Origin of the sequence: Methylophilus sp. TWE2, from assembly GCF_001183865.1 — a bacterium.
GTDB lineage: Bacteria > Pseudomonadota > Gammaproteobacteria > Burkholderiales > Methylophilaceae > Methylophilus.
On the sequence record NZ_CP012020.1, the window covers coordinates 171,150 to 228,820 of the forward strand.

The following is a 57,671-nucleotide window of genomic DNA, read 5'->3' on the forward strand; positions in this document are numbered from 1 at the left end:
ATTGCTGCGAAAGGCACATTGGCAATAATCAGTCCGGCATAACGTAGTGAATGGAAGGCTGTGTAGAGAAGAACGAATATCAGACCAATGGTAAGCGGTACAATGATTGCCAGCTTAGTCATGGCTCGTTGCTGGTTCTCAAATGCGCCACCCCATTGAATCCAATAACCACTTGGAAGTTTTACTTGCTGCTCAATCGCGGCTTGGGCCTCTTTAACAAAGCCATCAATGTCCCGGCCTTGCACGTCCATTTGAATCACTGCGTAACGTTGCAATTGCTCACGTCTGACAAATGAATAACCCTCTTCAATATCAACGCTAGCAACTTGAGACAACGGAATCAACGCACCCTGAGATGTTGAAATGGGGATATCGTTAATTGCTCGAATATCACTGCGGTACTCCGGTTGTAACCAAACTTGGATGGCAAATCGCTTCACACCGTCAATCAGCGTAGAGACGGGCTTGCCACCAATGCCTGATTGCACAACTTGTAAGATATCATCAGCATTAATGCCATAACGGGCGATCGCTTCACGATCCACATTGATAATGAGTTGCGGTTTTCCTATGTTGGCTTCCAACGCCAGATCTGTAACTCCATTAACTTTGGAGACCACAGCTCTTACCTGATTAGCGATACGATCAATGGTTGCAAGATCTTCACCATAGACTTTTGCAGACAAAGTTGCCCTGACGCCCGAGATCAATTCTTCAACCCGAGACTGGATAGGTTGAGAAGCCGAAATAACAGCCTCAGGGACATCTTTTTCAACTTGCTCCTGGAGCTGCTGCGCGAGGTCGCCATAGGTAATTTCTTGAGGCCATGAGTCTGCTGGTTTTAAATGCACTAGTACTTCCATGTAGTTCACGTCAGCGGTTTCACCCTTTTCTGCACGACCAATCATTGCCAGGCTGCTTTGCACTTGGGGCATTTTTTTGAGGCTCTTCGCCACACGATCAGAGACTGAAATAGATTGCTCAAGTGAGGTAGAAGGGATGCCTGTCACCCTAAAGAGAATGTCCTGTTCCTGCAGGTTGGGCATAAACTCTTTGCCCAGGAATGGAAACATCGCTAAGGCGGCAATGAAGGCAATACCCGTAGAGCCTACGACTAGCTTCTTATGTGCCAAGCACCACTTCAGCAGAGATACATACTTAGGCTTGATTAAGCGAATCAGCCATGGATCTCTCTCTTCCTTTGGCTTCAACGCCAAAGAACACAACACCGGAATAAGTGTCAGCGTCAGGATCATTGAGCCAATCATGGCAAAAGTCATGTTGATGGCCAAGGGCTTAAATAGCTTCCCTTCCAGCCCCGTCAGGGAGAAGATAGGCAGGAAAACCACTGTGATGATCAACACACCAAAAGTGATTGGATTGATCACCTCTCGTGAAGCATCGAGTACGATTTTGGATCTATCTACCTTTTGACCAGCGAAGTGAGCCAAACGACGGAAGCAGTTCTCAACAAGAACCAGTGGGCCATCAATGGTCATACCTAGGCCAATAATCAAACCACCCAATGACATCAGATTAGCTGAGATGCCATATTTCTCCATGAAGATAAAAGCGATCAGACGGCCCATTGGGATTGCTACAACGACGACTAAAGCCGAACGCACTTCGCCAAGCAACATGAACAGCACCGCAATGACTAGCAATGCGCCCTCAATCATGGCGCGGTCTGCCATACGTATAGCCTTGTCAATGATCGCGGTTCGATCATAAACAGTTTCCAGTGTCACACCCTTAGGTAAGGTGGCTTTCACCAGCTCCAACTTCTCTTTGGCAGCATCAACCACTTGCTGGGCATTTTCACCAATCCTGGCAAGTACCATACCCATCACAACTTCCTTGCCATCTTGCGTAACAGCACCAAAACGGGGGCCTGCGCCTTCAACTACTTTGGCAATGTTTTCTACATAGACTGGCGTACCCTGGTTCTCAGAGACGACGATACGTTGAATATCGCGGCTATTTTTAACCAGCCCTAAGCCACGCACCAAGAACTGTTCTTGGCCAATATTGACGTATTGCCCACCAACCTGATGGTTATTTGCCACCAATCTGTCGATGACTTCAGAGAAGGTCAGGCCATATTTGAATAGCTTTTGAGGGTCGATTTGAACCTGAAATTGTTTCTCGTTGCCTCCCCAGGATGTGATGTCATCGACTCCGGGTACGGTACGCATCACCATACGCACATTCCAGTCATGCAATGTGCGAAGATCCATAGTGCTTTGCTTATCGGACTTCAAGGTATACCAAAGTACCTGACCTAAACCTGATGTGTTAGGGCCAAGTGTTGGTTCGCCATAGCCTGCCGGCATTCTGGAGCGAGCATCAGCTAGCTTTTCACCCACCAAAAAGCGAGCCTGTTGTATGTCAGTAGTATCAGAAAAATAAACACTGATATAAGACAAACCAAACAATGAAACTGACCGAATCTCCTCAATACCTTTCAGGCCAGCCAAAGAACTCTCGACTGGAAAAGTAATTAGCTTTTCAACATCTTCAGAAGCAAGTCCAGGAGACTCCGTGTACACGTTTACCTGCACAGGAGTCACGTCTGGGAAAGCATCTAGAGGGACTTCCTGCCATGCTTTGACACCGAAAAAAACCACGACAACAAAGGCAAGAATGACAAGAAGCTTGTATTTGAGGGCAGCATCTAATATCCAATTCAACATGCTGTTCTCCTAGTGCTCATCACTGATTTGTGATTTGAGTTGTCGAGCTTTTAGAGCATATACGCCTGTCTGAACGATGCTTTCATCTTCAGTTAATCCAGTTTTGATTTCGACATACTCGTTATATCGGGCACCTAGTTCTACAGCTCTTGCTTTAAATCCGCCATCTTCGCTCACGTAGACATTAGGGATACCTTGTACCATCACGACAGATGTATTAGGTACAACTAGAACATCCTTCGTACCAGAATGATTCAGAACGACCTTGGCAAACATGTCGATGCGAAGCTTTTGCTCTGTATTAGGCAGTTCGATACGCGCCTTGACCGTACGGGTGGTTTTATCCACCACACTAGATAGGTAGCTCACTTTCCCGGTAAATACCTCATCGGGATAAGCGGTCACAGTCACACTGGCTGTTTTACCGACTTCCAGATATTGCAAATCCCTTTCTGGAACATCGGCATCAATCCACACCGTTGACATGTCCGCGATGGTGAAAATGGTATCTGCTGGATTGGCTAATTCACCAATCACTGCATTTTTCTCTATCACGATGCCGTTGAATGGTGCTTTCAATAGGTAGGTAGATCCACTCTGCTGATCCAGACCGCCATACATTCTTAATCTTTCAGAGTCTGCGTAGAGCGCTGATTTAGCGCGCTCCAGTGCAGACTGAGATTCAATGAATTGCTTTTGTGGCACAACCTTGTCTTCATACAGCTTGGATATACGATCAAAGTTCGCCTGAGCTAGCGTTAGATCGGTCTTAGAGCTTCTGAATTGTGCACGAGCCTCCCCCATCGGAACACTGTCAATCTCAGCTAGGGTTTGGCTTGTTTTTACATGGTCTCCAAGATTGGCGATCACTTTGGACAGCTTCCCTTCAATACGAGGCGTGACATGAGCCAGTTTATTTTGATTGGCCAAAATGTTCGCTGTAAAACTGAGCTGATCCTGTATGGGTTGCTTGGTCACTTTGGCGATAGTGACACCACTTTTCTGTATCTCGGCAGGACTTAATTTAATTAAATCCTCATCAGCTTTTGTCTCCGCTGGGATACTTGAGGTTTCTGTTTTCGGCTCTTGAGGCTGGTTGTTCTCAGAACTGCACCCGCTTAAAATCATGAGAAAAATGATGACTGAAAATGCCAGTGCAATCACGTATAAATTTCTGAAGAACTTTAGCATTTTAGTTTCCTAGTTTTGATCAGTTGCAGCTATAGGGGATAGCCAGCCAGAGATATATTCCAATTCGATCTGCACGAGGCGCAGTTCTTTCTGAGCATCAATGATGTCTCGCTGCGCATCCACAACCTGCCTTTGCACAATCAATAACTGAGGTAAGCCGATTTCTCCGTTTTCAAAGGCTTTCTTGGAAAGTATCAGGTTTTCTTCCAACCTCGGATATACCTCGCTATCTAACCGTCTTACACGGTCTTTGATATTTTCACGACGTAACCATGCGGCCTCTATAGTCGCTTTTGCATTGCGAGTACCAGAGGTGCGGTTGATTTCTGATTGGGTAAGCTCAGCGGCCGCACGACCTACACCCGCAGCATTTCGGCGGAAGATAGGCAATGGCAAAGAAACGCCGATGGATGAGATATTGTCGCTACCTGCCAAACTGGCTTCGGTGGTATTGATCAGACTCACCGTTAAATCTGGATAGCGCATGCTTTTTTGCAGCTCCAAGCGTGAGCGTGCAGAAGCTTCTTTACTGGTTAGTGCCTGAATGCCTGGGCGGGAGTCTAATTTGTTGAAAAGATCCTGCAATGTATATTGCGTCTGATTTGGAGTTAATTGCCCCGTGACCTCTGGAAAGTCGTTGGCATTGAGTTGTAGTGTGGCAGCTAGTTGGGTTCTGGCACGCAGTAGTTGTTCATTTAAAGAGATCAGCTGATTTCTTGCGCGTTCAGCATCAACGATGGCTAGATTACCATCAAGCAAACTATCTTCGCCGGCACTTACCCGCTTGCGAGACAGGGAGGTGTTTTGCTCTATGAGCTTGAGAATGCGCTTTTCAACTTCGATACGCTTTTGTACTGCGAGCACAGTAATAAACTGCTCTTCCAACTGTGCATGCAGGACACGGTACTCTTCAGCAATGTCCTGGCTAATTGCCGTTTTGCTTTCCTCAGCTGCTTGCCTACGGAAGCCTTGCTGTCCGGCAATCTCAAAGGTTTGAGAAACGCCTATGCCATATTCACCTCGATATGGGTCTGATGCGCCAGTTTGAGCAATACGACGTGTTCTCGCCTCAAGGTTGACTGTTGGGTTGTAATAAAGTGGACCTGATGCATCCTGGAATTCGCCAGCCGGAATACTCTGGTTGGCGATCAAGCGTTTCAGATCAGGGTTATTCTGGGCAGCAATATTCCAAGCTGCATCCAATGTTAATGGTTCAGCTTGTATAGCTGGAGCTATGAAGAAAGCTATTGAAAGTAATAGCCATCTTCTAATAGATGATTCAAACACGGCAAGACCTCTCTCGTTAGATCAATGATCAAGATGCTGAACGAGTCAGCATCTTAGACAAATTGACTAAATGAGTGCAGGAGGTCTGTAGAGACTTTTTAGGACAGGGTTGGTGAACTGATCTTTAGGCTCAGTTTTGAAAATCGTCGAGCCCAATTGGGAAAGTGTACTAACTAATTCATTGGTCTCAATAGCCGTGATATGTGCAGAGATATGGCAAGCATGATCACAAAACTGCTCCGGCATCGGGACAGTTTGATTATCTGAGACCGAAGTGATTTGTGACTTATTAATCAAATGGACATCTTGCATAACCGCTTGAGACGCTACAGCATCATCAAATAAAACTTCAGGCGAAAAGGCCCACGCCGATGAACTCATCACTGAGATCAGCGCAAGAAATACCATGAATTTTTTAAAAATTTGATACATGCCTTTTTAAATCTAACAATAACTTATTGATGAGTCAATGAGTTTAGTGTAACTAAATGTACAAAAGTCTGAATCCCCGAATCATACTTTTGAATCTGCCTCTTAATTTCTGTGGACTATCAATAAAACCAATCATTCATGGGTGCATTTTTTGCAGGAAATTTAAGATATCACTCTGCAAAAAATGCATGGCTATCAGGATGAGTTTTAATTAAATATATAAAATTCAATCGGTTACGAACTGGCATCTGAATTGCTTATCAAGAATGATAATCATTAGAAGATATGACGATGCTTTCAAGTACTTTCAAAACAGGGATTGCAAAATACTTTTCTGTACCGGAAACACAAACCAAGTGGATATTGGCAATTTCGTTATTCATTATGGTGACGGGCAACCTTTCCCTTTGCCAAAACTTGCTGAAAACATATCCAGTAAGTTTCCATAACCTACCTTTCCTGGCCTCTCTAATAACTTTCTTTTTTGCGACGATCGCTATCGTCTTTCAGATTCTTTGCATTGGCAGAACAACAGCAAAATGGATATTAGCCATATTGCTGATTGTTGCCTCTATCAACGCGTATTTTATGGATAGTTTTGGTGTGGTCATCGATCACACTATGATGGATAACGTAGCGCAAACTGACTTTAAGGAAATGCAAGGATTAATAAGCATTGAACTCTTGCTTAGGCTAGTTCTATTAGGCTGCATACCAGCCTACTTGGTCATCAAATTCTTTCCCAAAGGGTTGGCCTTCAAACAAGAAGTCAAAGGTCGACTCAAAGCGATTTCTGTTCTTGTGTTAACTGCCATCGTAGTCGTGGCACCATTCACTGCAGGTTATGCTTCGTTCATTAGAGAGCATAAGATTGTAAGGTTTTACGCAAACCCCACTTACTCCATTTACTCCGCTTACAATTACCTGAATCAAGAGGCAAAAGTTTACGAAGCACGTAATACAGTGCTCAAAACGATTGCTGGGGATGCAGTAAAAACCTCAACTACGGGCAATAAACGTAAGTTGATGATTATGGTGGTTGGTGAAACAGCTCGCTTTGACAGATTCTCACTCAACGGTTATCAGCGAATTACCAATCCCAACCTTGCAAACGCCAATGTGATTAGTTTCGATAACGTGTCCTCTTGCGGTACGTCCACAAGTGTTTCTGTGCCATGTATGTTTTCTTCTCTGGGTAAGAAAAATTACGATAAACAGGCAGCATTAAAGCAGGAGAATGCCATTGATGTGCTTGCCAGGAATGGCGTCGATGTATTGTGGAGGGATAATAACTCCGACTCCAAAGGCGTTGCCTTAAGAGTTAAATATCAAAACTTCCAGTCCACAACATTGAACCCAGTCTGCGATCCAGAGTGCAGGGACATCGGCATGCTGGATGGCCTTGATAAACATATTCAATCTAAGAATGATAAAGACATTTTGATCGTGCTGCATCAAATGGGAAACCATGGCCCTGAGTACTTCAGAAGATACCCCGCTGCCTTTGAGAAATTTAGCCCGGTTTGTAAATCCAAAGAGCTAAAAGATTGCACCAAACAGGAAATAGACAATTCTTACGACAATGCAATTCTCTATACAGATTACTTTTTGTCAGAGGTCATCAAGTTTTTAAAACCCTATGAAGAAAATTATGATGTTGGGATGATGTATATCGCGGACCATGGTGAGTCGCTCGGAGAATACGGGATGTATCTGCATGCAGCACCGGTGATGATTGCACCCAAAGAGCAAACTAAAATTCCACTGATAGTTTGGACTGGCAACTCATCTGCCTTTCCAGAAAACCACTTAAGGCAACATAAAAGTGCCGTGCTTAGCCATGATGATGTCTTCTGCTCATTGTTAGTAGCGTATGATTTCCGCTCCAGTATGTGCACGCCATACATGGAGGCTGCCAGACATCTACATAACTCATTAGACCATGATGCAGTTGCGACTGATAATAAGGGAGTCTCAAGCTAAGTGATTTTTGATTATGTAGCTTCAGTGATGTGGCAAGTATTTAGGTCATCTTCAAAAGCATCCAAATATTTTTGTATCTGTACCAATATTTCAGTTGGTGATGCTCCAGAATTAAGCTCTCCTGAGAGTTGTTTTAAAGTGTTCTGAAATGACTTAACAATTCTTTTGGTATTGACTACATTCAATGTATTTTTGAAGTTTGTAACTTCTTCAAATGCGAGATTTATGTAAACATCGAGTGAAGCAAGATTTGAATGGCCGGTAAATTGTTGAACAATTTGTTTAATAGATTCAACTTCAAGTAGAGCGCGTCTAAAGCTATTAGGGTTATCAAACTCATGTTGTTCAATTAACGCCACAAATAATTTGGTAATAAATCTATGGCGAAACATATGAGGGCAACATTTTTCTACTATACCAGCTGCTTTTGAAAGTATTGAGATTTCCTGAGTTATGGTGTTTGAACGGAGTTGCTTTCCCGTTCTTTCACTGATTAACACATATCCATCATCTTCTTTGAATCCACAAGTTGCACGTATAACACTGCGCCTATTTTTTTCTATGAACTCAAGTAAAAATTTCGCATCATGACTAGCAATTGGAATCATTCTATGCGCTACAGTGCCGCTTCCTTTTTTTATAGTAATTAGATTCAGTAGTGGTTTAGGCATGCTTGCAGCGATACGAACACTTTCACAAGTTAAGTCAGCAACCTCTGAACGGCGACCGCCAGTGATTTCTAAAAGCTTCAACATGAGGTAGCGTCTCTTCCGTAAGAATATGGATGAGCTTGTTGGAAGTATCACCTTTCTAATTTTATCAATAGCTTCTGTTCCAATAGGTAGCCGCTTTTTTTGAGGGTCTGGAGTAGGAAATGCGCGATGAGTCCAATATTTCCTTGTTGGCTTTCCTTTTCCGGTGAAATGATTAGAGCTGACTTGTTTAATATAAAACTCTTTTTCCTCGGCTTTAATTTGACCATTGCGACCGATGAAGTTCTCAAGTTGATAAAGCCTTCCTACACATGCTAAAAACTCGAGACAATTACGGCCGATAGCGATTACCGAATTTGAGTCTCGTGCAAATAATTCTGGCTGACGCTTTCTTTTTTCAGCTTGTAGCATTTTGATAAATTGGCAGAAGTGATTATCTGTCAGGTTTATCAATGAAATTCTGTTGTAAAAAGCATATCTTAAAAGATGACTTATATTGGTAGCGTAAGTGAGCAGGGTCCCGCCGCGATTTCTTCTAGAGAGCCCTTTATTGTAAAGTTCTAATATATAAACGTTAGCCTCAAGACACCACGTCCCGTTAGGCCAAGATATCATTGGAATATTTGTTGCATCTTGGGGGATAACTCGATGTTGCTGATCAACATATAAGGGAAGCTGAAATTTATTGTCTGTGCTGTTATAAAGCTTAGATTTAATCATTTTTCATCTTCATCACATTTTTAAGTGCGGAATGTTTCTGAGCGTTAACATGTCTAAAAGCTCTCTTTGCTCTTTTTTGCACAGGGCTTGAGTAGGTGAGTCAGATCGGCTGGCATAAACAGCCCCTTGCCGTAATGATTTTTCAAATGCTAAAGTTAAAAGTAAGAGATCATGTCTAATGGATTGCATTTCTTTTTCTAATTGTTGATTGACAAGTAGAAGTCCGGCTTTGGTTTCCTTATTAGGTTTTTTATTTGTATGTAAGCTTGATTCGAGAGCTAACAGTGCATTGATTCTTGACTTGTTTAGTCCCTCGTAGCCGCCATTTATAATTGAGTCTGCAATTCTTTTTTGAGTATTAATTGATAGGCTAAAGATTCCTTTAGATGTATTTGAGAATTTTGCTAAGGCTCCTTGAGATTTTAAGGCTGTGTTTAGTTGCTGATCATGAATATACGTTTCTGGATGATTGATAACCTCCCGTAACAGGCTTGATAGTGCCAACAAGGATTGATTACTTTTTTCAATACGTTTATCCATTGAATTTCTCCAGGGGGCTTTCTTTAACTTTTATTGCAATGCGGAAAGATTGTCCGTCTGGTGTCATGAAGAATATTGGTTCAATTTCAATATGACCTGCTAGTAAAAGCTCTTCTATGTATTCTTGCAATTCATCACTATCGAGAACAGAAAATTCTCTGGTGCCAAAATGTTTTTCTATAATGTCTGCTAATTCTTTACTTTCTATTGGATCTGTCCTGATGATTTCACTGCCGAATTGGGCTTTTGATGCACGAAGAACATATCCAGGTGTAGATTCAGTTATGTAATGATAAAGATGCTCAATGTCTGTATGGCCCAGAAACCAGCGTAATGTCTCCATCCCACCAAAAGAATTTCCCCAGAAAAATAACATTGCAAAGAAGCGACGTAATTGATGCTGTCGCATGTAATAACGTTCACCTTTATCGTTCAATCCAGTTTCAAAGTAATCACAAAACAAATCTAAATTTGAGTTGTATTTTTTAGTGTTAGCTGGTCCCGGAACGCCGGTATGCATATTAGGATATGAAAAAAGCTCTACCTGCCGATTGCTGGCTCCTATATCCTGAAGCCGCTTGTGGAAGTGTTCTAGTAAATCAATCATCTTCACTGCTACAGGAGGGATTGGTCTAGCTTCCTTTTCTCTAATGTCACCTATACCAGATTTTCCATTATCAAAAATTAGATTTCTTTTCTCTAAATCAACTGACCTTCCAGCAATTAATCCAAGTAATTCAGCTTGTCGACGAGCAACTAAAGTCCCTGTGCTGAATTGAATTGCCCCAAATAGGATTCTGAGAACTTCAAATAGCCCTTCATTATTTCGTAATCTTTGAAAATACTCAGTCGAAGTCAGTCGCGCGCTATGCCCATGCCTTGATTCAAATGGACTAATTAGCGTTCTGAGGTTCCAAGTTCTGACACCCATTGCCTGAATTTTGGGATCTAATAGGGGGCGTATATCATTGTTAATGGAGTATGTGAAGCAACTTACACCCTCTTTTCTTGCAGCTTCAATTACCGCAATTGCACTGTCAAATATTTGCTTACCATTGGACAGGGTAAATTCAATGGCTTGTCTTAAAGACTTAAGAACAATTTCATTTGGCACAGTTTTGAAGCGACCTGTTTCTTTCAAGCTGAATTTATCATGACTGAAGGCTGAGTCAGTTGCATTGAGTGCAAGAATTGGAACTGGTAAGCCAATTTCTTTGAGTTGACCAAGTGATCTAATAGCTGAACGATATGCTGACCACTCCTTGACGCTCATCGTCTCTTCCAAAGTCGTAGTGACTGATGCTCTGGGGTATTCCTTCACATAACTATTAATTTGATCGAAAAGTAATTCAGGTGCTTGAGGCTTAGATGTAAATGCACGAATTGTGTTTGGATAGATTATTTCAAATAATTTTTCATAATCAGGTGAGAATCGATAACTCTCAAGGCTTTTTTTGGTTCGATAATCAGACTTGTAATAACCTTTATCCCATAGTATTGCTCTTGCATAAATAATCTCTTGCTTATCGAGTTGAAGCATACAATCTTGCTCATCAGGTATATCAAGTGCTAGCTCAGAATTGTTTTCAATGAGTGCATTCAATTCATTAATGTTCGCTTCCGAAATTTCTCGTTTCAAAAACTCGGTGAGTTTGATTGGTAACTGATAAATGCTCGTTGATGTTTCATTTGAAGATGCTAGTTGCGCGAGTAAATTGAAAATATCATTTTCAGTTACATTCATTAGCCCGTATTGGGACAATTTGAATTGACCAGCATTTAATAAAAAATAATCGATTAACGAAAATACCCTTCTACATGAGTTATAAGCAGAGCTAATTGATATTAATTTCCCACCGGTTATGTCCGAATGACTCTGAATGCAAATCCAACATTTAAATAAATGTGTTCGCCAATCTAATTTGAGCATCGGTTTCAACATTTGCTGAGCACCCATTTCAGAACAGATTGAGCGGTAATTCCAGTACATTGGCGCAGTTCGGATATTTCGGGTGGCTGTTAATAATTAGGGACCAGCTCTGTGTAATTCTGAAGTTATGCTACCGTACGCTACAGCATTAAAAATGGCTCCTAACAGGAGCCATTGTAGTTATTATTAAGCCATTCGATTAAGCTAGTTTGTCATCTGATACTCTATATTTGGGATCTTCAAGCAAATTGATTTCAATCATGTCTTTAGCATTGACTAGTAAATCATAACAATCCTTACTCAAATGTCTTAACTGCAGTTTCTTACCTGCGGCTCTATATTTTGAGGCCAAACCGTCAATGGCAACCAATGCTGAATGGTCTACAACTCTAGCATTTTTGAAATCAATTACCACTTGTTCTGGATCATCCGCGATACTGAATAAAGATTGAAAATTGGCGATAGAAGCAAAGAACAACGTCCCATTGAGTGAATAGATTTTCTGACCCTGCTGATCTATTTCAACATGTACCGCAATTTGTTTGGCGTGTTCCCAGGCAAATACTAGCGCTGACACAATCACACCAGCAATCACTGCAATAGCTAAATCGGCAACAATTGTTACACCACCCACCAATAAACCAACAAAGACATCTTGCTTAGGTACCTTGCCGAAAAGATTAAGCGTTCCCCATTCAAAAGTTTTTTCAGCCACCACAAACATCACACCGATTAAAGCAGCTAATGGAATCATTTCAATCCATTTGGATGCAAACAAAATGAAAGAAAGTAGAAATGCTGAGGTGGCAATCCCAGACAGTCGCTTCAAGGCCCCATTGTTAATGTTAATCATACTCTGCCCAATCATTGCGCACCCCCCCATTCCACCAAAGAAAGCAGTCACTACATTTGCAATGCCCTGTGCCATAGATTCTTTGTTGGGACGACCACGCGTATCCGTCATTTCATCAATCAGGTTCAAAGTGAGGAGGGTTTCAATTAAACCCACGGCAGCAAGAATCAGTGCATAAGGCAAGATGATATACAGCGTTTCTAGACTCCACGGCACATCTGGAATCTGAAAGCTTGGTAATCCACCTGCGATAGAACCGAGATCTCCCACTGTTTTAGTATCCAGTCCAAAATAAATCACACTCACAGTAACGGCAATAATAGCTGCTAATGTTGAAGGGATAGCCTTAGTAAATTTTGGCAATAGATAAATAATCGCCATGGTCACTGCAATCAGACCAATCATGATATACAGCGGAGTGCCAGTCATCCAGGTGACTGAACCATCTGAGTTTGTAGTTTTGAAATGACCAAATTGGGCTAAGAAAATCACAATCGCTAGCCCATTCACAAAACCTAACATCACTGGATGTGGCACCATGCGAATGAACTTACCAAGCTTTGCAACGGCGAACAATATTTGCAATAAACCCATCAGCACAATGGTGGCAAACAAATATTGCACACCATGCTGGGCGACTAATGCCACCATAACTACGGCAAGCGCGCCGGTCGCGCCAGAAATCATGCCTGGACGTCCACCAAAGGCAGAAGTTATAAAAGAAACTATTACAGCGGCGTATAGGCCAGTTAAAGGTGAAACATGGGCGATAAGCGCAAATGCGATGGCTTCAGGCACCATCGCCAATGCAACGGTCAATCCGCTCAGCAAATTGATTTTAATTTCATCGAATTTTGAGTGTTGTAATCTTGAAGTCAACATTGAACCTCCATAAAACAAGAAATATAAATGCGCCTGAATCTAATGATTCAGCGAATTTTAAAAACAGGAATGGCTGGCTAAATTTAGCCGAGTTTGGCAAGTAGCACGAAATGCTTATTGCCTAATGAAGAGAATTTGGAAAAGAAAATTACATGGGTGTTTACTGCGTGTTTCCGTAGATTATACACGATAGTTATACATCATTAACCATTACCACGAAGGAGCAGCTAGAAGTATCAACCTTGAACTAAAAGGAGAGTGATTTAGAAGGGTTCTAACTGCTCATTAACACTGGAACGATTGCTCAAAATCAATGGAATCCACAAATAAATCTAGTAGCAGTCTATTCGTCTCATCTGTCAACAAACTACCGTTTTCAAGTTTTAATCTAAAATCAAGCGTACAGAATTCTAACTTACCAAAATCAAGAATCCAAACTTCAGCATCAAATGAGACAGTAAGAAATGGACAATGACGATACTCCTGAAAGCGGTCGCCATTGATAGACTCCAGAAAACTAAGCTCTTCTGGCCACAATTTATTACTTTGCATAGATTATCTTTTCCATCCAGCTTGGATTAGAGTTTTGCTTTGCATAATCAAGATATAGCTTCAGGTCTGGTCTTTGTGTGATTAAAGTTTCGATATGATTAATTAGGTAATAAGCTATTTCCGACCAATATTTAGCTTTTGCATTGACAGTACTTTTGGCTTGGTCAACTGCTTGCATTAAGCTAAATAACACTGTCATAATTTCTGAATTGACTCCAAATACTATTTCTTTAATGATGTTCTGCTCAGTAAAGTTATTGCTATTCTGGATAGCTGGGTTTGTAGTTGGTCTCAAAGCATGTGTTTTCAAGAATTCATCGACTTCATCAATTGTTTCGAAACCACTTGCTTCAAGCACAAGGTCACTATCTTTCATTGCATGAATTACTATTGCTGCCTGAAATATACGAATCCATCGTTCTTGGAAAAAATCTAGAATTGGCCTTGGAAGATACCGGCTGATGAGCCTTATGTCTAACTGGGTGTGTCCCAGAGCTTTAGACATTTCACTGAGACTTCTAGTCTCAAGATACACCAGCACACCACAACTGGCTCTTAAAGCCGGGAGGCTGAACCTAAGAGCATATTTAAGGCGCTTCTCATAGTCTAGAGAGGATGTATTTGCTAAAGATTCCGCAAATGATTCAAATCTCAGTGAAGTATCGCTTGCTAACCTTTTAATTCTTGCTGGGTAACTAAAGCCACGTTTACATGTTAATAATAGGTATCGCCAATTATCATCATTATTCTTTTTTAGGTGGTTCCGTAAGCTGGTAGTTAAGTCAATCATTTGCTGAACAATAAATGTTGTTTTTAGATTTAAATGAATGATTTGTTCAGCAAGTAAAGGCCCTTTGCGACTTTTGTAGCTAATCAAGTTATAGCCGTTATCAGACTTCACAAATCCAACCAATTTTCCATTTTTGTCAAAGAGTTGCAGCTTCTCTAAGAAGGACGGTGTTATTTGTGGGTGATTAGCAATCAAGATAATGCAAAAAGGTAAAAGTGCCCCTGTGATAGGTAAGCCTAATTCGTATGCAGTTTGAGGTAACGGGTTCGGAAGAAAAAGATGCGCGTTATTTTTTTTATCTACAATATGTCCATGATGGAAATATGTAGATGCTGCATTTTTTAAATGATCAGGATTAAAACGATCAATTAACCATGAGTTTTTATTTGTTTTATCACTCTGACCAATCTTAACTACTTTTCCTAAGGTGCTATTTTCTAATCTTAATGTGTATCTTGCCCATATTTCATTTATAGCCCATTCGGCCCATGTTATGGCAATTTCTAAATCAGCTTTTATATTATGAAAGAGAAGGTGCATAGCTTCTTCATCAGTCGCATGCAAAGGAATGTCAGTTAATAGCTTTTGACTGACAAGATACCCTTCATCAGCAATTTTTATATTTTTGCTCGATTTTGGACCTTTTTTAAAAGGGATTGAAGGGATCGCTCCATAAGGTTCCGCAAATAAATCTGAGCGCAATAAATATGTATTTAGGAACGGAAGAATTGAACCGTTCCAGCGAGTAATCAATGTGTTGACCTTGACTCCGCTTGCATACCCCTCCTCAAAATAAAATGTTAGAAATCTTCTTAGAAAAGGACCCATAAAATGGGGGTCTTGGAAGTTCCTCTCATTTAGAGGTTCCTTAGTCTGACGTATAAAATTAACAAAAGACTTGAGGCCATGAATTCTATCGGCTCCACTGGCGCTGTAATATAGCGTGCAAATGTCGTACAGTTTCTGTGTGAAATCTCGCCCAAATTTTTCGTAAATGCCGTACAAGGGTGCCCAGTACTCTGCACTTTCTTTATTTGAACATTTCCAAGCATTCCATAGCCAAACTTTTTCTTCATTTAATTCAAGCTTTTCAAATTTTTCAACACAACTGATTGCATCTAAGGAAGGTTTGGTCAGGTGAAATTTCAAACTAGGAAAGGGGTATGAGTCGAATAGTTTTTGGGATTGCTCACAAAGCCTGGATAGAATACATAGATATGTATAAGTTGTTTGATTAGTTATTTCGAATATTTTTTTCGAGTATAAAGCCCCAGCATATAGGCAGATTATTTCCCCAAAGGCCGGGCTTTGCAGAATCGAATCATTTAATTTTCGATTAGTTATTTGCAAAAAGCATTCAAGCGTACGTAAAACTGGCTTAGCTTTTGCCTTGTAAGCAACGCCCAATTCCACATTGTGGTGGGCCTCCTCTAATTTATGCAGGACATGTAGATTGATTGCCAAAAAGGGAAAATCTATGTTTGCTCTTGCGATATTGATCATTGTCAATTACTTTCACGTTGGAGGTGTCCATATATACTATTGATGTATATAAATAAAAGTCATATTGACAATATTATAAGAAAAGCTAAACGTTAAGCTCATCTAGGAAGAGCACGCCGTGATGGGCCAGGCTAATTTCACCTGGCCTAGGCACGCTGCCACCCCCGACCAACGCAACAGCAGAGGCAGTATGATGCGGAGCACGAAAAGGGCGCTGTTTCCAGCGCGTCGCGGGGAACTGTCCTGTCAGCGACAAGATCGCTGCACTTTCAAGCGCTTCCTGTGTGGACATCTCCGGCAAAATGCCGACAAATCGCTGTGCCAGCATACTTTTGCCTGTGCCTGGGGGACCACTCATTAATAGACTGTGTTGCCCTGCGGCGGCGATTTCCAGAGCACGCTTGGCACGCAGCTGGCCTTTTACATCCTCGTAATCTGCAAGTGCTGTGTGTTCATTCGGAGTCACCTGTGGGTGTACTGAAAGCGCCTGCTTGTCAGAAAGATGCGCACATACTGCCAGCAAACTATCCGCAGCAAAAATGGTGCAGCCCTCTACCAAACTGGCTTCATATGCACTTTCTTGGGGCAGGATGGCGGCTCTTTTATTTGCTTTATCTTGCAGCAATTGATAGGTCATGGCGAGCGCCCCTCGGATAGGTCGCAACGCCCCTGTCAATGCCAACTCACCGGCGATAACATAACCCGCCAGGGCTTTTTTGGGAAGCTGACCAGAGGCAGCCAAAATACCGAGCGCAATCGGCAAATCATAACGACCACCTTCTTTCGGTAAATCAGCGGGGGCAAGGTTCACAGTGATACGGCGGGCAGGGAATTCAAACTGGGCGGTCTGAATAGCGGCTCTCACCCGGTCTTTGCTTTCCTTGACTTCGGTTTCTGGCAGGCCGACAATCGTGAAGCTGGGTAACCCATTCGCCAAGTGGACTTCTACCACCACTTCTGGCGCCTCCATGCCGCTTAACGCGCGACTGTATAACACCGCCAGACTCATAGCGCACTCCTTAATAATGGAATGCTAACAATTGTAAATTAATTTTTACTTTCTGGATGCCTGCGCTTCTTCCAGCTGACTGATTTTTTCTTCAAGTCGTTTTAATTGCTGCTGCGTGCGCGCTAATAATGCCGATTGGATATCGAATTCTTCACGCGTAACAAGTTCCATTTTGGTGATTGCGCCCTGAATTAGTGCATGCAGGTTGTTATTTAGCTCTGAAATGGGGCTTGATTCGATTAGTTGTTTGATTTTTAAAGATAATTCCTGAATTTTTTCATTTGAAATCAGCATGGTAAAGGCTCCTTTGCTAACTATTTTAGCATTATCAGTGAGTAAAAAGGGTGGTTGCATCCTTATGTTTAAGAGTTAAATCAATAAAAAACAGTTTATTAAATAATTAATATAATATTCTACATTAAAATAAATTATTAAATATTTGAATTTAAATATATTTGTAGTTTGGCACGTGCTTTGCTTTGTGGTTGTTGTTGTTTCATTCTCGTTTACAACAACTTAATCAAAGATTTCACAGAGAGAGGACTAATAAAATGCGTCAATCTATTTTGCTCACAGCAGTATTGAGTGCATTATCTTTTGCACAAGTTTCATACGCAGCTGAAGAAGAAGCTAAGTCAGACTGGACTGCAACTGGTAACATTGGATTTGTTTCAGACTACTACTTCCGCGGTATTTCCCAAACATGGCATCGCCCAGCAATGCAAGGCGGCATGGACATCACACACAGTAGCGGTTTCTATGGTGGTATCTGGGGTTCAAATGTGACACCAAATACCTATCCAGACGCAAACGTTGAAATTGACGTTTATGGTGGTTACAACGGTTCTATTCCTGCTGTTGAAGGTTTGGGCTGGACTGTCGGTCTCTACAGCTATTTGTATCCAGGTGGTTCTTGGAAAAAATACCGCTTGTCTACAGAACCAAACGTAGTCCAAACACCTGGTGGTGGTCGTTGGGACACTACCGAAGTCAACTTCGGCTTATCCTACAGCTACTTCAGTGCTAAATTGTCATATACACTCACTGATTGGTTTGGTGCTGATCGTGATACTGGTTGGGATGGCAGCACTAAGGGCTCAACCTATATCGAATTTAACATGGCCTATCCACTGCCATGGTGGGACTTGACCTTGATTGGTCACGTTGGTCAGCTGAATGTTAATGGTAGCCTTGACGTTGCATTTGATCCAGATGGTCCTGGTGGCGCATCTGGCCCAAGCGCAAGCTTTACCGGTGCATCAAGCCCAGACTACACCGACTACAAGATTGGGTTGAGCAAGGCGTTCAAGATTGGCGCAACAGAAGGTTGGAACGCTGGTCTGTATTACGTTGGTGCGAGCAACCGTGAATACTGGGGCGAAAATGGCTACGGTGGTACCAGCTTTAATGGCAAAGGTGATGGTGGCCGAGCACAAAGCAAAGACTTGAACGAGGGTCGACTGGTATTCACTTTAGGCCGTACATTCTAAGTTAATAACTAAGCAAGTTTAGATCTGGCGGGCGTGTTGTCCGCCAGAGTTAACAACGGGAGAAGCAAATGAAATTTGTATCCGCAATAATCAAGCCATTCAAGCTTGATGAAGTGCGTGAGGCTTTGTCCAACATTGGCGTACAAGGCATCACAGTCACTGAGGTCAAAGGGTTTGGCCGTCAAAAAGGGCATACCGAGTTATATCGTGGTGCGGAATATGTCGTAGACTTTTTGCCAAAAGTGAAGCTCGAAGTGGCGATCAAGGATGACATGCTTGATCAGGTAGTGGACGCTATTGAAAAAGCGGCAGCCACTGGCAAAATCGGTGATGGCAAAGTATTTGTCTTCGATCTGGAACAAGTTTACCGTATACGTACCGGCGAAACCGGTCCGGATGCGCTATAAGAAAGGGCTTCAGCTATGAAGAAAATTCTTTCCATGTTATCGCTGGTCGCTTTGATGGGCCTGGCGGCAACCCCTGTGAGTTATGCTGAAGAAACAGTGACAGAAACCATCACTGTTGAAGAAACTGTCGCGCCAGAAGCGGCACCTGCCGCTGAAGCACCCGCTGCTGCTCCGGCTGAAGCGGCACCAGCTGCGGCTGAAGCAGCGCCAACACTCGATGTTGGCAATACTGCATTTATGATTGTGGCAACCGTGTTGGTGATTTTGATGACCATCCCAGGGCTGGCTTTGTTTTATGGTGGCTTGGTACGCCAGAAAAACATGCTCTCCGTGCTGATGCAAGTTTTTGTCGTGTTTTCCATGATCTCTGTTCTGTGGGCGGCTTACGGCTACAGTATGGCGTTTAGCGAAGGTAACATGATCGTTGGCGGCTTGAGCAAGGCGTTTCTGGCAGGCATTACACCAGATAGTTTATCCGGCAGTATTCCAGAATATGTTTTCCTGACTTTCCAGTTGACTTTCGCTGCAATTACACCTGGCCTGATTGTGGGTGGTTTTGCTGAGCGTATGAAATTCTCAGCCGTACTACTGTTCTCGGCCTTGTGGGTGACTTTTGCCTACATCCCAATCGCACACATGGTTTGGGGCGGTGGTTACCTGGCAGAGTTGGGTGCCAAAGACTTTGCCGGTGGTACTGTGGTGCATATCAACGCTGGTGTGGCAGCATTGGTCGGTGCCATCATGCTGGGCAAACGTATCGGTTACGGTAAAGAAGCGATGCCTCCGCATAATCTCGTGATGACCATGATTGGTGCCTCATTGCTGTGGGTGGGCTGGTTCGGTTTCAACGTGGGCAGTGAATTGGCTGCAGATGCAACAGCAGGAATGGTACTGATCAATACACAATTGGCAACGGCTGCTGCCGTATTGGGCTGGATCTTTGCCGAATGGTTGTTCCGTGGCAAGCCTAGCATGCTGGGCGCTGCATCCGGTGCGGTTGCCGGCTTGGTAGCGATTACACCTGCATGTGGTTTCATCGGTCCAATGGGTTCCATCATCCTGGGCTTTACAGCAAGCTTTATCAGCCTGTGGGGCGTGACCAAGCTCAAATCAGCCTTGGGCTATGATGATTCGCTGGATGTATTCGGTGTACACGGCCTGGCAGGTATCTGGGGTGCGGTGGGTACTGGTGTACTGATGGCACCTGGCCTGGGTGGTGTGGGTTATGCCGAAGGCGTGACCATGGGTGGACAAGTGACCACTCAAATCATCGCTGTTGTCGTGACATTGGTCTGGACTGGTATCGTCAGCGTGATTCTTTATAAAGTAGTAGATGCTGTGGTTGGTCTGCGTGTGAGTGAAGAATATGAGCGTGAAGGCCTGGACACCACAGAACATGGTGAGCGTGCTTACAGCTTGTAACACTTGTGTGATATAAGAAAACGGCTCTTATTGAGCCGTTTTTTTTTTGGGGAACTAATATAAACTCAAGTTATCCATTCACAGGGCCTAATTAACAACAATTCTTATCATGGCAAACATTAAACCAGCATCTCTCACGCCTTTTCAAAGAGTCGTTAAGTTACTTTCGTTTGAAAAACAGGATATTTTTCTGCTGTTTTATTTAACAGCGGCATATGGTGTCCTTGGCATTGCAACACCCGTGGCAGTACAAACCATGGTCAATATCGTCACCATGGGAGGAGTCTTGCAGCCACTCTATGTGGTCGGTGTCATCCTGTTTTGTTTGCTGGCATTGTCAGGCACAATTTATGTCATTGAGAGCTTTCTGGTTGAGATGATCCAGCGCCGGATTTTTGTGCGGCATAGCCTGCAGATTGCAAAAAATACCGAGCAAATCCACATTTCCGTTTACGATCAATTCAATCCAGTCGAATTGGTCAACCGGTATTTTGATATTCAAACTGTGCAGAAATCCGTCGCGACCTTGCTAACAGTAGGTTTGACCGCTTTGCTGCAAGGCTTGATAGGTAGCATTGTTCTGCTTTTTTACAGTCTGTATTTCGGCATTCTGGTCATTCTCATGATGATCGTGTTGTGGGGTATTGTCTTTGGTTTGGGTAAGCATGCGGAAGAAACCGCCATCAAAGAGTCCAAGGCCAAGTATGAAATGGCTGCCTGGCTGGAAACCATCGCCCGGAATAAATGGCTCTCGAAATTTTATGGTGCCAGACAGCGCAATTCGGCCAATACGGCGCAGCTTGCTGAAGGCTACCTATCGGTTCGTGGCAAGCACTTTAAAGTACTGATGATGCAACTGATAGGCGCGGTGAGCTTGTATGCCCTGATAGGCACCGGCATGCTGATTTTGGGGGGCACACTGGTGATTAAAGGCCAGATCAACCTGGGCCAGTTTGTTGCGGCAGAGCTGATCATTTTTGGTGTGCTGTCAGCGTTTGTGAGATTCGTGACCAAGCTGGAATATTTTTATGACCTGCTTGCCGCCGTAGACAAGGTGGGCGTGCTGGAAACCCTGCCAGTAGAGCGCTCTGGCGATCATCAATCAGGCGAGGAGGGCTACAAAACGCTGAAGGTCAATCAGCTGACTTTCAGGCATGCAGATCAACCGGCTTTGGTGAGTAATATAAGCTTTACCTTGCACCGCGGCCAAAGCCTGGCGGTGATCGGTGCCCTGGGCAGTGGCAAGACCACTTTACTGGAGCTCATCACAGGCATGAGGCAACCGGTGCAGGGGCATGTCAGTTACAACGATATTGACGTGCGTCAGCTTGACCTGTCTCATTTGAGAGATCGGATTGGTGTTGCCAATAAGGTGGAGTGGCAGCATGGTTCTATTCTGGATAACCTGAAGTTGCAACGGCCAGACATCGCGCTGGATGACGTGATTGAAGTATTGCAGGTACTGGGCTTATGGCAAGAAATCAGCAAGTTGCCCAACGGCATAGAAACGGTATTGACTGACTTTGGCGCACCGATGACGCATACGCAACTGCAACGTTTGATGCTGGCCCGGGCTATGCTTGGAAAACCGGATGTGTTAATCATTGACAGCCTGCTAGACCAGCTGTCACAGCACGAGCTCGATCAGGTGCTGATGTTGCTTAAACGACAACAGCAAGATTGGATACTGCTCATCACGACGCGTTATCAACACATTGCGCAGCACTGCCAGCAGGTGGTGAACCTGCAAAGCAAGACGCTGACCGATCACACGGGAGGCCAGCATGAATAAAGCAGTTGAAACCATGCTGATGGAAGATGTGCAGACGCCCGAGCGGTTAAGGGTCTGGATCAGGCGCATGGGCTGGTTGGTGGTCGTGTTGCCGATGGCATTTTTACCCCTGCCATGGCAACAAAACGTGACCGCCTTGGGCAAGGTGACTGCCTATTCGCCTTCCGAACGGGTGCAAACGGTAGATGCGCCGGTAAGCGGTCTGATTCAGCACTGGTACGTACAAGAAGGGTCACAAGTCAAACAAGGCGATGTATTGCTTGAAATCAGCGATACTGACCCTAACTTCCGGCAACGCCTGCAAGCACAACGCGACAATCTGCAAGACAAGCTGGCTTCCAAAGAAAGCGAGTTATCGGCTTACACTGTGCAGCGCGACAACCTGGCGACGGGCCGGGATGCCAAAATCACCGCAGCCCAATATAAACTGGATGTCGCCAACCAGAAAATCCTGAGTGCACAGGAGGCCGTGAATTCGGCGCAGGCGACCCTCGATGCGGCTACTCTGCAGGTCAAACGCATGCAGCGCTTGCTGGGCGATGGGCTGGTTTCCAAGCGGGATACCGAAGTGGCTGAGCGCGACCATACCATTGCCAGTCGCAACCTGAGCAGCGCTCAGGCGCAATTGCAGTCCGCGATGGCTGAGGCGCAGTCGGCGCGGGCAGAAATCCGTCAGGTGCGTGCCGATACGCAAGCTTATCTGGACTCGGTGACGGCCAATATCAACAAAATTAAAGGCGAAGTCTCCGATGCCGAAAACAGCCTGCATAGCTCGGAGATTTCACTGGCGCGGCAAAACATGCAAAAAATCATCGCCCCGCGCGACGGCACAATTTTCCGTTTGCCAGTCAATTCGCAATCGCAGATTATCAAGCAGGGCGATCCGCTCTTGATTATTGTGCCACATACTTCTCAACGTGCCGTCGAGTTATGGGTCGATGGTCGCGATGCACCGTTGATTACGCGCGAGAGCACCGTGCGACTGGAGTTTGAAGGCTGGCCTGCGATTCAGGTCCCAGGCTGGGCGCAAGTCGGGGTGGGGACCTTTGAGGGCAAGATTGCTTTTGTCGACCCAACGGATAACGGTACAGGCCAGTTCAGGATCATGGTCGTGCATCAGGAAGGCAGCCCTGCCTGGCCTGAGGCCAGGTTCTTGCGCCAGGGCATTAGCGCAAAAGGCTGGGTATTGTTGCAGAAAGTGACCATTGGTTATGAGTTATGGCGGTTGCTGAATGGCTTCCCCCCCAGAATTCCACCCGAGCCTACTCCGCTTAATGCTAGCGGCGGTACCGGAGTGTCAAAATGAGTTTTCAAAGATTCACGCTTGCCATCTGTAGTCTGGCTGGCATCCTAGGCATGGTATCGGCCTCGGCGGATGACGCTCTCAATGACAGTCGCGCCCGCCAGCGCTTGCAGAATACGGAAGGCCGGGCGCTGGAGCCTTATGCCAAAGGGGCTGGTGTGCCATTGCATGATGCGGTCAAACACCAGCAACACCAGCGTAGCAAAGCTGTCACCATAGACTTGAAAAGTGCATTGCAACCTTTCGAATCGCCAGAAACTGTCAATATGTTGAGCAATGCGCCCAAACAGGGAGCGCAATTGAGTATTGCAGATGTCAGGCAAAAAGCCTTGCAAAACAACCTTAACCTGCAAGTTGCCAAAATGGACCCGACCATTGCTGCACAATCATTGCGCGAGGAGCAGGCCAAGTTTGACCAAGTGATTTTTGCCTACGCCAAATATGGCCAGAAAGATTTACCAGCCATGTCAGGTGACAAGGTGATATTCAAATCTGACAACATCGCGCTCGATGGTGAGCTGGTCAAGCTCAATCCGGCCGAGCAAAAAAAAGAATTCTGGGAGTTGGAAACCGGGATTAAAGTGCCATTGAGAACCGGTGGTAACATCACCCTTAGCGCACCACTGGACAACTATGAAAGCAAGGGCAGTCTGGCCAGTGATCAATACCGCAGTGCTTTGCGTTTCTCGTTCAGTCAGCCTTTGTTACGTAATGCCGGGCGTCAGGTCAACGAGGCCAGTATCCGCATTGCCGCCCTTGACCAGGATAGCGCACAGCTCAGAACACGTTTGCAGAGTATCCGTATTGTTACTCTGGTGGATAAAGCTTACTGGGATTTATACGAGGCATGGGCGGCACTGGATGTCCGCCGCAACCAGTATGAATATGCCAGCCAAAACCTGGCCATGGTCAAACGTCGCGTGCAGGAAGGCCTGACGGCCGCAATTGAAGTGAATCGTGCTGAAATTGGTGTGGCGGACCGCATGGAAGCGCTGATTATTGCTGAAACCAACCTCAAACTGGCACAACGGCAATTACAGTTTTTACTCAATGAGCTTCCGGAACAAGGCACAAGTGGCGCGCCCTGGGTGCCTTCAACGACGCCAAACCTGGTTAAATTTGAATTTGACCGGGAAAAACTGCTTAAAGATGCATTGGATAGCCGGATCGAATTGCTGGAGCAGGAACTCAGGCTTAGCGCAGATCAATTGCAAATTGATTATCTGCAAAACCAGACTCTGCCCATGTTCACGCTGGATTACCAATATGGGGCACTTTCCAGTTCGGCCAACCGGCTCGGTAATATCGGCCAGGACTTGCTGAATGGGCAATACAATGACTGGTCTATCGGGCTAAAGTTTGAAATGCCGGTGAGCAATGAGGCGCGTAAAGCCAAGCTGGATAAAGCGATTGCCCAACGCATGCAACGCCTGACCAATAAAACGTTGCAAACCCTGACCGTCAAACGCGAAATCCACGATGCACTGGATAAAATGGAGCAAAACTGGCAACGCATCCTGGCGGCACGCCAGCAGGTGATGATCGCGGGGTATAACTACGAAGCAGAACTCAAGCAGTTTAATGAAGGCTTGCGTACCATGACAGAAGTACTGGAAACCCTGACCCGGCTGGGCGAGGCGCAAATCAAGGAAATCCGCGCCATTAATGACTATCAGGTTGCGCTGATAGATTTAACTTTTGCCACCGGGACAGTGTTAGGTTATACGCAGATTAGTATGCAGTAGGGCGGTTGCAACCGTGATGACTCAAGCGATTGTTCTGTGAGTGCCCGCAACCTGATTAAGGCGCGGCAGCGCTATGGCCTGGAGGCTGCGTAATACGACCGCTGGCTATTCCGTGATGCCAGGGTTAAGCAGGCTTTCCACCTGCGCCAGCGTCATGCGGTGGATCCCGGCCTTTTCGCCATGTTTGCGCGGTGCTGTACGCAGGTCGTCAGTCTCGAAAATACTGATGCGCTGCGTGCCATAACGTGTTTCTACTAGCACCACGGGTACGCGTTTACGTAGCAGTTCGTGTTTTTGTTTGCTCGGACGGTCGGACATCCGGTATTGCTGCTCGTCAAGGCGGTAGGGAATGTTCTGGTTAAGCAGGTAGATTTCCAGTTCTTTGGCGCTTTCGGCAAACACATGGATTTCGGTATCTGTGTGTGGCCCGGCGGTGCCCTCCATCACAGCACCCGTCAGGAAAGGCTGAAATTTCTGTAGTAAACGCATCGTGTGTAGTGCGGCCTGGCGTAACTCCAGCAGGTGGGCCGCGTCGGTTTCGTCTGCATAAAGTGCATGGTACTCACGTAAAGCCGCATCAATTTCTCCGTTGGTCGGCAACGGCGCATCCTGCGTGATCCCCATTGCTTTGATGGCTTTGCGCTTGGCACGGGCATAATCACTGATGCCTTCTTCAAACATCAGGCGGGCTGCGGACTGCGCGATTTCTTGCCGCAGGTCACTTGGAAATTCGTCAAACATACCGTGGCCCTCGCAATTTAAAGTGTCTTAGTTAGGGCTCAGCAATTTAGCGGCCGGATTCGAGGGCAGCTTTTTGTCATCATTGCCTCCACCACTATGCTCACCAATAAGCCGTTCCAGGAAGGAAGGCTCATCGTCTGCCGGGGCTTGTTCACCTTCTGGGTCAAACAGGCCAGGCAGATTCTCTGGGGTTGATTGTGGCAAGTGTTCTTCGTAAAAATATTCATAAATGCCGGTATCATCTTCGCCGACTTGTGCCCCGGTATAGGCGTCCACTTTCAGCTGTAGTACGCCATCCGGTACCTTGTACTGGTAAACCGGCAAACCAGGCAGCGTTTGCTGCATATAACTGATCCAGATCGGTAATGCAGCACGGCCACCAGTTTCACCGCGACCCAGGTTGCGTGGATTGTCATAACCCACCCAAGCGACGGCCACCTCTTTCGGGTGATACCCGGCGAACCACGCATCAAACTGGTCATTGGTGGTGCCGGTCTTGCCAGCAATATCAGGGCGACGCAAAGAAAGCGCTGCCCTGGCGGTCCCGTCCCGCACCACGTCTTGCAACATGGTCGTGATGATAAAGGCGTTGCGCTGGTCAATAACCCGCTCTTGCGAAACATGTTTACCGGCTTGAACCGCTTGAATCACCTTGCCGCGGCTATCCACAATCTTTTCAATCAGGTAAGGATGTACCCTGTAGCCGCTATTGGCAAAGGTCGCATATCCGGCTGCCATTTGCCAGATGGAGGTTGAGCCAGCTCCTAATGCGGTGGAAAGGTAAGCTGGATGATCTTTAGGGTCAAAGCCGAACCTGCGGAGATAGTTCTGGGCATAACGGGCGCCGATGGCATTCATCAAGCGGATGGAAATGGTATTTTTTGACTGTGCCAATGCCTCGCGCAAGCGCATGGGGCCTGCATATTTTTCGTCATAATTACGCGGTTCCCAAGTACTGTTGCTGCCGGTCTCAGTCGAGGAAAAGCTGATGGGCGCATCTTCAAACACGCTGGCTGGGCTGTATCCTTTTTCAAGCGCAGCCGAGTAAATAAATGGCTTGAAGCTTGATCCGGGCTGGCGACGACCCTGGGTAACGTGGTTGTATTTGTTGCGCTGGAAACTGAAGCCACCAATTAAGGCCTGTACTTGCCCGGTTTCCGGGTTGAGGGCCATAAAACCACTTTCGACCTGAGGTAACTGTACTACCATCCAGTTGTCACCTTGCTGATAAACGCGGATAACCGCTCCCGGCAACAGTGACAGCGGTGTGCGCTTGGCTGGTGGCATATGGTTTTTCACCAGCAGGATTGCTTTATCCTGCAACTTGAGGACCGTGCCACGCTTGGTGACCAAAGTGAGCAGGTTGGGCTCAACCTTGGTGACCAAGGCGGGCACAAACTGGTTGTAAGTGACAAAATCACGCAGTAATTCGCTGACTTCACTGGCCTTCAATTTGCCTGCGGGCAATGAAATCACTTGCTCTGCCCCACGGAATCCGTGCCGCAATTCAAAATTGATAATACCCTGGATCACCGCGTTGTTAGCTGCCGCCTGATGTTTGCTGTTAATTGTCGTGTAAACGCGCAAACCACTGGTATACGCTTTTTCGCCATAGCGTTTATACAAGGTAGCCCTTACGATTTCGGCGACGTATTCGCTGCCCAGTGCTTGTATCTGCTGCCTGGATGACTGGAACTTCAATGGAGTGTTCATCGCCTGTTCCAGTTCGCGGTCCGTAATCATGCCGTAGCGGTGCATGTCACGCAGGACTTCATGCTGGCGCTTGATCGCGTAGTCGGGATGAATATATGGGTCGTATTTGCTGGGCGCTTTTGGCAGGCCAGCTAGGAGAGCAGCCTCAGCCAGGTTAATCTGCTTGAGGTCCTTATCAAAGTAAGTCTTGGAGGCGGTGGCAAAGCCATAAGCACGTTCGCCCAGGTAAATCTGGTTCAGGTAAAGCTCCAGGATTTTGTCCTTGCTGATGGTGTTTTCAATCTTGATCGCCAGCATCGCTTCTTTGATCTTGGTCCAGATGTTACGCGGTGCATCCGGTCCGCTGAAAAAGTTCTTGGCCACCTGCATGGTGATCGTACTGGCGCCTTCATGGCCGCGTCCCGTGAGATTGTTACGGATGGCGCGCAGGATGCCGGTGGTATCAATGCCGTTATGTTGGTAAAAGCGCCGGTCTTCAATCGCCAGAATGGCTTCTTTCATGACTTTAGGGGTTTGTTCAATGGGTACAAAGGCGCGGCGTTCTTGGCCAAACTCTGCAATCAGCCCGCCCTGGGCATCATAAATACGCAACGGCAGTTTGGGGTGGTAGTCCGTCAGCGCATCGAGTGACGGCAATGACGGATAGAGAATACTGATTACCAACACCAGCAGGGCGGCGGCAATCAAGCTGCCGGTAATGGAGAGAAAAAGAAGGGACTGCAACCAGTTTCTTGAATTCATGCTTCTTGCTGCCATCGTGAGAATTACCCATGAATTGTAATCTTTTTTTGCTGATTCATTGGCAGTTAATTATGGAATCATGCAAATAATCAGCATTCTTCCGACCTTCGCATGACTAGAGAATTTGCTGTTTCACCATTCAAAAACGTGAGTTGGCATGGATGATGCATGCCCCCACGGGGATTTAAATACTTCAAAAGGGTAATACCGTTGAGTCCGGGCTTTTTACAACGCAAAAAAACCAGTTTTATTGGTGTGGATGTCAGTGCAACCGCCGTCAAGATGGTGGAGTTGAGTGCTGTCGGCAAGCAGCAATTCCGGCTGGATGGCTATGCCAACGTGACCCTGCCCAAAGGGGTGATCAGTGATGGCAATATTAATGACCTCGCGCAAGTGGCGGATACGTTACGTGCAGCCTGGCGATTGCTGGGAACGCGCGCACGTCAAGTTGTGTTGGCCTTGCCCACGGCAGCGGTCATTTCCAAACGTGTCATCATGCCTGCCGGTTTGCGCGAAGAGGACATGGAGTTGCAAGTCGAGTCCGAAGCTAACCAGTATATTCCGTTCCCGCTCGAAGAAATGAATCTCGACTTTCAGGTGCTGGGCCCGATGGGCAAGAGTACCGATGAAGTAGAGGTACTGATTGTTGCGGCCAAGAAAGAGAAAATCGAGGACCGCGTGGCTGTCGCGGAAGAAGCTGGCCTGAAAGTCAGCATTATGGACGTGGAAGCGTATGCAACAGAGACAGCCTATCGCCAGATTCTGAAACAGTTGCCCAACCATAGCAAAAAAACTATCACCATGATTCTTGATATCGGTGCGCATGTCACGCACGTCAATGTCATGGTAGGCACGCATTCTGTGTATTCTCGCGAGCAAGCCTTTGGTGGCGCAATGTTGTCGCAGGAAATCCAGCGTCGGTTTGGGCTTTCGCCTGAAGAAAGCGAAATTGCCAAACGACAGGGCGGCTTGCCAGATTCTTATGATCAAGAGGTTCTGCAGCCTTTCTTGCAAAACCTCGCAGGTGAGGCATCACGTGCCGTCTCTTTCTTTACCAACTCTACACAGTACAACAAGATTGACCATCTCTTGCTGGCCGGCGGGGTCGCAGCCACCGAGGGCCTGGCCGCCCTCATCGAACAAAAAACTGGTGTACATACCCTGGTGGCCAATAGCTTTCAGGGGATGACACTTGCCCAGAAAATCAAACCCTCCCAGCTGGAAACGGATGCACCTGCACTGATGATTGCCTGTGGCTTGGCGCTGCGAGGGGTGGACGCATGATTAAAGTCAACCTGTTGCCGCATCGGCAAATCAGACGTGCCGAGCGCCAGCGCGAATTTGGACTAATGGCTTCATTGGTAGCCATTGCGGCGGCGGCCATCCTGTTTGTGAGCTGGAGCTATATCCATAACAAAATCCAGGCACAACAGGCACGTAACCAGCGCTTGCAGGATGAAATGGTTCGCCTGGATAAAGAGATTGCAGTGATTGGCACCTTGAAAGAGCAAATCAAGCATGTGCTGGAGCGCAAGCAGATTGTGGAAGGCCTGCAGAGTGACCGTAACCAGGCGGTATTGATTCTTGATGAACTGGCCAGGCAGTTGCCAGAAGGCATCTTTCTTAAAAGCGTCAAGCAACTCGAAGATGAGATTGAGCTTAAGGGTGTTGCAGATACCAACACCCGTATCGCCACATTGGTACATAACCTCAGTGACTCGGCCATTATGCATAGCCCTAACCTGGTGGAGATCAAGGCCAATACCAATGCCCAGGGCGTTAAGGAATATGAATTTGTGTTGCGCGTGTCCTTGAAGCGTGAGGTCGCTGAAGAAGACCCTGCCAAGAAGTCCGTGCCGGCCAAAGGATAACCAAGCATGCAACTGTCTGATTTTAATAATATTGATCTCAAAACGGCCGGCAATCTGCCGATGCCAATGAAAGCGGTATTGCTCTCGATTCTGGCAGTGGCGGTGCTGGTGTTGGGCTATGTATTCCTGCTCAGTCCTAATCTCAAAGAACTGAAAGCCGAAAAAGAAAAAGAGCAAGGGTTACGCGATGAGTACATGGCTAAAAAAATACAAGCGGTGAGGATCAAGGCTTATGAGCAGCAGGTTGTTGAGATCCAGCGCACCTTTGGTACTTTGCTCAAACAGCTGCCGGATAAATCCGAGATGGATCGCTTGCTGACAGATATTAACCAGGCAGGCTTGAGTCAGGGCCTTTCGTTTGAAGGCTTTGTGCCTATGCCCGAAATATTCGCCGAGTTTTACGCCGAGAAACCCATCAATATTAAAGTGCTCGGTCACTATCATGAACTGGGGGCGTTTGTGACTGAAGTCGCTAAATTATCCCGTATTGTCACGCTGCATAACTTGCAAATCCAGCCTGCCGGCAAAGAGGACAAGCAACCGCATAAGGATATGCTGGTGATGGAGGCTGTCGCAAAAACCTACCGTTACCTTGACGCAGACGAAGTGGCTGCACGTAAGGCTCAAGAGAGCAAGGCGGGGAAAAAATAATGCGTAAACAGTCCTTGTTTTCTCTGATTCCAATGTTATTGCTGGCAGCCTGCGGAGGCTCACAGGATGGCGATTTGACGCAGTTTATGAATGAAGCAGACCAGACCACGGTTGCCCCGGTAGAGCCCTTGCCGGAAGTGCAAGGATTCTCCCCCAAGCAATACAACGCGGATGGTGTGTTACATGACCCTTTTGTGCCTCGCAAAGCGACGGTGCAAAACACTAATCAGCCTGACTTGAATCGTCCCAAAGAGCCATTAGAGGCGTATCCGCTGGAAAACCTCAAGTTTGTGGGGGTGTTGAGCAAAAAAAATAGCATCTTTGCCACCATACAAACGCCGGACAACATGGTGTATCAAGTGAAGCCAGGCTCGCATCTGGGTGAAAAATTTGGCGTGGTGACGGCGTTAACAGAAAACCGTCAAACATTGAAATACGAATTAAAAGTAAAAGAGACGATTCAAGACCCCGTCAGCGGTGAGTGGTCTCAGCAAATGACAACATTGGAATTGCAGGAACATCAATGATGAAAAAATTAACATACCTTGTAGCCCGCGTGGCATTCTTGTCGGTCGTGTTGGCGGCACCAGCATGGGGTATCGCGGCGGAATTGCCAGCCTCTGCCAACCGGTTGCAAGCCGTTGATGTGACCGCCTTGCCCGGTGGCCGGTTGAATGTGCAGCTGCAATTGTCGCAACCATTAACAACTGCGCCACTCAGCTTCACCTTGAGCAACCCGCCCAGAATTGTCTTTGACCTGCCGAATACGATGAATGCGACGGGAAAGAATGTGTTGCCCGTCAGCCAGGGTGTGTTGAAGTCTGTACAAGTGGCGCAGGCCAGTGACCGTAGCCGCGTCGTGCTGAATCTGTCCAAGCCCGTGCAGCATCAATTGCAGGTGCAAGACCAGGTCTTATTGGTTGCTTTGGCGCAAGAGGGGGCTGACGTTCCTGTTGCGGCTGCCGCTACCGCCGCTAAGCGTTTTGCCGAACCAGAGGCCGCCGCAGCACATAAAATCCAGAAAATAGACTTTGTCCGTGGCAAAAATGGCGAAGGCCGTATTTTGGTAGATTTGTCTGATAGCCGCGTGGGCGTGAATGTGCGCAATGCGGGTAAAACCGTGGTGGTGGATTTTGCCGATACCGAGCTGCCAGAAGAGTTTCAGCGACGCTTGAATGTGGTGAATTTCAATACGCCGGTACTCTATGTGGACGCCTTGCGCCATCATCACCAGGCGCAGATTGTGATTGAGCCTCAAGGGGATTGGGAGCAATCTGCTTACCAGACCGATCGACGCCTGGTAGTGGATATCCGTCCCTTGGTCAAAGACCCGAATAAATTAATCCAGGGATCCAAACAGGGATACGCCGGAGAAAAGCTGTCACTTAATTTTCAGCGTGTGGATGTGCGAGATGTCCTGAAAGTGATTGCTGACTTTACCGGTAAAAATATTGTGGTCAGCGACTCCGTTTCCGGCACTGTCACCATCGGCCTCAAGGACGTGCCATGGGACCAGGCGCTGGATGTCATCATGAAAAGCAAGGGCCTGGATATGCGCGTCAATGGCAGCGTGATTTCGATTGCGCCTGCTGAAGAATTTGCCGCCAAGGAAAAAGCACAGCTGACTGCCGAGGCAGAGCGCGAGACCCTTGAAACACTGCGTACAGAAGTCTTTTCCTTGAAGTACCAGAAAGCCATGGACTTCAGGAACATGTTGCTGGGTGGGGGCACCAGCACCGCTGGCGGTGCTACTTCCGGAACGTCCATGGGGGGCTCCACTGGTAGCGCCGCCGGGCGCATGAACCGCATTCTTTCGCCGCGTGGTAGTGTGACCTTTGATGCGCGTACCAATACGATTTTTGTACAGGACACGCCCAAAAAACTGGAAGAAATTCAGGCGATCATCAATAAGGTTGATGTGCCAGTCAAACAGGTGATGATTGAATCACGCATGGTCATTGCCTCCAATACATTTTCCAAGGCATTAGGCGCGAGATTCGGTATCTCTCAAACCGGCACACCAGGGAGTAACAGCAATCTCTCGATAGGTGGGACGCTGGGTAATAAGGCCACGGCTTTCACTGCGCCCACCACTGCAGGCGGCACCGGAACATTCACACTTGGTAACCAGGGTGGCACGATCCAAAGTGCGACCCTGAATAACTACACTATCAGCTCTAATGGTCAGCCTGACTTGATGTCCAACTTGCCGGTGACAAACGCGTATGGCGGCATAGCGTTGAGTTTGCTGAAATTATCTGCAAACCTGTTGTTAAACTTGGAGCTCTCTGCCCTGGAGGCGGACTCCCGCGGTAAAGTGATTTCCAGTCCTCGTGTGACCACCGCCAACCAGCAAAAGGCCAGGATTGCACAGGGTGTTGAAATTCCTTATCAAAGCGCGACAAGCAGTGGTGCGACCGCCGTCAGTTTTAAAAAGGCTGAATTAAGTCTGGAGGTCACACCACAAATTACACCTGATCAAAGAATTATTATGGATTTGGATGTGCGTAAAGACAGTCGGGGAGAAACTTTGCCTGGTGGGGTGGCTATTAATACCCAAAACGTGCAAACACAAGTGTTGGTCGGTAATGGCGAAACAGTCGTCCTTGGCGGGATTTACGAGCAAGTATCACGTAAAGGGACTGATAAAGTGCCATTCTTTGGTGATCTGCCGGTGGTGGGATACGCCTTCAAGCGTAACACCAAGCAGGAAGATAAAACCGAACTGTTGATTTTCATCACGCCTAAAGTGATGGATGAAACGATTGCCCTCAACTGATTTAGCGCTGACAAACGTGTGCAGTTACTGACAGCCGCCAGGCTTTGCCTTAAAATGCCCAACTGAAACGGTTGGGCTTTTTTATGGGTGCGCAAATACCAAACAACATTTTTTTGATCGGATTGATGGGAGCGGGCAAGACCACCGTTGGCAAATTGATCGCCAAGAATTTAGGTAAGACCTTTTACGATACCGATCATGTGATTGAGCAGCGCACTGGCGTCAAAATCCCCACTATTTTTGAACTGGAAGGTGAGACGGGTTTCCGCAAGCGTGAAACATCTACGCTGGAGGAGCTGACCCAGCAGGACAATATTGTCCTGGCCACGGGTGGTGGTGCCATTATTGCTCCAGAAAACCGTGAAATTCTCAAGAAATATGGCTATGTGATTTACCTGCGGGCAAATGTGAATGAGCTGTATCTGCGTACCCGCAATGATAAAAACCGTCCCTTGTTACAGAATGTAGATGTCAAAGCCAGGCTGGAACAATTGTTTCATGCGCGCAATCCACTCTATACCGAAACCGCAAATCTTATTGTGGATACCGGACATCAACCGGTAGCGGTCATTATCCAGAAAATTGAAAACGCCCTGAAAGCGTTGGAGTCATCATGCAAACCTTAACCGTCAGCCTGGCTGACCGTAGCTATCCTATTCATATCGGCAATCACCTGCTAGGACAGGCCGACCTGATTTTGCCGCATTTAAAACGTAAGCAGGTCGCCATTGTCAGCAATACCACCGTCGCACCCTTGTATATGCAGACAATGGCCCAGCCACTGCGCGACGCCGGCGTCAGCGTCATTGAAATTATTCTGCCCGATGGCGAGGCCTACAAAAACAACGAAACCCTGCAAACCATTTACGATCATTTGCTGCAAAACCGTTGTGAGCGTAACACCACCCTGATTGCATTAGGTGGCGGCGTCATTGGCGACCTGACTGGCTATGCAGCAGCAACATACTTGCGTGGGGTGCCATTTATCCAGGTGCCGACGACATTGCTGTCGCAGGTGGATTCCAGTGTAGGCGGTAAAACGGGTATCAATCACCCGTTGGGCAAGAACATGATAGGTGCCTTTTACCAGCCTAAGCTGGTGTTGGCAGATATCGATACCTTGAAAACGCTGCCACAACGGGAGTTGTCAGCAGGTGTCGCCGAAGTCATCAAATATGGCTTGATTCGCGATGCTGATTTTTTTGACTGGCTGGAAACCAATATGTCCGCACTGATGGCATTGGATCCGGCAGTGGCCAGTTATGCCATTTATCGTTCATGCCAGAATAAGGCTGAAGTGGTGGCAGCGGATGAACACGAACAAGGCGAACGTGCCCTGCTTAATTTGGGCCATACCTTTGGTCATGCGATTGAAAATGCCATGGGTTATGGTGTCTGGTTGCACGGCGAAGCTGTGGCAACCGGTACCGTCATGGCCGCAGATTTGTCGCAACGCATGGGTTGGCTGAATGACGCGCAGATCGCACGTATTAAAACCATTATGCAAGCTGCCAAATTACCTATAAAAGCACCAGATTTGGGTGTGGAGGAGTATTTACGGCTCATGCAACTGGATAAGAAAGTGTCTGATGGACGTATCCGCCTGATTCTGCAACAGGACATTGGCAAGGCAGTGATCACGGCAGACTATGATGCTGAAAAGTTAAAGCAGACGCTGTCACTGGCGGCATAACACAGAAAGCTAAATATGACCTTAGCCCTCTTTGCCGCACATCCAGAACAAACGCGTGGCCGCAAGGTCAGTGAACAAGAGTCGCCTTTGCGCAATGTGTTTCAGCGCGACCGGGACCGTATTATCCATTCCACTGCCTTCCGCCGACTGGAATACAAAACCCAGGTATTTGTGAACCATGAAGGCGACCTGTTTCGCACCCGTTTGACGCATAGCATTGAAGTCGCACAACTTACGCGAGGCATTGCGCGTACCTTGGGTTTGCATGAAGACCTGGCGGAAGCCATTGCGCTGGCGCACGACCTCGGTCATACCCCCTTTGGTCATGCCGGTCAGGATGCGCTCAACCATTGCATGCGTGAGTACGGCGGCTTTGAGCACAACCTGCAATCGTTGCGGGTGGTCGACTTGTTGGAAAACCGGTATGCCAGTTTTGATGGTTTAAATCTCACTTTTGAAGTACGCGAAGGCATCCTCAAGCATTGCTCACGCAAAAATGCACAACTGCTGGGTGATGTCGGCGAACGTTTCCTGCGCGGCGAATCTCCTAGCCTGGAGGCGCAAGTCACCAATTTTGCCGATGAAATCGCCTATAACAACCATGATGTAGATGATGGCTTGCGCTCAGGGTTGATTACGATTCAACAATTGGCTGGCATTCAGTTGTTTGCCGAAAATATGGCAGAGGTCAAGAAACTGTACGGTGAGATAGAAGAAAAGCGCCTCGTGCATGAAACCATACGCCGCATGATTAATGTGCTCGTGGTGGATTTATGCCAGCAAAGCCACCAAGCAATCTCGGCTTTAAATCCTTCCAGCATTGAGGATGTGCGCAAGGCGCCTGATTACCTGGTCGGATTTAGTCAAGCACTGGCTGAAAAGAACCTTGAACTCAAACAGTTTTTGCGTAAGCACCTTTACCAGCATTATCGCGTCAATCGCATGAGCGCCAAAGCGCGCCGCATCATTGAAGAGCTGTTCACGGCTTTTATGGATAACCCTGCCTTATTACCCGATGAGTTCCAGTTAGCCGCTAAACAGGACCAGGCGCGCGCGGTAGCTGATTATATTGCCGGCATGACTGACCGCTATGCGATTCGTGAGCATAAACGCTTGTTTGCCGTAGAAGAAAGCTGGTAGCTAGAAGAGGAATGCTTGGGCGTAATAAAAAAGGCTGCATGACATGCAGCCTTTTTTATTAGAGCGTTTTGGCTAGATTATTTAGCGACTTGTTTTTCGCGCATTTCGTCCAGGGTTTTGCAATCAATGCACAATGTGGCGGTTGGACGTGCTTCTAGGCGTTTGAGGCCAATTTCAATGCCGCAGCCTTCGCAATAACCATAATCTCCGCTATCGATATTACGCAGAGTTTCGTCAATTTTCTTGATCAGCTTACGTTCACGGTCGCGGTTGCGCAACTCAAGGGCCATGTCAGATTCCTGGCTGGCGCGGTCATTCGGGTCTGCAAAGCTGGTGACTTCGTCCTGCATCGTATGCACGGTGCGGTCAATATCATGACTCAGTTCTGCCTTCCAGTCATTCAGGATTTTACGGAAATGATCCTGCTGTTTTTTATTCATGTATTCCTCACCGGCGGCTGGCTGGTAAGGGGTGAAAGATTTGTTAACGGTGTCTGCCATGATGGTTCCAAAGAACGAAACTACTGAATAGTTATTGCCCGTGAGGGGTTGTGTACTGCATTACGTCAATCAACAATCGCGCGAGTTTACACCAGTTTTTACAGGGTTGCAAAGTCTCTTTCGCCTTTTGTGACAACCCTGTTTGTAACGGTAAGTTAAGCCTGCTCCCTAACTTCTAGCGCTTTTAAGGTGTTTTCCATGAGCGTGGCAACAGTCATCGGCCCTACACCGCCTGGAACGGGCGTGATATGGCTCGCACGTTGGCTGGCCACTGCAAAATCCACGTCACCGGTAATTTTTCCATCCGGCAAGCGATTGATGCCGATATCAACGACAACCGCGCCTGGTTTGATCCATTCACCTTTAATCAGGCCAGCCTTACCAGCCGCAGCCACAACCAGGTCTGCCCTGCCAATGTGTCCAGCGAGATCTTTGGTATGTCTATGGCAACTGGTGACGGTGCAGCCTGCCAACAGTAATTCCAGGCCCATAGGACGCCCGACGTGGTTCGAAACGCCAACAACGACCGCATCCAGCCCTTTGAGGGAGATGCCGCTGGCTTGCAGCATTTTAATCACGCCATAAGGTGTGCAGGAACGCAGCAGCGGCTGACGTACTGCCAGGCGACCAATATTGTATGGGTGAAAGCCATCCACATCCTTGGCTGGATCAATCAGGGCAAGAATTTCGGTTTCATCAATATGGTGCGGCAAAGGGGATTGCACCAGAATGCCATCGGTTTCATCGTCAGCATTCAATTGTCTAATCAAGGCAAACAATTCTTCTTGTGACGTGCTGCTCGGTAAATTGTGTGCGACAGAGATAATCCCGACCTTTTCGCAGGCCAGCCGTTTGTTGCGTACATAAATGGCTGAGGCGGCGTCGTCACCAACTAAAATAACCGCCAGGCAAGGGGCACGTTTCCCTGCTTGCAGGCGTTGGTCAATCTTGACTTTGATTTCTTCTAACAGTTGATTGGCAATCTGTTTGCCATCAATAATTTGAGCGCTCATGAGCAAAAAAATTTGTCGTAAAAAAGATAATTTTATCACATCGACATTGACACAAATTCGTAAAATCGGTTATATTTCTGCTTTCGGCGTGTAGCGTAGTCTGGTAGCGCGCCTGCTTTGGGAGCAGGATGTCGGGAGTTCGAATCTCTCCACGCCGACCAGTTTTTCTCTGGATTGCCTGATCGGCATGTAACTACTATCTGCTCGTAGCTCAACTGGATAGAGCACCAGCCTTCTAAGCTGGGGGTTACAGGTTCGATTCCTGTCGGGCAGGCCAAAAACTTTCCCAGTGGTGGCTATAGCTCAGTTGGTAGAGCCCCGGATTGTGATTCCGGTTGTCGTCGGTTCGAGCCCGATTAGCCACCCCATTTACTTATTCTCGTGCTTAAACCCAGATTTTCCATTAGGCGATTTTTAAATCTACTTGAATGCCAACTCGTTCAGTTTGCGTCTTTGTTTGTGCAAATTTTCGGCCAATAGAATGACTATTACCCTCAAATTTGCACAAAAAATCCATCAAACTGCCCTTCGTTATCGTTTCAAGTCCTAATGGAAGTCTGGGTTAAATCCAAAATTGGTCGTTAAAGTGCGCTCTCTTCGTCACTAAGTCCAAATTCTATTTTTGATAAAGTGTGCGAAAACGTATTTGTCTCGCACATGACTACACATCTGGATTTGAACAAATTTATGCAAAGCCTGATAGACCTGACCAAAATCAGGGAAAGTCTCGCTTTGGATCCCGCGTTGTTGTTGCTTATGCAGCACTGGCTTGGCATTTTTGCTGCACAAGCACAGCCCATCAAGATGCAGGTATTATCCAGGCGCCAGCTGGTCTCGGTCATGAATACTCAACATGCAAGTACTGATCCTGCCTTTGAGGCCTTCCCAGTCGAAGTCTATGAAATGTTGCTGAATTATCTGGATCAGGAGCATCGTCAGCATCAATGCCTGGCAACAACGGTGGGTAAATTGCATATTTTTCCGCTTCAACAAAGCATTGCCCACAAAAATGCGATCTTGCTTATTCAGCATGAGGGCCTGGCTAACGAAGCGATAGCGCTGATCGAGCAATGTTTGCAGATGTTCCATTACTATGCCCGCCTGATTATCGAAAATGAGCGCGATGGCTTGACCGGATTGCTCAACCGTAAAACATTTGACCAATGCGTGAGCAAAATCCTGCTCAATGATTACAAGCCGGAATACCGTTTTCCTCTACACCACTACCTGGTGATTTTTGATATTGATTTCTTCAAACGCATTAATGATAACTACGGCCACCTCATTGGCGATGAAGTATTGATCCTGTTATCCCGCTTGATGCAGGAAACCTTTCGCGATGGCGACTTACTATTCCGCTTTGGCGGTGAAGAATTTGTGGGTGTGTTTTCATGCGCTGAACCGCAAGATATCGTGAACTTGCTCGAAAGGTTTAGAGAAGCCCTGGCAGAATATAGCTTCCCGCAAGTTGGCCATGTCACCATCAGTATTGGTTGCTCGCAAATGGCGCTTAATGTATTGCCTAATACCGTGCTGGAACGTGCGGATGAAGCACTTTATTACGCCAAGGAGCATGGTAGAAATCAGATTTGCTACTATGAAACCCTGATTGCGCAGGGTTTGCTTAAAGACAGCGTGATTACGGGCGAAATCGAGTTGTTCTAAATTTTAAAGATGGCAATGCTTGCCAACCCTATTCTCTTCATCATCACGATGATTTGACTTTTGACATTAATTAAAATTAATATATGTTAAAAAATATCAAACATCTAAAGAGGGGGAGTGGATGCGTTTTATTATCATCCTGCTGGTTGGTTTATCGCACTCGGCCTGCGTTAGGCAGCCTGCAGATGTTCTTCCCAATAATGCCTTGCATTTGCCAGAGGCAACCCCTGCCAGCATGCCCCTGGCACCAACTTATCCAGAAGTGGATATTTCAGAGATTGAATCCACGCTTTCGATCAAGCCGCCATTAAAGTCAGCAACACCAACCTTACTGATTAATCTGGTTGTGCATGATGCGCCCGTGCAGGAGGTTTTGTTAGCGCTTGCACGAGAGAGTGGATTGAATATTGATGTCCATCCCGGTTTGCGCGGTAAGGTCACCCTCAATGCCATCCAGCAGTCTGTTCCCTCAATTTTGGCACGTATGTCCAAACAGTTGGACATGTATTACGAATGGGCCAATGGCGTGTGGTCTGTGACGCCGGACATGCCCGTCATCCGCAGCTATAAGCTGAACTGTGTCAATATGAGCCGTGATACCACTGGATATATCGGCGTCGCCAGCGAAATTAACAGTGCTGGCAGGGCGGCCGCGGGCGCCGGGAGTAATAGCGCAGCACAAGTCGCTGTGGTGCAGGGTGGATCCAGTAATAGTTCCAGAACAGCCGTGACGTCACAATCGCGCTATCACTTGTGGGAAAGTATTGTTGAGAATATACAGGCCTTACTGGATGAAACAGATAAGGCTAGTAATGCACGTGATGAAGTGATGGAGGGGACTTCCTCCTTACTGCATTTGGCCGATCAGGCAAGTACGCCATCAGAATCAACACCAAGCTCGCCAGTGCTTGAAAAGACTATTCATCCTGAGAAAACGGAACGGGCACGTGTGCGCTGGCGCGCTTCACGACTAATGACAAATCCCGAAGCCGGCATTTTGACCATCAGGGCGTCGCAAAGCCAACAGGCTCAGGTGCGCTCTTATCTTGAATCGGTGATGCAGGTGGCTGCAAGACAGGTGTTGATCGAAGCCACAATCGTCGAAGTCGAACTCAGTAAAAGCTTCCAGATGGGCATAGACTGGAGCAGACTCTCGGCCTCTGCCCAGCAACGCGGCTGGCAGTTTGCACAATCGCTGGGTAGCGAAGCTGCTCAATTTAATCGGGCCAATGGCAGTTGGGAAAGCAATAACAGCAAAAATGCATTGGGTCAAAATAACGGCAGCGTCGCATTTATGTTGGGGTATTTTAATCCACTGAGTCGTTTGGGTAACCTCGGTGCCAGCGTCACTTTACTTGAGCAGTTTGGCAAGACCCGAGTGTTATCCAGCCCAAAACTGATGGTGTTGAATAATCAGACTGCCATACTCAAAGTGGTCGATAACCTGGTGTATTTCACCATTCAGTCGCAAATCTCACAAAGCAGCAGTAATAGTGGTAGCAATTTGCAGGCAGTGACAACGACCGCAAACACAGTGCCTGTCGGGTTAGTCATGGCTGTCACCGCCCAAATAAATAGCCGTCAACGCGTCAATTTAAACGTCCGACCTACGGTCTCCAAGGTATTACGCTATATCGAAGATCCTAATCCCCAGCTTGGCAGTGGCAGTGCGCGCATCGTTAGCAGTATTCCTGAAATACAAGTGCGTGAAATGGAATCCGTTCTGAATATTGCCAGCGGCAATATCGCTGTGCTGGGAGGCTTGATGCAGGAGGATCAACGTGAATTTACCGACAAGGTGCCAGGTCTGTCCAGGCTGCCTGTGATTGGGCAGGCATTTACCGGTAAGAATCAGGCCGCGAAAAAAACGGAGCTGATTGTTTTTCTGCGGCCGACCGTGATTGGCATGGCAGATGTGAAATCAGGTGACTTGCAGTCATTCCAGCCCTTACTGCCGGAAGCATTGCCGTCGGATTTCGAGATTAATGAGGAGCCATCATGAATCCTGGGCGGCAAATGATGAGTGTCCGCAGTGTTATCAAGCGATTTCACAGGCCACAACCATATCGTGGGGCATTGATACACCGAGAGTCACGGGAGTTTGAAAGCCTGGTGCACGTATTTTTGTGGACCGGCGTTGTGTTATGTGTCTCTCTCGTCTGTCAGCAGACTTACCACTTTTTTGAGGAAAGCAGGCAAGCACCTCAATCAAATCAGCAGCAGAAGTCTCAGCAAACATTAATCACATCAATCGCCCCAATGCCGCCTGCCGACGTCTTGCCGGTAGTGCAAGACAGACAAGCTGGCTTGGTTCAAAGTCTATTCCGTTTCAAGCCGGCCGAAACCAAAGCGCTACCAAGTGTGAACCGACAACCAGAGATAGCAGCTTCAACGAAAGTCACTCAACAGGCCAATCCTCGGGTCTGGCAGCTGGAGGTAACGCGCCTGCATGAAACGAATATAGCGCAGCAACTTGCCAATGCCAAGTATCAACTACAGTCAGGATATTTTGATCTGGCGCGCCAGTCGTTTGAGCAGATTCTGCAGCAAGACCCGCATCATGTCGTTGCCTTGGTGGGTATGTTGGTGGTCATCGATCAACAGGGCGATCTCACCCAGCGCGAAGACTATCTCAGAAGAATACGTCAGGAGATTCCAGATTATGTGCCTGATGATGATCCTCTCCTGTTACAGGTGGCGGATTGAATATGCAGGCGGTTACCGGTCAGGCCCGCTTGGGAGAATGGATGCTGGCAAAAGGCATGATCACGGCTGATCAGCTGGAAATCGCACTCATTGAACAGCATAAAAATCATCTTCTGCTAGGGCAGCAATTGGTCCGGTTGCATTTTGTGACAGATGCAATCATCCGGGATGCATTGGCGCAGCATCATGCGCAGGAGAGCATAGACCTGCATCAGGTCATTCCAGATCACGAGGCGATGGCCATGGTGCCAGAAGCCTTTGCCAAACAACATAAAGTATTGCCGCTACATTTTTCTGCAGACAAAGGCGTCATGCGCATTGCATTTTCTGGGCAAAAGCAGCAACAGATGCTGGAGGAGTTGCGTCGCCTATTGGGAGGAAACATCACGCTTGAATCAGTCCTGGCTACCGAGGCACATCTGGAACAAGCATTAGACAAGTTTTATGGACACAACCTGTCGCTAGATAGCATTTTGCGTGATATTGAGCAGGAGCACGCCACTGGCTTACCCTCAATTCAGCAGGAATCACGGCCTGTCATCAGGCTGGTCAATGCAGTGCTCATTGATGCCGTCAAGCAAGGGGCCTCTGATATTCATTTTGAACCTGAGCTGGCGTTCTTGCGAATTCGGTACCGTATTGATGGCGTGCTATGGCAAATCCGATGCCTGCATGGGCGTTATTGGCCTGCGATGTGTGTGCGGCTCAAGATACTGTGTGGGATGGATATTGCCGAGCAACGTTTGCCCCAGGATGGCAGAGTAGATCTGTTTTTATGTGGACGGCAAATTGATTTCAGGGTATCCAGCCATCCCACATTGCATGGTGAAAATATAGTATTACGCGTGCTGGATCGTGACAAGGCCATCATTCCTTTAGATGGGATGGGTTTGCGTACCCCTCAACTCGAGCAGGTCAAGGCAATGCTTGCCAAACCGGAAGGCTTGCTCATTGTAACAGGCCCTACCGGCAGTGGAAAAACAACGACCCTGTACTCCATGCTGGCGCATCTCAACCACGAGCATGTCAATATCATGACACTTGAGGATCCCGTGGAATATCCTCATCCACTGATGCGGCAAACCTCGGTCAATGCTGCAAATAAGGTGGATTTTATCAATGGTATCCGCGCCATTCTGCGGCAAGACCCAGACATTATCCTGGTCGGTGAAGTGCGCGACGAGTCGACGGCTGCCATGGCCATACGTGCAGCGATGACTGGCCATCTGGTCATGACGACCTTGCATACGAATAGTGCTGCCTCTGCTTTCGCACGCCTGAAAGACCTGGGTGTCAGTTCTCACATGATGGCAGGATGCCTAGTGGGGGTGATTGCCCAACGATTAGTCAGGCAGCTGTGCTTATCTTGCAAGCGGGAAATCGAGACTGATCATGCCCTGATCGAATGGTTGCAGCAAACGACAGCCGCTGGGCAAGCAGAGTCGTGTCGCGTGTTTGAGGCAGTGGGATGTACCCACTGCCGTATGAGTGGTTATCGCGGTAGGTTGGTGATGATGGAAGTATTGGCCATACATAGCGACATGGAATCAATGTTGACGCAATCACTGACGATGGAATGCCTGCAAAATCAGGCGCGGCAGCATGGATATACTACCCTGGCAGAAGAGGGGCTAAGGCTGGTCAGGGCAGGAGAAACCAGTCTGCAGGAATTGCGCCGGATGGTCGACTTAAGCGCCCTCAGCAATCATACAGGGTTGATATGACTTATTATCGATATACTGCGATTGACCAGCTTGGTCGCCAGCAACGTGGCTGTATGGACGTGCCCTCAGAGCAGTCGCTTGTGGAGTGTTTGCAGCAGCAAGAGCTGGAGTTACTGACATACAAGCTTGGGCAACCCTTATTCAGGCGCCAGCCACGTGTAAATAGCGCCGTGTTGATCGTGTTTTGCATACAAATGGAGCAATTGCTACAAGCGGGTGTGCCCCTATTGCAGGCAATCGCCGAGTTGGCGGAACAAAGTGAACATAAAGGCCTGCAGGCAGCATTGCGTATTTTATATCGCGATCTGGAGGCGGGCAGGTTGTTGTCACAAGCATTCCAGGCGCAAGCCAATATATTCCCGCCTTTATTCGGTCAATTGGTCGATGCGGGGGAACGCACGGGTCAGTTATCCGAGATCTTCGGGCATTTGACTCGCACGCTGAGTTGGCAGGCTGAATTGCTGGCCCAAATCCGTCGTGGCCTGACTTATCCTGCGGTGTTGTGTGTCATGGTGGCCGTGGCGGCCTATGTGATGTTGACATTCCTGGTGCCGCAGATGGCCAGCTTTTTGCAAGGCCTCGGTCAGGAGCTGCCTTGGTCCACGCGGTTGCTGCTCACACTTTCAGATGGTGTGATGGCCTATGGCGGCTGGTTGCTACTCGGCATGGTTTTGCTGGTCGGCGCGCTGATCGGGATAGTACGCCAATCTCCCCAAGCGGCATTGTTGCTGGATCAATGTCTACTTAAAATCCCGGTCTTTGGCCGGCTCCTGCATCAGTTGGTATTAGCCCGGTTGTGCCGTTTCCTGGGCTTGATGTACCAGACCGGGATTCCTTTATTGCAGGCGCTAGAGTGGTGTCAGCCCCTATTGCGGCAACGTGTCATGGCACTGGCATTGGCAGAAGTGCATCAGCGCGTACAGGCAGGTGAGAGTCTGACATCCAGCTTCAAAGCCACGCTGCAATTTCCACCATTAATGTTACGTATGCTCAGTGTCGGTGAAACGACAGGTGCGCTGGATCGTATGCTGTTGCAGTTGGCTACCTTTTACGACATGGAGGTACAGTCACAGCTGCAAACCCTGTTGCGTTTACTGGAGCCCGCGCTCACTATCAGCCTGGGCCTGATGTTATTGTTTTTGATGGCAGCCGTGATGCTGCCAGTGTATGACAGCTTTTCAAGTCTGCGCTATTAATGATGATGGCTAAGCATCGGTTTTTGATCCTCATTGATCAAGAAACAGGTGTGCATATCGCCCATTTTTCCGGGCAGGAGATGCTGGCGTTGCGGGCATGTGATCTCGCTAACGAGGGAAGTCGCCTGGCTTTGCTGCGCTGGTATCAACAGTTTCCGCAGGCAAGGATTATATGTTTAAGCAATCTTGCGGATGAGCAATATCACGTCGAAACTCTACCCCATGTACGTGGCGCCGCCGGACGCCAGTTCTTGTTGCGCAAGTTGGCTGCCTGGCCTTTTGCACAAGGATTGCATACGGTATTCCGCCTGAATAGCGTGAAAACCCTGCGCAAGGAAGATCGCTTTCTGTTCGCAGCCATTTTCTATCCGACATTGTCAGCTTGGCTACCGGAGTTACAAAGGCAATCGCTTGGTATTGAGGGTGTGTATACGCAGGCGCTGACGTTGGCCTGTTGGTTACCGGCATTGCCAAAAGGAGTGGTGCACCGCTTATGCATCCAGTGCAGGCCACAGCAGGTGCGAATGAGTTATTTGCAGCAACAGCGCTTGTTTTTTAGCCGTCTGATTTCTTTGCCGCGAGAGGGGTTTTCTGATCTGGATCTCCAGTTTGAGCGCATTGCCCAAGAGGCTAATCAAACCCTTATGACACTCACTCATCAGCGGTGGATACAGGCAGCGGATGTGGTACAGATAGTCTGGGTGGGTGAAGTGCCAGATGATGTGGGAGAGGTAAAAAAGTATTTGCCATCTCACTATTTATGGGTATGTATCCCTGCACTTGAATTATCGCGTCAGTCAGGTGGCAATCCAGCGCCAGAAGCCCTGGACGCGATGGATTGGGCCGCCATGCAATCTATCTTGCAAAGAGATAATTTTTTGCCCAATTTAGCCCCCGAGGAAGCTTTGCGGCCTGGGCACATCGCTCGTTTGAAGCGTCAGTTACATTGGGCAGGTATTGCCATGACCGGTTTGATGTTGTTGGCGGGTTGGGTGGGGGTGCAGGCTACGCAACACGATTTGCTGCAAGCAGAACAACTCAACCATCGTCTACAAGGCTTAAAGTCAACCCAGCCTGTCAGTGAGATGAGCCCTGCCCAGTTGCCACGATTGCGTGCATTAACGCAGACCGTGCAAACCTTAGAGGCTTCAGCGCGCTTGCCAGATGATGCATTGCTTTTACTACACAGCACCGTGGCGGATATCTCTCACTGGCAACTGACCGCCCTGGAATGGGAGGCGAATTGGTCAATGGATTCACCTGACGATGGTAAAGATGACCATCAAGCACTGCTAACGACATGGATAACCACGGAATTCAATCATCAGGCACAGGCAGAGTGGCAGCAGTTATACAAAAGCTTGCAGAGCCTGCCAGGGATTGAAAAGGTAGAAGTGGTCCGTCCCTCTGATGCCTATGCTTCACCTCGGCAGGGCGACACTCGTCAAATGCCTTCGGCAGACAAGGTCATACTTAAATTGTATTTAAAGCGTACTCAGGAAATGGCGCAATCGTAATGTCGGGTTTCTATTGGCGAGAGTTACGTATCACTATGCTAGCGTGGTTAGCCGTGTTAAGTATATTGGGCATGTTGCTAGCGTTAGTCCTGTATCGTCAGCGCAATGCTGAAGAGGCATTGGTAGAGGCGGAGAGACAATGGCAGCATTTCCAGCAACAAACCAAGCAGTATGCCAGCTATCAGCCTGAAATGAGCTACTACTTCGCGCATCGCGAAGGATGGCAAACATCCGGGTTGATGCAACTACCTGATTTTGATCAGTGGGAGTCTGCTTGGGCTAAAATGCAGCAACAGTTTTCTCTCCCTCATTTGGCATATCAGATTCAGCCATCGATGGCTTGTCCAGGAGGCCAGTGTCGTCAGCAATGGCCGCTTAAGCAATTACCTGAGCTCAATTTCACGGTCACTCCCATCCAACTCAGCTGGTCGGTGCTTCATGAGTTGGACGTGAGTCCATGGTTACGGGCGTTGCAGCGTCAATATCACGGTATGTTGCTCGTGCGTCGTTGCCAATGGCAGTTGGCAGAACAGGCAGGGTCTATTGCCGTCCAATGCGATCTGGCGATGTTTAATTTCCCTAATGTATTAGCAAGCGCGGGATCATCATGATGCACACGCCTATCTTGCAGAAAGGCGTGGCCGTCTGGCTTGTCCTGTTATTGCTGTCTGGCGCGGGCGGATGGATGCTGTATAAGCTTTCCCATATCTATCCTGCCAAGCAATTGACCATGCATAAAACGATCACTTCGCTTGCGCTGGCAAAACAGGCGTTATTGGCTTATGCCCAGCAGCCGCTGGGGCTCACCCAGTGCGAGTCAAATTGCCCACGTCCTGGAGACCTGCCATGTCCTGACCGTAATAACGACGGTATTGCTGAGACCTCATGCAGCAATACCGCCCGCCTGGGGCGACTGCCATGGAAAACCTTGGGCATTGGCGACGTGCGTGATGACAGTGGAGAGCGATTGTGGTATGCCGTGTCTGAGCGTTACAAGAACAACCCGCGCATATTGCCATTAAACCTCGACACGCCTGGTACCTGGAGCCTGCTACTAACAGAAGGCTTACACTGGGATGCAACCCAGGGCAATGGCGTGGTTGCGGTGATCATTGCGCCCATGCACCCACTGGTGCGGGAAGATGGTTGGATACAGCAAAGGCAAGAATCCTCCAGCGAAATAGCCAAGCACTATCTTGATGTCCATGCTTTGGATAATGCCAGTCCTATCGAAAATGCAGTAAACGGTTTTGTCATGGCGGCATCTAGCCCTCACTTCAATGATGTGGTTTGGCCCATCACGGCGGGGAGCATGCACCAGCAAATGCAAAAGCACGTCTTGAGCGAACTCAAGCGCAGTCTGCGCTGTACGGCAGCACCATGCCAGGCCTATCCATCACCCGCTGCGGCAGAGGATGAGCGCTGCCTGGGTTTCCAGTCGGTGGCTGTCGGGCAATGCCTCTCCACTCTTGTAAATATTGGGCGCTTACCTCTGGATGCTACGTCACATTGGCCTGGCACTACGCAGCATATGCTGGACGGCGATGCCAGACACCACTGGTTCCAGCAGAATAGCTGGCGGGAACAAGTGTTTTACCAGTCTGGCCCAACGCAAACAACTATTATCGTGGCAGGAGAGCGTCTACCGGGGCAATCCCGGGAGAGTACAACTGATAAGGGGAATCTGAATGCCTACCTGGAGGCATCCACGTTACAGGCCTTGCAGGCACAAAATGCCTACGCACTGACCTTGCCAAGTAACGACATTCTTGAGCGTGTGATGTAGCAATGAGCCAGCGTCTTCCCCAGTTCCGGCAGAAACAAAAACTGATCCACGGCTTTAGTTTACTGGAGATGGCCATGGCGCTCGTGATTCTAAGTTTGATGATGGGGTGGTTAATTATGCCCTTGCGCGTACAGAATGGTTTACATAAATATCAGCAGACTGACCAGCGTCTGACGCAGGCGCAGCAGGCATTACTGGGGCATGCCATTATTTATCATTATCTGCCATGCCCGGATACTGATCAGCCGCCGGATGGCTGGGAGAACGTCTTGGCGAACCAGACTTGCACCAGTGATGAAGGGCTTCTGCCATGGCTGCAATTAGGTGTGGCGGCAACCGATGCCTGGGGGCGCTTTTTTCGTTATCGGGCGGATAGTACGTTTACCCATCATGCCCAGTGGTTTTCCATCTCCGCCGCTGAGAGTGCCAGTAATATTCAAGTGACTGGCGAGGCTGGGGCGGTCACCAGCATCCCTAGTCGGCCAGGAGCAATCATCCTTTCGCATGGCGAAAATGGCCTGGGTGGCATACAATCCGTGTCTGGTGGGCAAACATATGCCGTGTCGGCGCCTGTACATCCTGACGAACAGGAAAACGCAGATGGCGACCTTGTTTTTGTCGATAAAGCACAACAGCAGGCGGGTGGTGCAGTGTTTGATGACCGCCTGGTGATGCTGTCACCTAAGGTGCTGATACAGCAGATGGTGCAGGCGCAAAGACTGCCTTGAACAAACGGAATTTAGATGCAAGACGATTTATTGTTACGTTACAGCAGACACATCATGTTGCCGCAGATTGAATATGCGGGGCAGGAAGAGTTGACGCAAAGCCATGCACTGATTATTGGTGCAGGAGGGTTGGGTGCGCCCGTGTCAATGTACTTGGCGGCAGCAGGTGTGGGCACATTGACCATTTGTGATTTTGACCAGGTGGACCTGACCAATTTGCAGCGCCAGATTATTCATACCACGGCAGCGGTAGGGCAAAACAAGGCCCTGTCAGCCCAGGCAACGATTGCCAAACTGAATCCTGAAGTCAAAGTGTATGCCGAAACGATCCAGCTCAATGAGGAGGCGCTTGCCGGACGTGTTTCAGTCGCAGATGTGGTAATTGATTGCTCTGATAATTTTGCCACGCGCTACTTGCTGAACCAGCTTTGCTTCAACCACAAAACCCCTTTGGTCTCTGGGGCTGCGATCCGTTTTGAGGGACAGTTAAGCGTGTTTGATTTCCGTCATGAAGATAGCCCGTGCTACCACTGTTTGTATCCGGATGTGGGCGATGACCAGGAATTGCGTTGTGCTGATAACGGTGTGTTTGCGCCATTGGTGGGCATGGTAGGCACGGCGCAGGCCGCCGAAGCGCTGAAGATTTTGCTGGATATTGGCCAGACCATGCAGGGCAGGTTGCTGTTGCTGGATGCGCTGAGTGCCGAGTGGCGCACCATACGCCTGAAGAAAGACCCGTCTTGTAAAGTGTGTGGCGTTTAAGTCTTTGGCTCAGTTGGCTGTGTAGCCTGAAGTTGATTGACCAGTTCGGCGATATCCCATTCGCAGCCGCCGCACCCGCTGAGAGCGCCAGAATAACGCGAAATACCCTCAAGGTCCTTGCCCTGCCTGACCAGCTCAATAATCAGTCCGCGGGTGGTGCCGCTACAGCTGCACAGTACTTCTTTCGGGTTTTCTTCGTCGGTTTCACACATCCGTATACGATCGGTTAGTCTAGCCAACCTGCATTTTAATGGCAGACCGGCCAGCAAGGCCAGTAGTGCATGTTCCTTCCACTATTGCTGTGAAGCCAAAAGCCCGCTAGCATCCATGCATATCCGAGAAAGGGCTGCTGATGAGTAAAGGCGTTCGTTTATCCGAAAAGTGGTTTAACCGTGCACTATGGATGGTAGCAATCATCTTTGCCTGGTTTTTAACCGGGCTGGGTAAAAGCATTATTGGTGATTTGCCACGTGTGGAGACTGATTACACGACCGAGCATTTTGTGAGTCATGCCCAAGTTGATCCATTACGCACAGAGTTGAAAGGGCTTGCCAGGCAGCGCCAGACACTTGCTGATCAACTCGAACAAGCCAATTTACAGCTCATTATCCGGCAAAAAGATTACCAGGCGGCACGCACCACGTTCGATAACTGGGTCAAAACCAGAGATACGACAGAGGAAGTAGATGACCTGGTCAGCCGCACTCGCACACTGGATACGCTCAAGAAACTGGAACGGGATGCGGAAAGGGCGATTGAGGATATTCAGCAGCAGCAAACGAATATTTCCCAGCATGAAACGCAACTGCTGACGCAGGTAGATACATTGGAAGACGCTGCTCGCCAACAATTAGACGATGCTTATGAGGCGCAGGCAACACGTGTGTTTTTATATCGCTTATTAGTGACTTTGCCTTTGCTGGCTTTGGCTGCCTGGTTATTTGCCAAAAAGCGTCAATCCCAATATTGGCCGTTTGTGTGGGGATTTATTATTTTCGCACTGATGGCCTTCTTTGTTGAGCTGGTGCCTTATTTGCCAGACTATGGTGGCTATGTCCGTTATACCGTGGGTATTGTATTAACTGTCGTGGGCGGAAAGTATGCGATTACCGCCTTGCAGAATTACCTGAAACAGCAAAAGCTGGCAGAGTCGCAGCCTGAATTTCAAAGACGGGAAGAGCTTGGGTACGACACTGCACTGGCAAGATTGGCAAAAAATGTATGCCCTGGCTGTGAGCGCAGTGTAGACCTTAAGAATGAGCAAAATGATTTTTGTACGCATTGTGGCATTTGTTTGCACAACTATTGCAATGCCTGCCAGTCTCGCAAAAGCGCCTTTGCCAAGTTTTGCCACAAGTGTGGCACCGCCGCCTGAACAGGCGACGGTGTGAGGCTTGATTAGAAAATTATTTCAGTTTAGCCAGTTGTGCCTGTAGTTTTTCCAGGCTGGCACTAAACTCTGCCAGACGGGCCTTTTCCTGCTCAACCACAGCAGCGGGCGCGCGGGCAACAAAGCTTTCGTTACCCAGTTTGCCGTTAGCTTTGGCAATTTCGCCTTGCAAGCGGGCAATTTCCTTACCTAAGCGTTCTTTTTCAGCGGCGACATCAATTTCCACCTTAAGCATTAATTTAAAGTCTCCCGCCAGCATGACTGGCGCGTCGGCTTCTGGCAATTCAGCCACAATATCTACGTTTTCAAGTTTAGCCAGCGACTTCAAATAAGGGGCGTAAGCCGCTAATTGCTCGGCGTCACCTGCGGCGATTAATGGCACCTTGGCGGCGGGTGAAATACTCATTTCGCCCCGCAAGCTACGGCAGGCTTCCACGGCGGTTTTCAGTGTGGCAACCCAAGCTTCGGCTTGCTCGTCAATTTTTGCCGGGTCTGCTTTAGGATACACCTGCAACATGATGCTTTCGGTGCCGCGTGACTTATCTTTGAGCTCAGTCATTGGTGCAATTGTCTGCCAGATTTCTTCTGTCACAAACGGAATAATCGGATGCGCCAGGCGCAAGATGGTTTCCAATACTCTCAATAATGTACGTCTGGTGGCGCGCTGTTCAGCGTCACTACCACCCTGAATTTGTACCTTGGCAATTTCCAGGTACCAGTCGCAGTATTGGTCCCAGACAAACTCGTAAATGGCTTTTGCTGCCAGGTCAAAGCGGTAGTCGTTAAAGGCGCGCTCGACGTCAGCTTCTGTTCGTTGTAACAGCGAAACAATCCAGCGGTCGGCCTGACTAAATTTACGGCCACCGGCGTCACAACTCTCGGCGCCAAAGCCATTGTCTTGACCTTCGGTATTCATTAACACGAAACGTGTGGCGTTCCATAGCTTGTTGCAGAAGTTGCGGTAACCCTCGCAGCGTTGCAGGTCAAATTTGATATCCCGGCCAGGTGAGGCCAGGCTGGCAAAGGTAAAGCGTAGGGCATCTGTTCCGTAAGCAGCAATGCCTTCCGGGAATTCTTTGCGTGTACGTTTCTCGATTTTTTCCGCATCTTTCGGGTTCATCAAGCCAGTCGTGCGCTTCTTCACCAGTGATTCCAGATCAATGCCATCGATCAAGTCGATAGGATCCAGCACATTGCCTTTTGATTTCGACATCTTCTGGCCTTCGGCATCGCGGATCAGGCCGTGCACGTAGACATGTTTGAACGGAATCTTGCCCGTGACGTGCTTGGTCATCATGACCATACGCGCCACCCAGAAGAAGATAATGTCAAAGCCTGTGACCAGCACAGAGGAGGGCAGGAATTGCTGTAAAGCCTGATTCTGTGCGTCCATGGCTTCATCGCCGGTCCAGTCTAGTGTGGAGAATGGCCACAATGCGGATGAGTACCAAGTGTCCAACACATCCTCATCACGTTTCAGGTTGCCGGTATAACCTGATTCTGTTGCCATTTGTTTGGCTTCAGCTTCATCATGCGCGACAAACACTTCACCGTTTTCGCCATACCACGCCGGAATTTGGTGACCCCACCACAACTGACGTGAGATACACCAATCCTGAATATTATTCAGCCACTGGTTGTAAGTGTTCACCCAGTTTTCCGGGTAGAACTTGATCTCGCCATTGGCCACCACTTCCAGTGCTTTTTCCGTGATGCTCTTGCCATCTTCACCAGGCTTGCTCATGGCAACAAACCACTGGTCGGTCAGCATGGGTTCAATGACCACATTAGTGCGATCACCACGAGGGACCTTGAGTTTGTGTTTTTCAACTTTAACCAGGAAGCCACCTGCTTCGAGGTCTTCCACTACTTGTTTGCGGGCGGCAAACCGCTCAAGGCCAACCAGGTTGGCTGGTAGGTTGATGGCTTGTTTGGCGCTGCCATCATTGGCATACACCTCAGCCGCAGCAGGTACAAAACCTTGCAAGTTCAGGATTACGATCTTATCCAAGCCCTGACGCTGCCCGACCATGTTGTCGTTAAAGTCGTGCGCGGGCGTCACTTTCACGACGCCGGTGCCGAACTCTTTATCCACATATTCATCTGCAATGACCGGGATCTCACGGTTGCAAAGTGGCAGAGAAACACTTTTGCCAATCAGGTGCGCATAGCGCTCGTCTTCCGGATGCACCATGACGGCCACGTCACCCAGCATCGTTTCTGGCCGCGTTGTTGCGACAGTCAGATGGCCGGAACCATCCGCCAGCGGATAGTTGATATGCCACATGGAGCCGTCTTCTTCCTCTTGCACCACTTCGAGGTCAGAAACAGCGGTACCCAGTTTCACATCCCAGTTCACCAGGCGTTTGCCTCGGTAAATCAGGCCCTCGTTGTACAGGCGCACAAAAGTCTCGGTGACAACCTTGTTGAGGCCTGCATCCATCGTGAAGCGTTCACGGCTCCAATCAGGTGAGGTGCCCAGGCGGCGCATTTGCTTGGTGATGGTGCCGCCTGAATATTCTTTCCACTCCCACACTTTTTCCAGGAATTTTTCGCGGCCCAGATCATGACGACTCACGCCTTGCGCATCGAGCTGACGCTCAACCACAATCTGTGTCGCGATGCCTGCATGATCAGTGCCTGGTTGCCACAAAGTGTTGTCGCCACGCATGCGGTGATAGCGGGTCAACGCATCCATGATGGTCTGGTTAAAGCCATGGCCCATATGTAAGGTGCCTGTGACGTTGGGCGGGGGCAGTAAAATGCAGAAATTGTCATTGACGTCGGGGTTCATGCCGGCGGCATAGAAACCTTTGCTTTCCCAGAAGGCATACCACTGGCTTTCGATGGATTTAGGATCAAACGATTTAGCGAGTTCGCGCGCTGGATTGGAGTTTTGAGTAGGAGTAGTCATGCGCGTGATTTTAACACAGCGGGCCAGTGGGCAGGGGCTGGCCGCTGTTTCAAGCCGTGTAAAATCTATCGTTGAGAGTCGGCGCGACCACCTTCCAGTATCGGCTGAAGCGCATCAGCTGATGATCGGTTAATGTCACGTCAGTGATGCGGTTTTCGGGTTGCCATCGCACCTGCAAGCCTGCCACCGCTTGCTTGAGTACTGGTTGCGGTGTATCCATGCTTGATATCTGTCCCTCGGAGAGCTGCGTCAGGACTTGCCTGGTGTTTCCATGCCATATTTGTGTCCCTGGCATTTCTGCGAGGCAATCAGCCATGAATTCCAGACGTTTGAGCGGCCAGTGTCCATGGATTTCCGGGTCAAACACAAAAATGGCTGGCATATCCAGCGTATGTAAAGGATGCTCGGGCGAAAGCATTTCATCATGTACCCAGACCAACTCCGATAAGGCATCTGAAATGGTGGATAAGGGTGATTGCGAAGTGTTCGCTAGAGGTTGTAAATCTGTCTCGCGGTTGTCGCGGATATCTTCGGGAAACAGGCGTTGCTGTAAGGTTTCGTAGCTGCTGGCGAAAGGGCATTTGATTTTGCACTGATGACACCAGGCTTCCCCACCAAACTTAATAATGTTTTCCTTATTGAAGTAATAGGGCTTGTTGCTAAAGCTGGAGGCTATCCATTGCCATGAAAGGTGATTGGACGCGATATCACCATCCAGTAACTGCTGCTCAAACCAGTCAGCTGCCTGGCGCCAGTCAACTTTGAGCCAATGTAACAGATAAGCAGCCAGCCACATGCGGGCATGGTTGTGGACATAACCTTGCTGCTGCAGCGACCGCACGATCTCATCCATGCAAATGAGTCCGGTAAATCCCTGCGAAATAAAGTCTGGCAATGGGTTGTGGCCTAGGGTGACTTTAGGCGGCTCCATTTCCTGCATGATTTGGGTGCCAAAGCGGTACCAGACCTGACGAAAGTAATCGCGGTAACTTAACTCTGAAGCTAGTTTGTTGGCGCGCTTGTCAGAATTTTTCAGGATATGGTCAAGCGCTTCCGGCAGGGTGATGCAACCGTGTCGCAAATAAGGTGAAAGCCGGGTGACCGCTCCGGACAGGTGATTACGGCTACGGGCATATGATTCGGGGTCCACGGCCTGCAGTCGTTGTAGCGCCATGGTGCGCCCTCCTTGCCATGCCGTATCCAGTGCAGGTCCCGGCGCATGCGGAAAGCAATCTGCAATTTGTTGCATGCGGGTGGGTCGGTCTGTTGCGAGTGAAAGGCGGACTGGATGAGTCATGGCACACTATTTTGACATAACTAGTGATACCATGGCTTGCAATGTTGTTGGCAAGGATACTTGGATGAACGCCTTATGGTTGTGGTGTGGACTAGGCCTGGTGCTACTATGCGTGGAAATGCTGGTGGGAACCCTGTATTTTTTATGGTTGGGCATTGCTGCGTTGGTAATGGCGGTGTTGTGCGCCTTGTTTGCAGAGATGCCACTGGCATTGCAAGCCTTGAACTATGCTGTGCTGGCGGCGATTGCGCTGGCAGTCATGCGAAAACTGGAAAAGCGTAAGCCGGCATTGCGCGTGGGTCAGGCACAGGGAGAAGAAATCGGCCGAGAAGGCGTGGTGATTGTGGCTATTTCACCAGCCAATCCTGGCAGAATCCGTTTTAGCCAGGGGGTATTGGGCAGTCGCGAATGGGTGGCATATGCCGATACTGCGATTGCAGAGCAGCAAGCGGCCAGGGTGGTGGCAGTAGAGGGTAATAGTCTGCGTGTTGCCCCGTTGTCCTGAGCTATCACTAGCCATGAATTAATGAAAAAGGAGTAATCATGACTGAAGTCAGTTTAATCGTCATTGTGCTGGTGGTGATTGCCATCGTCAAAGGCGTGCGCATTGTGCCGCAAGGTGAAGAATGGGTGGTTGAAAGATTGGGCAAGTTCGCTGGCATCCTGACGCCGGGCTTGCATGTGATCAACCCTATCTTGAGTAGTGTCAGTTATAAAGTCACCACCAAGGACATCATTTTGGATGTACCCGAGCAAGAGGTGATTACACGCGATAACGCGGTGATTCTGGCCAATGCGGTCGCCTTTATCAAGGTGACCAATATTGAGCGTGCGGTATACGGTATTGAGAATTTCCGTGAGGCCATGCGCAATATGGTGCAAACCAGTTTGCGTTCGATTATCGGTGGCATGGACCTGAACCATGCGCTGACTTCGCGTGACCGCATCAAGGCCGAGTTGAAAGAAGCCATTGCCGATGAGGCACTGGACTGGGGCCTGACCGTAAAAAGTGTGGAGATTCAGGATATCAAGCCTTCTGCCAATATGCAGGATGCCATGGAGCGTCAGGCAGCGGCCGAGCGTGAGCGTGTGGCCGTGGTGACCGAAGCTGAAGGCGCCAAGCAGTCTTTGATCCTGAATGCAGAAGCACGGCTGGAAGCCGCCCGTAAAGATGCTGAAGCGCAAATGGTGGGTGCTAAAGCCTCCGCCGAGGCGATCAAGATGATTGCGGAGGCGGTTAAGGAAAATAATACTTCAGCAACGTTTTTGCTGGGGGATCGCTACATTCAGTCGCTGCAAAAAATGGCAGACTCCAGCAATAGCAAAATTGTCGTGATGCCAGGCGATGTGGTGAGTGCGGTGAAAAACCTGGTCGGCGGCGGCAAGTAATCCAGCCCCCGTTTTTTACTGTTTAGATGGCTGCCACGCGAGTCTGTTTTGCGTGGCTGGCATATTTCCTGCATCACGCTGCTTAAAATCATAATATTCTTGAGGATCAGCAGTGGCTATACGCGTCGCTTTACATCACCGCACCCGCTATCAATTCGACCGCCTGGTTAACCTTTCTCCACACGAAGTCCGCCTCAAGCCCGCTGCCCACGCGCGTACGCCGATTTTGTCGTATTCGCTGACCGTGAAACCGGAAAAGCATTTTATCAACTGGCAGCAAGACCCTTACGGCAACTACATCGCCCGGTATGTGTTCCCCGAAATGGTGCGCGAGCTCGATTTTACGGTCGATTTAGTGGCAGACATGACGGTGATTAATCCGTTTGATTTCTTTGTCGAGAAATATGCTGAGCACTATCCTTTTCAATATACCGAGCAGCAGTCATTTGAGCTGACTGCCTATTTGCAGCCTGATCCGGTCGAGCCCTTGCTCAAGCAACTCATGGCCGAATTGCAGA

At 48.2% G+C, this 57,671-nt stretch carries 47 protein-coding genes, 3 tRNA genes and 1 pseudogene (2 of these 51 cut by a window edge); 32 read left to right on the top strand and 19 right to left on the bottom strand.

Going from position 1 to position 57,671, the window contains the following annotated elements:
* The 4 genes from ACJ67_RS00810 to ACJ67_RS00825 all read right to left on the bottom strand — a co-directional run.
* A protein-coding gene (locus tag ACJ67_RS00810) for an efflux RND transporter permease subunit (RefSeq protein WP_049637480.1) crosses the window boundary here: on the bottom strand, positions 1-2,693 show its 5' portion. It extends 397 nt beyond the left edge of the window; the window shows 2,693 of its 3,090 coding nt (coding positions 1-2,693); the start codon lies at positions 2,691-2,693; its stop codon lies beyond the left edge, outside the window.
* Between the two features lie 9 nt (positions 2,694-2,702).
* A complete protein-coding gene (locus ACJ67_RS00815) occupies positions 2,703-3,884 on the bottom strand; it encodes an efflux RND transporter periplasmic adaptor subunit (RefSeq protein WP_019880945.1) in 1,182 nt (393 codons plus the stop codon).
* A gap of 9 nt (positions 3,885-3,893) precedes the next feature.
* Complete coding sequence (locus tag ACJ67_RS00820) at positions 3,894-5,171, bottom strand: TolC family protein (RefSeq protein WP_231587212.1); 1,278 nt, start codon at positions 5,169-5,171, stop codon at positions 3,894-3,896.
* A gap of 66 nt (positions 5,172-5,237) precedes the next feature.
* The gene (locus tag ACJ67_RS00825) at positions 5,238-5,603 is read right to left on the bottom strand and encodes a hypothetical protein (protein WP_049637481.1); all 366 of its coding nucleotides are present in this window, start codon (positions 5,601-5,603) and stop codon (positions 5,238-5,240) included.
* A gap of 285 nt (positions 5,604-5,888) precedes the next feature.
* Here ACJ67_RS00825 and ACJ67_RS00830 point away from each other — a divergent pair, with 285 nt between their 5' ends.
* A complete protein-coding gene (locus tag ACJ67_RS00830; RefSeq protein WP_019880948.1) occupies positions 5,889-7,586 on the top strand; it encodes a phosphoethanolamine transferase in 1,698 nt (565 codons plus the stop codon).
* Positions 7,587-7,597: 11 nt separating this feature from the next.
* Here ACJ67_RS00830 and ACJ67_RS00835 read toward each other — a convergent pair whose 3' ends face one another.
* The 8 genes and pseudogenes from ACJ67_RS00835 to ACJ67_RS00870 all read right to left on the bottom strand — a co-directional run bounded on the left by ACJ67_RS00835 (position 7,598) and on the right by ACJ67_RS00870 (position 17,372).
* Entirely contained in the window at positions 7,598-9,019 is a 1,422-nt protein-coding gene (locus ACJ67_RS00835) for a site-specific integrase (protein WP_019880950.1), read from the bottom strand.
* Between the two features lie 12 nt (positions 9,020-9,031).
* Positions 9,032-9,559: a hypothetical protein gene (locus ACJ67_RS00840; RefSeq protein ID WP_019880951.1), complete on the bottom strand. Its 528-nt coding sequence runs from the start codon at positions 9,557-9,559 to the stop codon at positions 9,032-9,034.
* Positions 9,552-11,501, bottom strand: coding sequence for a hypothetical protein (locus ACJ67_RS00845; protein WP_231587214.1), 1,950 nt, complete (start codon positions 11,499-11,501; stop codon positions 9,552-9,554). The genes ACJ67_RS00840 and ACJ67_RS00845 overlap by 8 nt, the downstream gene beginning before the upstream one ends.
* Before the next feature lie 187 nt (positions 11,502-11,688).
* A complete protein-coding gene (locus ACJ67_RS00850; protein WP_049637482.1) occupies positions 11,689-13,224 on the bottom strand; it encodes a SulP family inorganic anion transporter in 1,536 nt (511 codons plus the stop codon).
* Positions 13,225-13,509: 285 nt separating this feature from the next.
* Positions 13,510-13,776: a hypothetical protein gene (locus ACJ67_RS00855; protein WP_049637483.1), complete on the bottom strand. Its 267-nt coding sequence runs from the start codon at positions 13,774-13,776 to the stop codon at positions 13,510-13,512.
* Positions 13,766-16,069, bottom strand: coding sequence for a hypothetical protein (locus tag ACJ67_RS00860; protein ID WP_049637484.1), 2,304 nt, complete (start codon positions 16,067-16,069; stop codon positions 13,766-13,768). The genes ACJ67_RS00855 and ACJ67_RS00860 overlap by 11 nt, the downstream gene beginning before the upstream one ends.
* Positions 16,070-16,163: 94 nt before the next feature.
* Positions 16,164-17,078: pseudogene (locus ACJ67_RS00865) on the bottom strand (YifB family Mg chelatase-like AAA ATPase); the annotation flags it as partial.
* Positions 17,079-17,123: 45 nt separating this feature from the next.
* Positions 17,124-17,372 (bottom strand): accessory factor UbiK family protein, encoded by a 249-nt coding sequence (locus tag ACJ67_RS00870; RefSeq protein ID WP_049637485.1) that lies wholly within the window; start codon positions 17,370-17,372, stop codon positions 17,124-17,126.
* A gap of 257 nt (positions 17,373-17,629) precedes the next feature.
* On the opposite strand from ACJ67_RS00870, the gene ACJ67_RS00875 reads away from it, so the two are divergent.
* The 6 genes from ACJ67_RS00875 (at position 17,630) to ACJ67_RS00900 (ending at position 25,237) form a co-directional block, all read left to right on the top strand.
* Positions 17,630-18,568, top strand: coding sequence for a TorF family putative porin (locus ACJ67_RS00875; RefSeq protein ID WP_049637486.1), 939 nt, complete (start codon positions 17,630-17,632; stop codon positions 18,566-18,568).
* Positions 18,569-18,636: 68 nt separating this feature from the next.
* Complete coding sequence (gene glnK / locus ACJ67_RS00880) at positions 18,637-18,975, top strand: P-II family nitrogen regulator (RefSeq protein ID WP_018986930.1); 339 nt, start codon at positions 18,637-18,639, stop codon at positions 18,973-18,975.
* A gap of 15 nt (positions 18,976-18,990) precedes the next feature.
* Positions 18,991-20,397 (top strand): ammonium transporter, encoded by a 1,407-nt coding sequence (locus ACJ67_RS00885; RefSeq protein ID WP_049637487.1) that lies wholly within the window; start codon positions 18,991-18,993, stop codon positions 20,395-20,397.
* A 109-nt stretch (positions 20,398-20,506) separates the two neighbouring features.
* Entirely contained in the window at positions 20,507-22,189 is a 1,683-nt protein-coding gene (locus tag ACJ67_RS00890; protein ID WP_049637488.1) for a peptidase domain-containing ABC transporter, read from the top strand.
* Positions 22,182-23,495, top strand: a complete 1,314-nt coding sequence (locus tag ACJ67_RS00895) for an HlyD family secretion protein (RefSeq protein WP_049637489.1) — start codon at positions 22,182-22,184, stop codon at positions 23,493-23,495. The genes ACJ67_RS00890 and ACJ67_RS00895 overlap by 8 nt, the downstream gene beginning before the upstream one ends.
* Positions 23,492-25,237: a TolC family protein gene (locus ACJ67_RS00900; protein WP_049637490.1), complete on the top strand. Its 1,746-nt coding sequence runs from the start codon at positions 23,492-23,494 to the stop codon at positions 25,235-25,237. Before ACJ67_RS00895 ends, ACJ67_RS00900 begins: the two co-directional genes overlap by 4 nt.
* A 105-nt stretch (positions 25,238-25,342) precedes the next feature.
* Here ACJ67_RS00900 and ACJ67_RS00905 read toward each other — a convergent pair whose 3' ends face one another.
* Positions 25,343-25,978 carry a hypothetical protein gene (locus ACJ67_RS00905; protein WP_049637491.1) on the bottom strand — a complete coding sequence of 212 codons (636 nt, stop codon included), beginning with the start codon at positions 25,976-25,978 and terminating at the stop codon, positions 25,343-25,345.
* A gap of 27 nt (positions 25,979-26,005) precedes the next feature.
* Positions 26,006-28,432: a penicillin-binding protein 1A gene (locus ACJ67_RS00910; RefSeq protein WP_049637492.1), complete on the bottom strand. Its 2,427-nt coding sequence runs from the start codon at positions 28,430-28,432 to the stop codon at positions 26,006-26,008.
* A 210-nt stretch (positions 28,433-28,642) separates the two neighbouring features.
* On the opposite strand from ACJ67_RS00910, the gene ACJ67_RS00915 reads away from it, so the two are divergent.
* The 8 genes from ACJ67_RS00915 to ACJ67_RS00950 all read left to right on the top strand — a co-directional run bounded on the left by ACJ67_RS00915 (position 28,643) and on the right by ACJ67_RS00950 (position 36,566).
* Positions 28,643-29,716: a pilus assembly protein PilM gene (locus ACJ67_RS00915; RefSeq protein WP_049637493.1), complete on the top strand. Its 1,074-nt coding sequence runs from the start codon at positions 28,643-28,645 to the stop codon at positions 29,714-29,716.
* The gene (locus ACJ67_RS00920) at positions 29,713-30,303 is read left to right on the top strand and encodes a PilN domain-containing protein (protein ID WP_049637494.1); all 591 of its coding nucleotides are present in this window, start codon (positions 29,713-29,715) and stop codon (positions 30,301-30,303) included. Before ACJ67_RS00915 ends, ACJ67_RS00920 begins: the two co-directional genes overlap by 4 nt.
* A gap of 6 nt (positions 30,304-30,309) precedes the next feature.
* A complete protein-coding gene (locus tag ACJ67_RS00925) occupies positions 30,310-30,954 on the top strand; it encodes a type 4a pilus biogenesis protein PilO (protein WP_049637495.1) in 645 nt (214 codons plus the stop codon).
* On the top strand, positions 30,954-31,481 hold the full coding sequence (locus ACJ67_RS00930; RefSeq protein WP_197080636.1) for a pilus assembly protein PilP: 528 nt from the start codon (positions 30,954-30,956) through the stop codon (positions 31,479-31,481). The genes ACJ67_RS00925 and ACJ67_RS00930 overlap by 1 nt, the downstream gene beginning before the upstream one ends.
* The gene (gene pilQ / locus ACJ67_RS00935; protein ID WP_049637497.1) at positions 31,478-33,733 is read left to right on the top strand and encodes a type IV pilus secretin family protein; all 2,256 of its coding nucleotides are present in this window, start codon (positions 31,478-31,480) and stop codon (positions 33,731-33,733) included. Before ACJ67_RS00930 ends, pilQ begins: the two co-directional genes overlap by 4 nt.
* A gap of 83 nt (positions 33,734-33,816) precedes the next feature.
* Positions 33,817-34,359, top strand: coding sequence for a shikimate kinase (locus ACJ67_RS00940; protein WP_049637498.1), 543 nt, complete (start codon positions 33,817-33,819; stop codon positions 34,357-34,359).
* Positions 34,347-35,426 carry a 3-dehydroquinate synthase gene (gene aroB / locus ACJ67_RS00945; protein ID WP_049637499.1) on the top strand — a complete coding sequence of 360 codons (1,080 nt, stop codon included), beginning with the start codon at positions 34,347-34,349 and terminating at the stop codon, positions 35,424-35,426. Before ACJ67_RS00940 ends, aroB begins: the two co-directional genes overlap by 13 nt.
* Before the next feature lie 15 nt (positions 35,427-35,441).
* Positions 35,442-36,566, top strand: a complete 1,125-nt coding sequence (locus ACJ67_RS00950) for a deoxyguanosinetriphosphate triphosphohydrolase (RefSeq protein ID WP_049637500.1) — start codon at positions 35,442-35,444, stop codon at positions 36,564-36,566.
* A gap of 77 nt (positions 36,567-36,643) precedes the next feature.
* Here the strand turns inward: ACJ67_RS00950 and dksA are convergent, their stop codons facing one another.
* Positions 36,644-37,066 carry an RNA polymerase-binding protein DksA gene (gene dksA / locus ACJ67_RS00955; protein WP_018986915.1) on the bottom strand — a complete coding sequence of 141 codons (423 nt, stop codon included), beginning with the start codon at positions 37,064-37,066 and terminating at the stop codon, positions 36,644-36,646.
* Positions 37,067-37,221: 155 nt separating this feature from the next.
* Positions 37,222-38,079, bottom strand: a complete 858-nt coding sequence (folD, locus tag ACJ67_RS00960) for a bifunctional methylenetetrahydrofolate dehydrogenase/methenyltetrahydrofolate cyclohydrolase FolD (RefSeq protein WP_049637501.1) — start codon at positions 38,077-38,079, stop codon at positions 37,222-37,224.
* Positions 38,080-38,163: 84 nt separating this feature from the next.
* Here folD and ACJ67_RS00965 point away from each other — a divergent pair.
* The 13 genes from ACJ67_RS00965 to ACJ67_RS01025 all read left to right on the top strand — a co-directional run bounded on the left by ACJ67_RS00965 (position 38,164) and on the right by ACJ67_RS01025 (position 50,163).
* Positions 38,164-38,240: transfer RNA gene (locus tag ACJ67_RS00965), tRNA-Pro, on the top strand.
* A 39-nt stretch (positions 38,241-38,279) separates the two neighbouring features.
* Positions 38,280-38,356 (top strand) — tRNA-Arg (locus tag ACJ67_RS00970).
* Positions 38,357-38,371: 15 nt separating this feature from the next.
* Positions 38,372-38,447 (top strand) — tRNA-His (locus tag ACJ67_RS00975).
* A gap of 289 nt (positions 38,448-38,736) precedes the next feature.
* A complete protein-coding gene (locus tag ACJ67_RS00980) occupies positions 38,737-39,744 on the top strand; it encodes a GGDEF domain-containing protein (RefSeq protein WP_231587215.1) in 1,008 nt (335 codons plus the stop codon).
* A 121-nt stretch (positions 39,745-39,865) separates the two neighbouring features.
* A complete protein-coding gene (locus ACJ67_RS00985) occupies positions 39,866-41,746 on the top strand; it encodes a type II secretion system protein GspD (RefSeq protein WP_197080637.1) in 1,881 nt (626 codons plus the stop codon).
* Positions 41,743-42,450 (top strand): lipopolysaccharide assembly protein LapB, encoded by a 708-nt coding sequence (locus ACJ67_RS14495; protein WP_053092871.1) that lies wholly within the window; start codon positions 41,743-41,745, stop codon positions 42,448-42,450. The genes ACJ67_RS00985 and ACJ67_RS14495 overlap by 4 nt, the downstream gene beginning before the upstream one ends.
* 2 nt (positions 42,451-42,452) lie before the next feature.
* On the top strand, positions 42,453-44,174 hold the full coding sequence (locus ACJ67_RS00995; RefSeq protein ID WP_049637502.1) for a GspE/PulE family protein: 1,722 nt from the start codon (positions 42,453-42,455) through the stop codon (positions 44,172-44,174).
* Positions 44,171-45,370 (top strand): type II secretion system F family protein, encoded by a 1,200-nt coding sequence (locus ACJ67_RS01000; RefSeq protein WP_049637503.1) that lies wholly within the window; start codon positions 44,171-44,173, stop codon positions 45,368-45,370. Before ACJ67_RS00995 ends, ACJ67_RS01000 begins: the two co-directional genes overlap by 4 nt.
* A gap of 23 nt (positions 45,371-45,393) precedes the next feature.
* Positions 45,394-46,887, top strand: coding sequence for a hypothetical protein (locus ACJ67_RS01005; protein WP_231587216.1), 1,494 nt, complete (start codon positions 45,394-45,396; stop codon positions 46,885-46,887).
* Positions 46,888-46,922: 35 nt separating this feature from the next.
* On the top strand, positions 46,923-47,498 hold the full coding sequence (locus tag ACJ67_RS01010) for a hypothetical protein (RefSeq protein ID WP_231587217.1): 576 nt from the start codon (positions 46,923-46,925) through the stop codon (positions 47,496-47,498).
* On the top strand, positions 47,495-48,673 hold the full coding sequence (locus tag ACJ67_RS01015) for a hypothetical protein (RefSeq protein WP_049637506.1): 1,179 nt from the start codon (positions 47,495-47,497) through the stop codon (positions 48,671-48,673). Before ACJ67_RS01010 ends, ACJ67_RS01015 begins: the two co-directional genes overlap by 4 nt.
* 2 nt (positions 48,674-48,675) lie before the next feature.
* Complete coding sequence (locus ACJ67_RS01020; protein ID WP_049637507.1) at positions 48,676-49,401, top strand: type II secretion system protein; 726 nt, start codon at positions 48,676-48,678, stop codon at positions 49,399-49,401.
* 15 nt (positions 49,402-49,416) lie between these two features.
* A complete protein-coding gene (locus tag ACJ67_RS01025; RefSeq protein ID WP_049637508.1) occupies positions 49,417-50,163 on the top strand; it encodes a molybdopterin-synthase adenylyltransferase MoeB in 747 nt (248 codons plus the stop codon).
* Here ACJ67_RS01025 and ACJ67_RS01030 read toward each other — a convergent pair.
* Positions 50,160-50,375, bottom strand: a complete 216-nt coding sequence (locus tag ACJ67_RS01030; RefSeq protein WP_049637509.1) for a (2Fe-2S)-binding protein — start codon at positions 50,373-50,375, stop codon at positions 50,160-50,162. The genes ACJ67_RS01025 and ACJ67_RS01030 overlap by 4 nt on opposite strands.
* A gap of 140 nt (positions 50,376-50,515) precedes the next feature.
* On the opposite strand from ACJ67_RS01030, the gene ACJ67_RS01035 reads away from it, so the two are divergent.
* Positions 50,516-51,538, top strand: a complete 1,023-nt coding sequence (locus ACJ67_RS01035) for a zinc ribbon domain-containing protein (RefSeq protein ID WP_049637510.1) — start codon at positions 50,516-50,518, stop codon at positions 51,536-51,538.
* A gap of 31 nt (positions 51,539-51,569) precedes the next feature.
* Here the strand turns inward: ACJ67_RS01035 and ACJ67_RS01040 are convergent, their stop codons facing one another.
* Positions 51,570-54,467 carry a valine--tRNA ligase gene (locus tag ACJ67_RS01040; protein ID WP_049637511.1) on the bottom strand — a complete coding sequence of 966 codons (2,898 nt, stop codon included), beginning with the start codon at positions 54,465-54,467 and terminating at the stop codon, positions 51,570-51,572.
* A 49-nt stretch (positions 54,468-54,516) separates the two neighbouring features.
* A complete protein-coding gene (locus ACJ67_RS01045) occupies positions 54,517-55,764 on the bottom strand; it encodes an FAD-binding domain-containing protein (RefSeq protein ID WP_049637512.1) in 1,248 nt (415 codons plus the stop codon).
* Positions 55,765-55,828: 64 nt separating this feature from the next.
* Between ACJ67_RS01045 and ACJ67_RS01050 the strand changes: the two genes are divergently transcribed.
* From ACJ67_RS01050 to ACJ67_RS01060, 3 genes are all read left to right on the top strand, one after another.
* Positions 55,829-56,269 carry an NfeD family protein gene (locus tag ACJ67_RS01050; RefSeq protein WP_082164087.1) on the top strand — a complete coding sequence of 147 codons (441 nt, stop codon included), beginning with the start codon at positions 55,829-55,831 and terminating at the stop codon, positions 56,267-56,269.
* Positions 56,270-56,307: 38 nt separating this feature from the next.
* Positions 56,308-57,153: an SPFH domain-containing protein gene (locus ACJ67_RS01055; protein WP_049637513.1), complete on the top strand. Its 846-nt coding sequence runs from the start codon at positions 56,308-56,310 to the stop codon at positions 57,151-57,153.
* Positions 57,154-57,265: 112 nt separating this feature from the next.
* Positions 57,266-57,671, top strand: partial view of a DUF2126 domain-containing protein gene (locus ACJ67_RS01060; RefSeq protein WP_049637514.1) — the beginning only. The gene runs 2,885 nt beyond the window's last position; only the first 406 of its 3,291 coding nucleotides appear in the window; the start codon lies at positions 57,266-57,268; its stop codon lies beyond the right edge, outside the window.

Excerpts from the sequence above, each read along its gene's own strand:
- ACJ67_RS00815 (WP_019880945.1), bottom strand. The coding sequence starts at position 3,884 with ATGCTAAAGTTCTTCAGAAATTTATACGTGATTGCACTGGCATTTTCA.
- ACJ67_RS00825 (WP_049637481.1), bottom strand. The coding sequence starts at position 5,603 with ATGTATCAAATTTTTAAAAAATTCATGGTATTTCTTGCGCTGATCTCA.
- ACJ67_RS00830 (WP_019880948.1), top strand. The coding sequence starts at position 5,889 with ATGACGATGCTTTCAAGTACTTTCAAAACAGGGATTGCAAAATACTTT.
- ACJ67_RS00835 (WP_019880950.1), bottom strand. The coding sequence starts at position 9,019 with ATGATTAAATCTAAGCTTTATAACAGCACAGACAATAAATTTCAGCTT.
- ACJ67_RS00840 (WP_019880951.1), bottom strand. The coding sequence starts at position 9,559 with ATGGATAAACGTATTGAAAAAAGTAATCAATCCTTGTTGGCACTATCA.
- ACJ67_RS00845 (WP_231587214.1), bottom strand. The coding sequence starts at position 11,501 with ATGTTGAAACCGATGCTCAAATTAGATTGGCGAACACATTTATTTAAA.
- ACJ67_RS00850 (WP_049637482.1), bottom strand. The coding sequence starts at position 13,224 with ATGTTGACTTCAAGATTACAACACTCAAAATTCGATGAAATTAAAATC.
- ACJ67_RS00855 (WP_049637483.1), bottom strand. The coding sequence starts at position 13,776 with ATGCAAAGTAATAAATTGTGGCCAGAAGAGCTTAGTTTTCTGGAGTCT.
- ACJ67_RS00860 (WP_049637484.1), bottom strand. The coding sequence starts at position 16,069 with ATGATCAATATCGCAAGAGCAAACATAGATTTTCCCTTTTTGGCAATC.
- ACJ67_RS00870 (WP_049637485.1), bottom strand. The coding sequence starts at position 17,372 with ATGCTGATTTCAAATGAAAAAATTCAGGAATTATCTTTAAAAATCAAA.
- ACJ67_RS00875 (WP_049637486.1), top strand. The coding sequence starts at position 17,630 with ATGCGTCAATCTATTTTGCTCACAGCAGTATTGAGTGCATTATCTTTT.
- glnK (WP_018986930.1), top strand. The coding sequence starts at position 18,637 with ATGAAATTTGTATCCGCAATAATCAAGCCATTCAAGCTTGATGAAGTG.
- ACJ67_RS00885 (WP_049637487.1), top strand. The coding sequence starts at position 18,991 with ATGAAGAAAATTCTTTCCATGTTATCGCTGGTCGCTTTGATGGGCCTG.
- ACJ67_RS00890 (WP_049637488.1), top strand. The coding sequence starts at position 20,507 with ATGGCAAACATTAAACCAGCATCTCTCACGCCTTTTCAAAGAGTCGTT.
- ACJ67_RS00895 (WP_049637489.1), top strand. The coding sequence starts at position 22,182 with ATGAATAAAGCAGTTGAAACCATGCTGATGGAAGATGTGCAGACGCCC.
- ACJ67_RS00900 (WP_049637490.1), top strand. The coding sequence starts at position 23,492 with ATGAGTTTTCAAAGATTCACGCTTGCCATCTGTAGTCTGGCTGGCATC.
- ACJ67_RS00905 (WP_049637491.1), bottom strand. The coding sequence starts at position 25,978 with ATGTTTGACGAATTTCCAAGTGACCTGCGGCAAGAAATCGCGCAGTCC.
- ACJ67_RS00910 (WP_049637492.1), bottom strand. The coding sequence starts at position 28,432 with ATGAATTCAAGAAACTGGTTGCAGTCCCTTCTTTTTCTCTCCATTACC.
- ACJ67_RS00920 (WP_049637494.1), top strand. The coding sequence starts at position 29,713 with ATGATTAAAGTCAACCTGTTGCCGCATCGGCAAATCAGACGTGCCGAG.
- ACJ67_RS00925 (WP_049637495.1), top strand. The coding sequence starts at position 30,310 with ATGCAACTGTCTGATTTTAATAATATTGATCTCAAAACGGCCGGCAAT.
- ACJ67_RS00930 (WP_197080636.1), top strand. The coding sequence starts at position 30,954 with ATGCGTAAACAGTCCTTGTTTTCTCTGATTCCAATGTTATTGCTGGCA.
- pilQ (WP_049637497.1), top strand. The coding sequence starts at position 31,478 with ATGATGAAAAAATTAACATACCTTGTAGCCCGCGTGGCATTCTTGTCG.
- ACJ67_RS00940 (WP_049637498.1), top strand. The coding sequence starts at position 33,817 with ATGGGTGCGCAAATACCAAACAACATTTTTTTGATCGGATTGATGGGA.
- aroB (WP_049637499.1), top strand. The coding sequence starts at position 34,347 with ATGCAAACCTTAACCGTCAGCCTGGCTGACCGTAGCTATCCTATTCAT.
- ACJ67_RS00950 (WP_049637500.1), top strand. The coding sequence starts at position 35,442 with ATGACCTTAGCCCTCTTTGCCGCACATCCAGAACAAACGCGTGGCCGC.
- dksA (WP_018986915.1), bottom strand. The coding sequence starts at position 37,066 with ATGGCAGACACCGTTAACAAATCTTTCACCCCTTACCAGCCAGCCGCC.
- folD (WP_049637501.1), bottom strand. The coding sequence starts at position 38,079 with ATGAGCGCTCAAATTATTGATGGCAAACAGATTGCCAATCAACTGTTA.
- ACJ67_RS00980 (WP_231587215.1), top strand. The coding sequence starts at position 38,737 with ATGACTACACATCTGGATTTGAACAAATTTATGCAAAGCCTGATAGAC.
- ACJ67_RS00985 (WP_197080637.1), top strand. The coding sequence starts at position 39,866 with ATGCGTTTTATTATCATCCTGCTGGTTGGTTTATCGCACTCGGCCTGC.
- ACJ67_RS14495 (WP_053092871.1), top strand. The coding sequence starts at position 41,743 with ATGAATCCTGGGCGGCAAATGATGAGTGTCCGCAGTGTTATCAAGCGA.
- ACJ67_RS00995 (WP_049637502.1), top strand. The coding sequence starts at position 42,453 with ATGCAGGCGGTTACCGGTCAGGCCCGCTTGGGAGAATGGATGCTGGCA.
- ACJ67_RS01000 (WP_049637503.1), top strand. The coding sequence starts at position 44,171 with ATGACTTATTATCGATATACTGCGATTGACCAGCTTGGTCGCCAGCAA.
- ACJ67_RS01010 (WP_231587217.1), top strand. The coding sequence starts at position 46,923 with ATGCTAGCGTGGTTAGCCGTGTTAAGTATATTGGGCATGTTGCTAGCG.
- ACJ67_RS01015 (WP_049637506.1), top strand. The coding sequence starts at position 47,495 with ATGATGCACACGCCTATCTTGCAGAAAGGCGTGGCCGTCTGGCTTGTC.
- ACJ67_RS01020 (WP_049637507.1), top strand. The coding sequence starts at position 48,676 with ATGAGCCAGCGTCTTCCCCAGTTCCGGCAGAAACAAAAACTGATCCAC.
- ACJ67_RS01025 (WP_049637508.1), top strand. The coding sequence starts at position 49,417 with ATGCAAGACGATTTATTGTTACGTTACAGCAGACACATCATGTTGCCG.
- ACJ67_RS01030 (WP_049637509.1), bottom strand. The coding sequence starts at position 50,375 with ATGTGTGAAACCGACGAAGAAAACCCGAAAGAAGTACTGTGCAGCTGT.
- ACJ67_RS01035 (WP_049637510.1), top strand. The coding sequence starts at position 50,516 with ATGAGTAAAGGCGTTCGTTTATCCGAAAAGTGGTTTAACCGTGCACTA.
- ACJ67_RS01040 (WP_049637511.1), bottom strand. The coding sequence starts at position 54,467 with ATGACTACTCCTACTCAAAACTCCAATCCAGCGCGCGAACTCGCTAAA.
- ACJ67_RS01045 (WP_049637512.1), bottom strand. The coding sequence starts at position 55,764 with ATGACTCATCCAGTCCGCCTTTCACTCGCAACAGACCGACCCACCCGC.
- ACJ67_RS01050 (WP_082164087.1), top strand. The coding sequence starts at position 55,829 with ATGAACGCCTTATGGTTGTGGTGTGGACTAGGCCTGGTGCTACTATGC.
- ACJ67_RS01055 (WP_049637513.1), top strand. The coding sequence starts at position 56,308 with ATGACTGAAGTCAGTTTAATCGTCATTGTGCTGGTGGTGATTGCCATC.